The sequence below is a fragment of the Paenibacillus sp. 1_12 genome (assembly GCF_900114475.1).
Taxonomy (GTDB): Bacteria; Bacillota; Bacilli; order Paenibacillales; family NBRC-103111; genus Paenibacillus_S.
In genome coordinates, this window is the sequence record NZ_FOTE01000005.1 from 173,015 (window position 1) to 230,685 (window position 57,671).

The 57,671-nt window shown below is 44.2% G+C and carries 60 protein-coding genes (2 of these 60 running past the window's edge); 13 read left to right on the top strand and 47 right to left on the bottom strand.

Annotated features, from left to right (window positions below; genetic code table 11):
• The 4 genes in view from spoVAE to BM210_RS13405 are tightly spaced (at most 16 nt apart) and all read right to left on the bottom strand, a layout consistent with a single transcriptional unit that may run on beyond the window.
• On the bottom strand, nucleotides 1-96 hold the start of the coding sequence (spoVAE, locus tag BM210_RS13390; protein ID WP_091169382.1) for a stage V sporulation protein AE. It extends 255 nt beyond the left edge of the window; 96 of the gene's 351 nt are visible here — the first part of the coding sequence; the start codon lies at nucleotides 94-96; the stop codon falls past the left edge of the window.
• Nucleotides 97-111: 15 nt separating this feature from the next.
• Nucleotides 112-1,125 carry a stage V sporulation protein AD gene (gene spoVAD / locus BM210_RS13395; RefSeq protein ID WP_091168851.1) on the bottom strand — a complete coding sequence of 338 codons (1,014 nt, stop codon included), beginning with the start codon at nucleotides 1,123-1,125 and terminating at the stop codon, nucleotides 112-114.
• Nucleotides 1,126-1,128: 3 nt separating this feature from the next.
• Nucleotides 1,129-1,602: a stage V sporulation protein AC gene (gene spoVAC / locus BM210_RS13400; RefSeq protein ID WP_091168854.1), complete on the bottom strand. Its 474-nt coding sequence runs from the start codon at nucleotides 1,600-1,602 to the stop codon at nucleotides 1,129-1,131.
• A gap of 16 nt (nucleotides 1,603-1,618) precedes the next feature.
• Complete coding sequence (locus tag BM210_RS13405; protein WP_371263470.1) at nucleotides 1,619-2,476, bottom strand: DUF421 domain-containing protein; 858 nt, start codon at nucleotides 2,474-2,476, stop codon at nucleotides 1,619-1,621.
• 142 nt (nucleotides 2,477-2,618) lie between these two features.
• Here BM210_RS13405 and BM210_RS13410 point away from each other — a divergent pair, with 142 nt between their 5' ends.
• Nucleotides 2,619-2,825 (top strand): DUF1657 domain-containing protein, encoded by a 207-nt coding sequence (locus BM210_RS13410; protein WP_091168859.1) that lies wholly within the window; start codon nucleotides 2,619-2,621, stop codon nucleotides 2,823-2,825.
• A 464-nt stretch (nucleotides 2,826-3,289) separates the two neighbouring features.
• Nucleotides 3,290-4,564 (top strand): glucuronate isomerase, encoded by a 1,275-nt coding sequence (locus BM210_RS13415; protein ID WP_091168862.1) that lies wholly within the window; start codon nucleotides 3,290-3,292, stop codon nucleotides 4,562-4,564.
• A 112-nt stretch (nucleotides 4,565-4,676) separates the two neighbouring features.
• Here the strand turns inward: BM210_RS13415 and BM210_RS13420 are convergent, their stop codons facing one another.
• The 6 genes from BM210_RS13420 to BM210_RS13445 all read right to left on the bottom strand — a co-directional run bounded on the left by BM210_RS13420 (nucleotide 4,677) and on the right by BM210_RS13445 (nucleotide 15,522).
• Entirely contained in the window at nucleotides 4,677-7,553 is a 2,877-nt protein-coding gene (locus tag BM210_RS13420) for an RCC1 domain-containing protein (RefSeq protein WP_091168864.1), read from the bottom strand.
• 58 nt (nucleotides 7,554-7,611) lie between these two features.
• A complete protein-coding gene (locus BM210_RS13425) occupies nucleotides 7,612-10,743 on the bottom strand; it encodes an efflux RND transporter permease subunit (protein WP_091168867.1) in 3,132 nt (1,043 codons plus the stop codon).
• Nucleotides 10,740-12,929 carry an efflux RND transporter periplasmic adaptor subunit gene (locus tag BM210_RS13430; RefSeq protein WP_177237793.1) on the bottom strand — a complete coding sequence of 730 codons (2,190 nt, stop codon included), beginning with the start codon at nucleotides 12,927-12,929 and terminating at the stop codon, nucleotides 10,740-10,742. Before BM210_RS13430 ends, BM210_RS13425 begins: the two co-directional genes overlap by 4 nt.
• Nucleotides 12,930-13,430: 501 nt before the next feature.
• Entirely contained in the window at nucleotides 13,431-13,928 is a 498-nt protein-coding gene (locus tag BM210_RS13435) for a L,D-transpeptidase (protein WP_091168871.1), read from the bottom strand.
• A 229-nt stretch (nucleotides 13,929-14,157) separates the two neighbouring features.
• A complete protein-coding gene (locus BM210_RS13440) occupies nucleotides 14,158-14,811 on the bottom strand; it encodes an SGNH/GDSL hydrolase family protein (RefSeq protein ID WP_091168874.1) in 654 nt (217 codons plus the stop codon).
• Nucleotides 14,812-14,931: 120 nt separating this feature from the next.
• A complete protein-coding gene (locus BM210_RS13445) occupies nucleotides 14,932-15,522 on the bottom strand; it encodes a biotin transporter BioY (RefSeq protein WP_091168876.1) in 591 nt (196 codons plus the stop codon).
• 123 nt (nucleotides 15,523-15,645) lie between these two features.
• On the opposite strand from BM210_RS13445, the gene BM210_RS13450 reads away from it, so the two are divergent.
• From BM210_RS13450 to BM210_RS13470, 5 genes are all read left to right on the top strand, one after another.
• Entirely contained in the window at nucleotides 15,646-16,617 is a 972-nt protein-coding gene (locus BM210_RS13450; RefSeq protein ID WP_091168878.1) for an energy-coupling factor ABC transporter ATP-binding protein, read from the top strand.
• Nucleotides 16,601-18,427: an ATP-binding cassette domain-containing protein gene (locus BM210_RS13455; RefSeq protein ID WP_091168880.1), complete on the top strand. Its 1,827-nt coding sequence runs from the start codon at nucleotides 16,601-16,603 to the stop codon at nucleotides 18,425-18,427. The genes BM210_RS13450 and BM210_RS13455 overlap by 17 nt, the downstream gene beginning before the upstream one ends.
• A gap of 88 nt (nucleotides 18,428-18,515) precedes the next feature.
• Nucleotides 18,516-19,526, top strand: a complete 1,011-nt coding sequence (locus BM210_RS13460; protein ID WP_091168883.1) for a lipoate--protein ligase — start codon at nucleotides 18,516-18,518, stop codon at nucleotides 19,524-19,526.
• 408 nt (nucleotides 19,527-19,934) lie between these two features.
• Nucleotides 19,935-20,480, top strand: coding sequence for a DoxX family protein (locus BM210_RS13465; RefSeq protein ID WP_091168885.1), 546 nt, complete (start codon nucleotides 19,935-19,937; stop codon nucleotides 20,478-20,480).
• 230 nt (nucleotides 20,481-20,710) lie between these two features.
• Nucleotides 20,711-20,863, top strand: coding sequence for a DUF1540 domain-containing protein (locus BM210_RS13470; RefSeq protein WP_091168888.1), 153 nt, complete (start codon nucleotides 20,711-20,713; stop codon nucleotides 20,861-20,863).
• A 98-nt stretch (nucleotides 20,864-20,961) separates the two neighbouring features.
• On the opposite strand, the gene fumC is transcribed toward BM210_RS13470, so the two are convergent.
• The 3 genes from fumC to modA form a co-directional block, all read right to left on the bottom strand.
• The gene (gene fumC, locus BM210_RS13475; RefSeq protein WP_091168889.1) at nucleotides 20,962-22,365 is read right to left on the bottom strand and encodes a class II fumarate hydratase; all 1,404 of its coding nucleotides are present in this window, start codon (nucleotides 22,363-22,365) and stop codon (nucleotides 20,962-20,964) included.
• Nucleotides 22,366-22,502: 137 nt separating this feature from the next.
• Nucleotides 22,503-23,177 (bottom strand): molybdate ABC transporter permease subunit, encoded by a 675-nt coding sequence (gene modB / locus BM210_RS13480; RefSeq protein WP_177237794.1) that lies wholly within the window; start codon nucleotides 23,175-23,177, stop codon nucleotides 22,503-22,505.
• Complete coding sequence (gene modA, locus BM210_RS13485; protein WP_091168892.1) at nucleotides 23,178-24,038, bottom strand: molybdate ABC transporter substrate-binding protein; 861 nt, start codon at nucleotides 24,036-24,038, stop codon at nucleotides 23,178-23,180. It abuts the gene before it with no gap.
• Nucleotides 24,039-24,207: 169 nt separating this feature from the next.
• Between modA and BM210_RS13490 the strand changes: the two genes are divergently transcribed.
• Complete coding sequence (locus BM210_RS13490; RefSeq protein ID WP_091168894.1) at nucleotides 24,208-25,266, top strand: substrate-binding domain-containing protein; 1,059 nt, start codon at nucleotides 24,208-24,210, stop codon at nucleotides 25,264-25,266.
• A 99-nt stretch (nucleotides 25,267-25,365) separates the two neighbouring features.
• A complete protein-coding gene (locus BM210_RS13495) occupies nucleotides 25,366-26,355 on the top strand; it encodes an MraY family glycosyltransferase (RefSeq protein WP_091168896.1) in 990 nt (329 codons plus the stop codon).
• A 46-nt stretch (nucleotides 26,356-26,401) separates the two neighbouring features.
• Here the strand turns inward: BM210_RS13495 and BM210_RS13500 are convergent, their stop codons facing one another.
• The 8 genes from BM210_RS13500 to BM210_RS13535 all read right to left on the bottom strand — a co-directional run bounded on the left by BM210_RS13500 (nucleotide 26,402) and on the right by BM210_RS13535 (nucleotide 32,295).
• Nucleotides 26,402-27,214: a sugar phosphate isomerase/epimerase family protein gene (locus BM210_RS13500; protein ID WP_256223591.1), complete on the bottom strand. Its 813-nt coding sequence runs from the start codon at nucleotides 27,212-27,214 to the stop codon at nucleotides 26,402-26,404.
• Nucleotides 27,215-27,270: 56 nt separating this feature from the next.
• The gene (locus BM210_RS13505) at nucleotides 27,271-28,275 is read right to left on the bottom strand and encodes a hydroxyacid dehydrogenase (RefSeq protein WP_091168899.1); all 1,005 of its coding nucleotides are present in this window, start codon (nucleotides 28,273-28,275) and stop codon (nucleotides 27,271-27,273) included.
• A gap of 133 nt (nucleotides 28,276-28,408) precedes the next feature.
• Entirely contained in the window at nucleotides 28,409-29,251 is an 843-nt protein-coding gene (locus BM210_RS13510) for an AraC family transcriptional regulator (protein WP_091168901.1), read from the bottom strand.
• A gap of 64 nt (nucleotides 29,252-29,315) precedes the next feature.
• Nucleotides 29,316-30,011 carry an HAD family hydrolase gene (locus tag BM210_RS13515; RefSeq protein ID WP_091168903.1) on the bottom strand — a complete coding sequence of 232 codons (696 nt, stop codon included), beginning with the start codon at nucleotides 30,009-30,011 and terminating at the stop codon, nucleotides 29,316-29,318.
• A 67-nt stretch (nucleotides 30,012-30,078) separates the two neighbouring features.
• A complete protein-coding gene (locus tag BM210_RS13520; protein ID WP_091168906.1) occupies nucleotides 30,079-30,717 on the bottom strand; it encodes an MSMEG_1061 family FMN-dependent PPOX-type flavoprotein in 639 nt (212 codons plus the stop codon).
• A gap of 100 nt (nucleotides 30,718-30,817) precedes the next feature.
• Nucleotides 30,818-31,267 (bottom strand): GNAT family N-acetyltransferase, encoded by a 450-nt coding sequence (locus tag BM210_RS13525; protein WP_091168908.1) that lies wholly within the window; start codon nucleotides 31,265-31,267, stop codon nucleotides 30,818-30,820.
• Nucleotides 31,268-31,274: 7 nt separating this feature from the next.
• Nucleotides 31,275-31,757 carry a GNAT family N-acetyltransferase gene (locus tag BM210_RS13530; RefSeq protein WP_091168910.1) on the bottom strand — a complete coding sequence of 161 codons (483 nt, stop codon included), beginning with the start codon at nucleotides 31,755-31,757 and terminating at the stop codon, nucleotides 31,275-31,277.
• Between the two features lie 31 nt (nucleotides 31,758-31,788).
• Nucleotides 31,789-32,295 (bottom strand): GNAT family N-acetyltransferase, encoded by a 507-nt coding sequence (locus BM210_RS13535; protein ID WP_177237795.1) that lies wholly within the window; start codon nucleotides 32,293-32,295, stop codon nucleotides 31,789-31,791.
• A gap of 169 nt (nucleotides 32,296-32,464) precedes the next feature.
• Between BM210_RS13535 and hisG the strand changes: the two genes are divergently transcribed.
• Nucleotides 32,465-33,082: an ATP phosphoribosyltransferase gene (hisG, locus tag BM210_RS13540; RefSeq protein WP_091168914.1), complete on the top strand. Its 618-nt coding sequence runs from the start codon at nucleotides 32,465-32,467 to the stop codon at nucleotides 33,080-33,082.
• Between the two features lie 10 nt (nucleotides 33,083-33,092).
• Here the strand turns inward: hisG and BM210_RS13545 are convergent, their stop codons facing one another.
• The 12 genes from BM210_RS13545 to BM210_RS13600 form a co-directional block, all read right to left on the bottom strand.
• Complete coding sequence (locus BM210_RS13545; protein ID WP_091168916.1) at nucleotides 33,093-33,575, bottom strand: NUDIX hydrolase; 483 nt, start codon at nucleotides 33,573-33,575, stop codon at nucleotides 33,093-33,095.
• A gap of 33 nt (nucleotides 33,576-33,608) precedes the next feature.
• The gene (locus tag BM210_RS13550; RefSeq protein WP_091168919.1) at nucleotides 33,609-34,115 is read right to left on the bottom strand and encodes a GNAT family N-acetyltransferase; all 507 of its coding nucleotides are present in this window, start codon (nucleotides 34,113-34,115) and stop codon (nucleotides 33,609-33,611) included.
• A complete protein-coding gene (locus BM210_RS13555; RefSeq protein WP_091168920.1) occupies nucleotides 34,112-34,648 on the bottom strand; it encodes an NUDIX domain-containing protein in 537 nt (178 codons plus the stop codon). The genes BM210_RS13550 and BM210_RS13555 overlap by 4 nt, the downstream gene beginning before the upstream one ends.
• A gap of 20 nt (nucleotides 34,649-34,668) precedes the next feature.
• Complete coding sequence (locus BM210_RS13560; RefSeq protein ID WP_177237796.1) at nucleotides 34,669-35,241, bottom strand: DJ-1/PfpI family protein; 573 nt, start codon at nucleotides 35,239-35,241, stop codon at nucleotides 34,669-34,671.
• Between the two features lie 270 nt (nucleotides 35,242-35,511).
• Nucleotides 35,512-35,895: an NUDIX hydrolase gene (locus tag BM210_RS13565; protein WP_091168926.1), complete on the bottom strand. Its 384-nt coding sequence runs from the start codon at nucleotides 35,893-35,895 to the stop codon at nucleotides 35,512-35,514.
• 70 nt (nucleotides 35,896-35,965) lie between these two features.
• On the bottom strand, nucleotides 35,966-36,388 hold the full coding sequence (locus BM210_RS13570; protein ID WP_091168927.1) for an HIT family protein: 423 nt from the start codon (nucleotides 36,386-36,388) through the stop codon (nucleotides 35,966-35,968).
• Nucleotides 36,389-36,446: 58 nt separating this feature from the next.
• Entirely contained in the window at nucleotides 36,447-37,505 is a 1,059-nt protein-coding gene (locus BM210_RS36235; RefSeq protein WP_371263471.1) for a GNAT family N-acetyltransferase, read from the bottom strand.
• 62 nt (nucleotides 37,506-37,567) lie between these two features.
• A complete protein-coding gene (locus BM210_RS13580; RefSeq protein WP_091169392.1) occupies nucleotides 37,568-38,026 on the bottom strand; it encodes an NUDIX domain-containing protein in 459 nt (152 codons plus the stop codon).
• Nucleotides 38,027-38,201: 175 nt separating this feature from the next.
• A complete protein-coding gene (efp, locus tag BM210_RS13585) occupies nucleotides 38,202-38,759 on the bottom strand; it encodes an elongation factor P (RefSeq protein WP_091168930.1) in 558 nt (185 codons plus the stop codon).
• Nucleotides 38,760-38,838: 79 nt separating this feature from the next.
• Nucleotides 38,839-39,909, bottom strand: coding sequence for a M24 family metallopeptidase (locus BM210_RS13590; RefSeq protein ID WP_091168931.1), 1,071 nt, complete (start codon nucleotides 39,907-39,909; stop codon nucleotides 38,839-38,841).
• A 115-nt stretch (nucleotides 39,910-40,024) separates the two neighbouring features.
• Nucleotides 40,025-40,477 (bottom strand): type II 3-dehydroquinate dehydratase, encoded by a 453-nt coding sequence (gene aroQ, locus BM210_RS13595; protein WP_091168933.1) that lies wholly within the window; start codon nucleotides 40,475-40,477, stop codon nucleotides 40,025-40,027.
• Between the two features lie 117 nt (nucleotides 40,478-40,594).
• Nucleotides 40,595-41,107, bottom strand: a complete 513-nt coding sequence (locus BM210_RS13600) for a YqhR family membrane protein (RefSeq protein WP_371263472.1) — start codon at nucleotides 41,105-41,107, stop codon at nucleotides 40,595-40,597.
• A 217-nt stretch (nucleotides 41,108-41,324) separates the two neighbouring features.
• Here BM210_RS13600 and BM210_RS13605 point away from each other — a divergent pair, with 217 nt between their 5' ends.
• Nucleotides 41,325-42,206, top strand: a complete 882-nt coding sequence (locus BM210_RS13605; protein WP_371263481.1) for a DUF1385 domain-containing protein — start codon at nucleotides 41,325-41,327, stop codon at nucleotides 42,204-42,206.
• Nucleotides 42,207-42,292: 86 nt separating this feature from the next.
• Nucleotides 42,293-42,562 carry a hypothetical protein gene (locus BM210_RS13610; RefSeq protein ID WP_091168940.1) on the top strand — a complete coding sequence of 90 codons (270 nt, stop codon included), beginning with the start codon at nucleotides 42,293-42,295 and terminating at the stop codon, nucleotides 42,560-42,562.
• Between the two features lie 49 nt (nucleotides 42,563-42,611).
• Here BM210_RS13610 and BM210_RS13615 read toward each other — a convergent pair whose 3' ends face one another.
• A complete protein-coding gene (locus tag BM210_RS13615) occupies nucleotides 42,612-43,595 on the bottom strand; it encodes a patatin-like phospholipase family protein (protein ID WP_091168942.1) in 984 nt (327 codons plus the stop codon).
• A 679-nt stretch (nucleotides 43,596-44,274) separates the two neighbouring features.
• Nucleotides 44,275-44,697: a transcriptional regulator MntR gene (gene mntR / locus BM210_RS13625; protein ID WP_091168946.1), complete on the bottom strand. Its 423-nt coding sequence runs from the start codon at nucleotides 44,695-44,697 to the stop codon at nucleotides 44,275-44,277.
• 237 nt (nucleotides 44,698-44,934) lie between these two features.
• On the opposite strand from mntR, the gene splB reads away from it, so the two are divergent.
• Entirely contained in the window at nucleotides 44,935-45,996 is a 1,062-nt protein-coding gene (gene splB, locus BM210_RS13630) for a spore photoproduct lyase (RefSeq protein ID WP_091168948.1), read from the top strand.
• Here the strand turns inward: splB and BM210_RS13635 are convergent.
• The 12 genes from BM210_RS13635 to BM210_RS13695 all read right to left on the bottom strand — a co-directional run.
• Entirely contained in the window at nucleotides 45,993-46,703 is a 711-nt protein-coding gene (locus BM210_RS13635) for a cytochrome c biogenesis CcdA family protein (protein WP_091168951.1), read from the bottom strand. The two genes, splB and BM210_RS13635, sit on opposite strands and share 4 nt — an antisense overlap.
• A gap of 36 nt (nucleotides 46,704-46,739) precedes the next feature.
• Nucleotides 46,740-47,543, bottom strand: coding sequence for a metal ABC transporter permease (locus BM210_RS13640; RefSeq protein ID WP_091168953.1), 804 nt, complete (start codon nucleotides 47,541-47,543; stop codon nucleotides 46,740-46,742).
• A 31-nt stretch (nucleotides 47,544-47,574) separates the two neighbouring features.
• Nucleotides 47,575-48,351, bottom strand: a complete 777-nt coding sequence (locus tag BM210_RS13645) for a metal ABC transporter ATP-binding protein (RefSeq protein WP_091168956.1) — start codon at nucleotides 48,349-48,351, stop codon at nucleotides 47,575-47,577.
• 43 nt (nucleotides 48,352-48,394) lie between these two features.
• On the bottom strand, nucleotides 48,395-49,363 hold the full coding sequence (locus tag BM210_RS13650; RefSeq protein WP_091168957.1) for a metal ABC transporter substrate-binding protein: 969 nt from the start codon (nucleotides 49,361-49,363) through the stop codon (nucleotides 48,395-48,397).
• 165 nt (nucleotides 49,364-49,528) lie between these two features.
• Nucleotides 49,529-50,608 (bottom strand): Gfo/Idh/MocA family protein, encoded by a 1,080-nt coding sequence (locus BM210_RS13655; protein WP_091168960.1) that lies wholly within the window; start codon nucleotides 50,606-50,608, stop codon nucleotides 49,529-49,531.
• 58 nt (nucleotides 50,609-50,666) lie between these two features.
• Entirely contained in the window at nucleotides 50,667-52,757 is a 2,091-nt protein-coding gene (gene metG, locus BM210_RS13660) for a methionine--tRNA ligase (RefSeq protein WP_091168961.1), read from the bottom strand.
• A 659-nt stretch (nucleotides 52,758-53,416) separates the two neighbouring features.
• Nucleotides 53,417-53,635, bottom strand: a complete 219-nt coding sequence (yidD, locus tag BM210_RS13670; protein ID WP_091168965.1) for a membrane protein insertion efficiency factor YidD — start codon at nucleotides 53,633-53,635, stop codon at nucleotides 53,417-53,419.
• Nucleotides 53,636-53,761: 126 nt separating this feature from the next.
• Nucleotides 53,762-54,163, bottom strand: coding sequence for a hypothetical protein (locus tag BM210_RS13675; protein ID WP_091168968.1), 402 nt, complete (start codon nucleotides 54,161-54,163; stop codon nucleotides 53,762-53,764).
• Nucleotides 54,164-54,174: 11 nt separating this feature from the next.
• Entirely contained in the window at nucleotides 54,175-54,987 is an 813-nt protein-coding gene (locus tag BM210_RS13680) for an inositol monophosphatase family protein (RefSeq protein WP_371263473.1), read from the bottom strand.
• 90 nt (nucleotides 54,988-55,077) lie between these two features.
• The gene (gene murA, locus BM210_RS13685; RefSeq protein ID WP_091169397.1) at nucleotides 55,078-56,379 is read right to left on the bottom strand and encodes a UDP-N-acetylglucosamine 1-carboxyvinyltransferase; all 1,302 of its coding nucleotides are present in this window, start codon (nucleotides 56,377-56,379) and stop codon (nucleotides 55,078-55,080) included.
• Nucleotides 56,380-56,577: 198 nt separating this feature from the next.
• The gene (locus BM210_RS13690) at nucleotides 56,578-57,456 is read right to left on the bottom strand and encodes an aldo/keto reductase (protein WP_091168971.1); all 879 of its coding nucleotides are present in this window, start codon (nucleotides 57,454-57,456) and stop codon (nucleotides 56,578-56,580) included.
• A 55-nt stretch (nucleotides 57,457-57,511) separates the two neighbouring features.
• On the bottom strand, nucleotides 57,512-57,671 hold the end of the coding sequence (locus BM210_RS13695; RefSeq protein ID WP_091168973.1) for a VOC family protein. It continues 248 nt past the right edge of the window; only the last 160 of its 408 coding nucleotides appear in the window; its start codon lies beyond the right edge, outside the window — the gene reads right to left on this strand; its stop codon occupies nucleotides 57,512-57,514.

The following is a 57,671-nucleotide window of genomic DNA, read 5'->3' on the forward strand; positions in this document are numbered from 1 at the left end:
CATCGTATGCGCAGGTGTAAGCTTCCCCACATCCATCAGAAGCTGACCAACTACACATATCGCACCACCGATAATAAATGCCCATACAAAATCCATGAAAGTTTCCATTGCTTAGTTCACCCCGCTTTCGATAGCTACAGCATGAGCGATACAGGGTATGCTTTCACCTTGTTGAAACGAAAGTGGTGACAACAAAGCACCTGTAGCGATGACCAAAATTTTGCGATAATCGCCTTTGATCAGCTTTTTTAGAATATGACCATAAGTAACCACAGCTGAGCAACCACAGCCGCTTCCCCCCGCAATAACAGGCTGTTTCTCACGATCATAAATCATCAGACCGCAATCGTTATAAGTGGTTTGATGAATCGGTATTTTATGTTTAATAAGCAATTCATTCGCAATATCGTAACCTACTTTGGCCAAATCGCCTGTGACGATCAAATCGTAGTACCCAGGCTCGCGGTCAAAATCCTTGAAATGCGCCTGCATAGTATCCACCGCGGCAGGTGCCATTGCGGCTCCCATATTAAACGGATCCTTTATGCCCATATCAATGACACGACCGATGGTCGCGCCAGTAACCACCGGACCTTTCCCATTTCGGGAGACTACAGCCGCACCTGCACCTGTCACCGTATATTGGGCGGTAGGAGGCTTCTGTGAGCCGTATTCGGTTGGATAACGGAACTGCTTCTCGGAGGTGCAATTGTGACTGCAGGTTCCAGCCATCACATCGTTTGCATAACCAGCATCCGTCAGCATCGCCGCTAGCGCTAGACCTTCCATTGAGGTAGAGCAGGCTCCGAAAATACCAATGTAGGGAATCGCGAGTGTCCGTGCTGCGAAAGTGCTGCTAATAATTTGATTCATTAAGTCGCCGCCTACATAAAACTGAACCTTTTCTTTGGTGAGTCCAGCGTTTTCGACAGCAAGCTTCGCAGCTTCATCCATCAATTGCCGCTCTGCCTTCTCCCAGCTCTCTTGCTGCAGCAGCATATCACCATGAACAATATCGAAATCATCACCTAACGGTCCCGCACCCTCCTCAGGGCCAACGACAGTGGCAACACCGGTTATCACGGGTCGGTTCTGAAATGCCCAGCTTTGGTATCCCTGAAGCATCGCTCATCCTCCTATGTTAAAAATTAAATGCACCAGTCCCACAACAAATGCAGCCACAATTCCGAACACAATAACAGATCCGGCTAATTTAAACATATTGCCACCGACACCTAGAACAAATCCTTCACTTTTATGCTCGAGTGCTGCCGAACACATGGAGTTCGCAAAGCCCGTCACGGGGACAGCCGAACCGGCACCTGCCCACTGTGCGAGCTTGTCATACAACCCGAAGCAGGTCAGGATGACAGACAATAGAATAAGCACAGCCACTGTTGGATTACCTGCCTTTTCTGCTGGAAACCCAAAGGCGTGAATGAACATCTCAGTTAAACCTTGACCTATCACACAAATAATCCCACCGACGAAAAAAGCCCGAAGGCAGTTTTTTAAAACTGGCCTGGATGGCTCCTTCTTTTTGGCAAGCACTTGATATTCCTGCTGTGTCCAGGTAAGTTTTTGCTTTGTTTTTGAAGCCATTTCATCGCTTCCTTTCTTATCTTTTTAATACGGGCTCAAGTAGTTTAATTTGCTTTTGCAGCTGTAAAGTACAGCTCTCGTACATTTTCTTCGCAGAGGCATCTATCGTTGACAAGCCATACAAGGCCAAATCCGCCTCGCATTTTTTTATTGTAGCCATCAGCAGACGTCTTTCGTTATTTACAGGCAGCTTCAACATATCATCATACAGATCGACATACAGAGCTCCATAAGAATCAACAGTGCCCAGAAACACATTGTCTATTGTGACGCCTATTTTCTCCAATTCCGTCCTGAGCCATCCTGGATTCAGTCCAGCTGTTGCGAGCGGCTCTTCCATAATATTACCGTCGATAATAACAGCCTGCGATTCCATCTCGGGTGCCGTTTGGATTCCAAGGTGCTTTGCAGTAAGCGGTTGGTTCTCTTTCTTAAGCATAACGCTCAGCTCTCCACTTGCCTCCAGCATCGCAAATTGGACCTCGGACGGATTAAAAACACTTTTCTTTCGAAGCTGCTCCAGCAACTCCTCTGCCGTGTAACGCTCTTTCTTGAGGTTGTCCTCCATGACCTTGCCTTCCTTGATCATGACCGTTCCCTTCCCCTCGAACCAGCCTCTAAGCGTAACACTCTTCATAGTTATCAATTCCAATCCGAGCGGTACCAGTGCCCATACCAATAAAGCAACAACACCGTGCATATAATTATTTTCGATATCGGTTGATATAAAGCCAGCCAGCTCACCCAGGGTAATACCTGTTATATATTCAAAAAAAGTAAGCTGGGAAATCTGCTTTTTCCCTAATATCCTTGTGAGTATAAACAGCATCGCAATAGCTCCAAGAGACCTGACAACAATTTGTACCCAATCCATCCCCATTCTCTCCTTCCCGGAATACATCTCCGTAACATTATTTGCATCATTGCTCAGACTTATGGTTTCTAAATATATCCAGTCATGATTTCAAAAATTGTGAGCACAATGTAAGAGGTGAAACACAAGGAGGTGAACAATCATGACTGTAGCATCAAGCGTAAAAACTACACTGGCTTCGTTAAAAAGCGCACAAGCCAGCCTGGAGACATTTGCTCTGAGCACACAAAATCAGGAAGCTAAGCAGGTATTCGAACAAGCTGCCCAAACTACGCAGCAAGTTTGCGATCAAATTAGCGGGCGTGTTCAGCAGTTGGAAAGTGAAGAGCCTCAATATAAAGGCTTCTAAACGGATTGGGATCTGAAAACTGATCCAAAACATCCGAAGCTTGTCCAACATAAAAAGCCTTGTGATTGCCGACCATGGGCAATTCAAGGCTTTTTATTTAGACTGCAAATCATTTGTTTCTTTAAGCTCTCACAAACTGTGCTTCTATATCCTGGTAAGGATAAAAGATAATGAGCTATGTACGGTGATTACGCACTTAGCTCCGCAGAAGCATCGTATGCGTCCTCTAGATCAAGCCAATAACCATAAAAATAAAAGCAACAAAATATACAGTACAAGTATCATGATCAGGTTATTCTGTTTTTTCATATAAACAGGCTCCTATCTATCCATAATGTTCCCGATTCTATCCTATGTCACGGTAATTTGTTTGGAATGTGTATATGCCTATATGGAATTTAATGATATAATACGTTCATTGTTCACGTTAACATAAACTTATTTTGCGGGAGGGTCTCTTCATTATGACGATTCATTCGAAGGAGCATCTACATTCATTTGTTACGGAAACGGTAAGGAATACGCAAGTAACCGATATTCATACCCACTTATTTGCAGAATCGTTCGGTGACCTACTTCTATGGGGTGTCGATGATTTATTAACTTATCACTACCTGATTGCTGAAACATTCCGTTTCAAACCGGAATTATCTTATGATGCTTTCTGGGCTATGAGCAAACAAGAGCAGGCCGATTTAATATGGAAAACTTTGTTCATTGAGCACTCACCATACAGTGAAGCGTGCCGCGGTGTGGTCACTGTATTAAATAGACTTGGCTTCGATTTAAGCACTCGGGACTTGAATACATATCGTGAATATTACAAAAACGTTAGCGCCAAAGACTATATTTCACGTATTTTGGAGCTTGCAAAGGTCAAAACGGTTGTCATGACAAATGATCCTTTTGATAGCTTTGAGCGTGAGAAATGGTCACAAAATCATCCACAGGATCCTCGTTTTCTCGCTGCGCTTCGAATTGATCCTCTGCTGAACGCCTGGGATACGAGCTGGACGCTGCTTGTTGAGCAGGGCTATGAGGTGAAACCCGATTTTTCTGGTAATACCATTTCTGAGATTCGCCGTTTTCTGAACGACTGGATTGCGCGCATCAATCCTCTATATATGGCGGTCTCGCTCCCAAATGATTTTGCTTATCCCGAAGATTCATCTCGCGGACGCATCATCGACGAATGTATCGTACCTGTCGCACGTGAAGCCAACATTCCGTTCGCCATGATGATAGGTGTTAAGCGCCAGGTAAACCCTTCTTTGAAAGGTGCAGGAGACAGCTTAGGAAAAAGTGATATAGGAACAGTTGAACGTATCGTCAGCAAGTATCAAGACGTGAAATTTCTCGTGACCATGCTATCCCGTGAAAATCAGCATGAGCTTGCCGTGACCGCTCGTAAAAACCGCAATTTATTAATTTTCGGCTGCTGGTGGTTCCTGAACAATCCGAGTCTTATCGAAGAAATTACCCGTATGCGCTTCGAATTGCTCGGTGGCAGTATCATTCCACAGCATTCCGACTGTCGTATTATTGACCAGCTACTATATAAATGGGATCATTCCCGTGAAATCATTGCAAAAGTATTGTTTGAGAAATATGATGATTTATTGGCGGCTGGTTGGCGCCTGGAGGAAGAAGAGATCCAGCGTGACGTAGACGATTTACTTGGGGGTACTTTCTGGAAGTTTCTTGGGAAACCCGATCCTGCAGCGATAGCTGCAAAATAAATCATAATTGCAACTCTAATTAGTTACTTACATTGTTTTATTGCTGTAGAAAAAATCATCAAAAAAGACGCTCTATTCAGCAGCGTCTTTTTTGATGTAAGCAATCTTACGGTTATTTGCCTTGAGCATTTTTGAGAGCTAGCTCATCTATTGGCAGTACTGCTCCATTGTTCAGAGAAAGCAGTCGTTCGATGATCGTTATCGCCTGAGCTCTTGTAGTTGTTTCCTGTGGTGCCAAATCGCCATTATTAAGGCCCTGCAGGATCCCTTTTTGGACTGCATGAAGCATTGCAAATGAGCTATCTACCACAGTGGTTGAGTTCTGTAGTTCTTTATTTGTAGCTCGAACAGCAATTTTAGCCATTTCTGAACGGGTAATCGGTGCATCCCATATGGTCTGGGTTTCTTCCTGACCATAAAACCCTGCTTTGACAAGTGTATCTACATAGGGTTGATACCATACTTTGTCTACAGATAGCTGGGCTGATGGCAACTTAAGTGCTGCAGCCGTCAGCTTAGCGAACTCCGCTCGTGTAACCGTACCCTCTGGCTTGAAAGTGCCATCCGGATAGCCGTCTGTGTAACCCTTTTCCACAGCGGCAGCAATTGCCGCACTGGCCCAGTGGCCTCCGGTATCACTAAAACCACTAACAAAACCAGATACGGTTTCTGGTATCGCACGGTTCTTGTAAGTACCATCTCCTAATTGACCGATCGTATTTCCTCCCCAAGTCCATACCGCTCCATCTGCCGATGTAGCAACGGAATGAGCACTACCAGCAGATACAGTCAATACATCGTGAATAGCTTTAGCTTGAACAGGTATCTGTCTATTCGTAGTCGTCCCATCACCCAATTGACCGTAAATGTTCTGGCCCCAAGACCATACGGATCCATCCTTTTTTACAGCAAGAGAATGATAGCTGCCTCCGGCAATTGCTGTCACATCGTATAAACTGCCGACCTGAGTAGGAATTAACCGATTGGTCGTCGAATTATCCCCAATTTGACCGTAGCCATTATAACCCCAAGCCCACACTGTACCATCAGATCTCAGTGCAAGAGAGTGATTACGACCAGCAGCTATTGCCTTTATATTACTTAACCCTGAAAGTTGCACAGCAGAGCGGCGCGTCGATAAAGTACCATCGCCAAGCTGTCCATTAATATTGTCGCCCCATACCCATACCGTTCCATCGCTAGCTAATGCCAATGCATGATTGTAGCCTGCTGCAATAGCCTGAATTCGTTTCAAGCCTGGAATCTCGATTGGCGTTACGCTTGATTTGGACGTTCCGTCTGCAAGAGCACCGAAGGTGTTATCACCCAAAGCCCATACCGTTCCATCTTTCTTCAATGCAATTGTAAAGGAATTTCCAGCAGCAATATCAACAATATCTGTAAACAAAGGTGCCGCTGCTGGCTCATTCTTGTTTATTAATAAGTTGTCTGCTAGCTGACCATTACTATTCAATCCCCAGCTCCATACCGTCCCATCTGCTTTCAGTGCCAACGCATGCCCGGTACCAGCAGCTATTGATGCGATTGGGTCCAAAGTATCCAAGGCAATCGGTGTGTTAGTACCCCCGTTTCTGCCGATACCTAATTGACCAAATGTGTTCTCGCCCCAAGTCCAGAGCTTGTTGCTCATCCATACCAGCGTAAAGCTGTCTCCTGACACAAGCTTCCGTGGTTGTATAATACCGTTATAGCTTCCCAGTGAGGGATCGATCACTTGTTCAGATAAGAAAAATCGCGGAACTAACGCGGGTATAATTCGGCTTGTTGCTGCTCCGTCCCCTAATTGTCCCAGTGTGCTGTTACCCCAAGCCCACACGGTTCCATCTGTTTTCACGATCATGGAGTGAAAAGCTCCGGTGCCAACTGCAGCAATATTTCTTAAACTATCAATTCTCACATTAACAATACTGTTCTTGTAATCTCCGGTGCCCAATTGCCCATAGTTGTTCAAGCCCCATGCACTGACGGTTCCGTCCTTATGTCGAACTAATGCATGGGAATTTCCGGCTGCAATGTTCACAGCGTCATTAACCCCAGTAACACTGGATGCAAAGTTCCGATCGGTTGTATTTCCGTTTCCCAGCTGTCCTGCTACGTTAGAGCCCCAGGTAAATACGCGACCATCTTCTTTTAGTGTCATTGAGAAATTACCACCAGCAGCTACAGCAGTAGTCTCATAGGTAAAGTTTACCCGAGTAGGTCTGCTAACAATATCATTGGTGTCCGCATCGCCAGCTTGACCATAGGTGTTGTCTCCCCAAGCAAGTACATTATTGTCTGAAATCAGCGCCAGAACATGATTGGAGCCGGAGGCAATAGCCTTAACATTCGTAGGATAAGCCAACTGCGCAGGCTTTAGCTTACTGGTTGTGGTGCCATCACCCAATTGACCTTTTGAATTATCTCCCCAGGTCACAATCGTCCCATCGCTTTTTAAAGCAATTGAATGATTGCTTCCTGCAGAGATAGCAATGACATCCTTTAAATCCTCGATCTGGAATGGTATAAGCTGGTCATTTAAAGTACCATCACCTAATTGACCTGCGTTATTTTGCCCCCACGCCCAGACCGTACCATCCTTGCGAAGCGCAAGAGTATGATTCATCCCAGCTGCAACAGCTGTAATATCGAAAAGCTCCTTCACCTGTGTCGGTGTATAACGGGAAACGCCAGCTCCTGTTCCGAGCTTACCATGCAAGCTGTCACCCCAGGTCCAAACCGTACCGTTGCTTTTCAGGGCAACAGTATGACTTAAACCACCCGTAACTTGAGCGACGCCTAGCACAGGCGCTGCAACAGTTGAACTAGCAGCATTAATCGCTGAGGATACTACACTGGGATTACCATCATTTGATACACCATCAGCGAAGGCAGAACCTGATACAACCAAGGTTTGAAGCAAAAGCGCTCCAGTCATTGAAAAGGAAAGCCAGCGTTTTAGCTTATATTTGAAACGGTTTCGAACCATTGTACAATCTCCTCCATCATGTTTTATGCGGTGTATACCCTGCTTTTGCAAGCTATGACTATAATTGGGTTGGCAGGGCTGGAGGGGATTGCCGCTTCCATTTACTGCGAAAGAAATCCATCATTCCATCCATTAACGTGTACACCACAGGAACGAGCAGTAGAGTGACCATAGTTGAGATTGTCAGACCAAAAGCAACAACAGTTGCCATCGAGGCTTGTGATTCAGCCCCTTCACCAAAGCCGATAACGAGAGGCAGCATCGCCAATACGGTAGTCGCTGTGGTCATCAGGATAGGCCTTAGTCGGACTCTGGCAGCTTCAATCAACGCATCGTATAACGTATAGCCCCGCTTACGCAGCTGATTCGTATAGTCAACTAACACAATAGCGTTGTTGACCACGACCCCGATGAGCATGATCATTCCCATTACGGAGTTCATATTAATCGTCCTATTCGTTAAATATAAACCGAGAATGGCACCTATGAATGTAGGTGGGAGTGAGAACATGATAATAAAAGGACCATATAACGATTCGAACTGTGCCGCCATAACCATGTAAACCAAGACAATAGATAAGAGCAGCATCATATATAAGCTGCTGAACGTACTATTGGAATCTGCCTGCGAGCCCAATGAAATTGCATAACCATCAGGAGGCTGAATCGTATCTAGACGTTCTTGAACGACTTTGGCAACATCGCCCACTGGTGCACCTGTAACAAAGGCTTGAACCGTAGTCAATCGCTGTTGATTGATATGTCTGATTTGGGATGGTCCAGAACCCGGTACAACCTTCGCGATAGCACTAAGCGGAATTTGTGTTCCTGTTGACGTTGTTAGTACAATTTGATTCAGATTTTCTAAATTGTTCGTAAACTCCGTAGGATATTTAACCAGTACGGATATCTGCGTATCTCCTGTTTTAAAATTGGTCGCAACCGATCCCTGATAAGCAGTGCGCAGAGAAGTCATAACCTCTCTTGACGAAATACCATAGTAGGTAGCCGCTTCACGATCAATCGTCATCTCATAAGCAGGTATCGTGCGTTCAAGTGTATTTTGTACGTTTCTAAGTGTCGGGATAGCACGTAACTCCTCGGCAACCATATCACCGAGTTTGCTCAAAACAGCCATATCGGCACCATTCAGATTAACCTGAATATCGGCACCTCCACCTCCACCAATTCCCGGTAACCGGATAGATGAACGAGCATTTACCGAGATTTGTGCGCCTGCATTGCCATTAGTCAAATTACGGATTTGTTCCACAATTTGCTCAGTTTTCAATTTCCGTTCAGCAAGAGGCTTCAATGTGACGGAAATATTGGCCGAATTCGTAGATGCGCTCTGAAAAGCGCCTCCTCCTGCACTACCGACGTTCGTAAAGATGGATTCGATATCCGGAATGTCCTTGATCAGTGATTCAACCTTGGAAGCCAGTGCATTCGTAATTTCAAATTTGGTTCCTTGTGCCAGTGAAATATTAACAAACAATTGCCCTTCATCTGTTTTGGGAGTAAGCTCGGAGCCTACAAACTTGGCTAAATACACACTTCCGCCCAGCATCGAGACTGTAATAAGCACAATAATCAATCGATGTCCGAGTGACCAACGGAGTACTCTGGTATAGCCGTTTGTAAAACGGTTCATCCCTCTGCCAAACCATACAGCCGGATTGTAGGAACGTCCTTCAGGAAGCTCCTCATCGTGATTTTTTTTCAAAAGCTTGGCTGCCAACATCGGCACCAAGGTAATAGCGGCAATCAATGCGGCAATATGGGAGAAACTTACCGTGAGCGCCATCGGAGCAAAGAAGTTTTTGATAATACCTGAAATAAATACAGTCGGAGCAAAAACAGCAATCTGTGCAAGAGCTGATGCCAATACGGCCGTTCCAACCTCGGCTGTTCCCTGTTTGGCCGCTTCGACTGGAGACAAACCTTCCGCTTTTTTACGGTAAATACTTTCCAAAACAACGACCGCAAAGTCAACGAGCGAGCCCAAACCCAGTGCCAAGCCCCCGAGTGTTATCGTATTAATCGTCTGATGAGAGAAATACATCATACTAAACGTACTGATAATTGAAATCGGAATAACGACCCCGATAATTAGCGTAGCTCTGACACTATTCAAAAACAACATAAGGATAATAATCGAGAAAATGGCACCTAAAAGCGTATGCTCGATAACCGTATTAATTGAGTTACTGATAAATTTGGATGAATCATTTAAAATTCCGAGCTTTACGCCTGGAGGCAGCTTGCTTTGCAGCTCTTCCATCGATTTACGAATATTTTTGGCGACGGCAACCGTATTGCCATCGGATTGCTTGAGTACGGATAATCCAACGCTTTGTTCCCCATCACGTCTGGAATCAAAGGTTACATCCTGATATGTATCGATGATTTTACCTAATTCGCCAAGAGCAATGGACTGACCGCGACCTAAGGTTACACGTACCTTTTCAATTTCACTTACGGATTTAAACTCTCCGGCAATGCTCAGTGGAACGAGCTGATCGCCTTTATAGACAAAACCAACGTCCGTTGATTGGTTGTCATTGCTTAAAGCGGAAGTGACCTGACTGAAGGTTAATCCGTATTGGGTCAGCTTGTTCTGATCGAGTAGCAGTTGAATTTGTCTGACACGTCCTCCTGTTACACCAACTGAAGCAACACCATCAGCACGTTGTACTGCGGGGCTAACAATGTTATCTGCCAAATCACGGAGGGTGACCAAATCAACACTGTTGCCATAAAGCGCAAGGCTGAGAATTGGTTGACTGTTTGGATCAGAACGAGACACCACCGGTGCATCGGCATCTGTAGGCAGCTGCCTTCTCACCCGGTCTAGACGGTCACGCATCGTTAAAGTAGCATCACTGATGTCCGTTCCAAAATTGAACTGAACGGTGACGGTACTCCCTCCCGTTCGAGAGCTGGAGGTGACTGACTGCACATTGGCAATAGTTGCCATGGAAGCCTCTACGCGTTTGGTTACCTGGGTCTCTACCTGCCCAGGAGAAGCACCCGCCCAGTTCACGGAAACCGTAGCCGTCGGAATATCCATATTCGGATACAAATCGACAGGCAAAAGTGGTGCTGCTATGGAACCGATGATGATCATCGCGATCATCATCATCGTAATTGTTACCGGTCTGTTGACTGAAAAATTAGCTAAATTCACTGACCGCCACCCGCTCTCCCTGCTTGACCGGTTGTTCCGTTATTGGGATTGGCTGTAGCTGGTGTTTGCGAGTTGTTACCCGCTGGAGCAGTGCCGCCTGACTGCCCACCCTGATTGCGCTGTCCGCCCTGTCCCTGAGTTCCTTGTTGACCACTTTGACCACCTTGCTGTTGATTACCGCCTTGTGAGGCTCCTTGCTGGTTTTGGCCATTTTGAGCGCCACCTTGCTGACGCTGTCCACCTTGACCGCCTTGCTGTTGAGTACCCTGCTGACCACCTTGCTGTTGTGTACCCTGCTGACCACCTTGCTGTTGGGCGCCTTGCGGCTTCTGTCCCTCTTTGCCTGGTTGAACAATTTGTACAGCTGCCTTATCTGAAAGCAATTCCTGACCTTTAACTACAAGCTCGTCGCCTTCGGACAAGCCACTCGTGATCTCAAACATCGCACTCGTCAGGCTTCCTACTTTTACAGTTACTTTCTTGGCACGACCATCCTGAATGATGAAAGCTGCTGAGCCGCTCGGCTGACTTAGGACAGCATCCGCTGGAACCATAACCGATTTGCGTCCTTCGCTTTTTAAGCTTGAGGTTGCAAACATTCCCGGGAGCAGCTCACCCTTAGGATCACTTACTTTGATATCAACGTTATAAGCTTTGGTTACCGGGTCTAGAAGAGGTTTAATCGCTGAAACGGTTCCATCAAACGTTTTATTCAAGGTTGGCACAGTAACTTTCATTTCCATACCGACCTTGATTTTTCCGATATTAGCTTCCGATATATTCACTGTAGCTTGAGTTGGATCAACGGTTGCAATGGATAGTAAAGCTGCCTGTGTAGTGGCGTTTTGCCCTACCGGAATGCTGACTACCGTGACTACTCCATCTATAGGAGATAACAAAACTCCATCTTGAAGCTGCTCATTAAGCACTCTCAGATTCGTTTCAGCTTGCTGATACTGAGCAGTGGATACAACTATGGCATCCGTTGATTGTGCAGTTAACAGTGCTTGCTCGGACTGAGCAACCTGTGCTTTTGTAACATTAAGGTTTGTTTGTTGAGAGGCAACTGAATTCGCATAAGAAAGCTGATCCTTTTGCAAACTTTGTTGATTCGTATCCAGGATAACGGATAAAGTATTTTGTGCATTAGCCAATGCAACCGTATCGCGGTTTAATGTTTCTTGGGCAACTTGTATGGTTTGAGAGCTTTGAGCTGCTGCCAAATCTCCTTGTGCTTTAAGCAGAGCTGCCGTTGCCGAGCTGAGTGAGTTTGGTGTCGTCTGCTGGGCTTGGTCCAAAGCCAGCTGGGCCGACTGCACTTTTGCCAAGGCTGCATCAACATCAGCTTTTTTGGCACCAGAAGCAGCCTGGACATTATTATAGTTAACGATAGCTTGCTGCAAAGCAAGCTGTAATGAAGCTTGTGAGTTATTTGTACTAACCTGTGAGGTTTGTGTCGTGTCTTGCTGAGCGTTCAATGTATTTTGGGCATTGGTAAGCGTCGTATTGTATGTGTTCTGTGCGTTGTTTAAGTTTTGTTGTGAGATAGCGACTTGCTGCTTGGCAGTCGCAATGGAGTTTTGCTGATCGCTGATCGCTTTATTATAATTGGCTTGCGACAAGGCCAACTGTTGTTTGGCTGCTGTTATTGTATTTTGTTGATCTGCAATCGCTTTATCAAGGTTTGCGCGTTGAACGATTAATTGCTTTTCAGCTGTTGATGCACTGTTTGCTTGATCATTAGCAGTTCGTTGAAGCTGGGCTGCGCTGACGGCAAGCGAGGTTTCGGATTGAGCAATTTGCTGCTGAAGAGTGCTGGTATCAATTTTGGCTAACGGCTGTCCGGCCTTCACCCTATCCCCGGCTTTGACCATTAAATCCGTTACTCTGCCAGAAACTTTAGAGGAGATATTCGTAGTGTAAATCGGTGTAATGGAGCCCGTAAATACTTGACCGCCACCAACCTCAGCCATTTTAACCAGCTGTGTTTCAACAGGGAATTGTCGGGCCGCGGCCCCGCCTCGCTGCTGACCAGCACCTGCTGCAGGTGCATTCGGCTGTGCAGCTTGTGTATTATTCAAGCCGCCCCAATTCAGAAAGGAGGCTCCTACAACAGCAATCACCGCAATGATAGCAACGGCGGCAATCACCCATTTTTTTGATACATTCTGGATCCACCTGATCATTTCCATACCTCCATGTAGTCTTATCCGTCCCTTCCTTGCGAAAAATAAACCTCCACAAAGAAGCCCTTGTTGTCAAGGCTTTCGTCTAACGGCTCCGGATGCTTTGTTGCAGATGCTCCAGTATATGTTCAACTTAGCGTATATTCATGATGAAACTATGATTTAAATGTAAAAAAAATGTGAAATTGGGCACTAAACAGTACTTTCGTCTGATAGTCCACAAAAAAAAGAGACCCCTTTCGGGGTCTGCTTAGCGGTGAATGGATATAGGTCCAATGTCTTAAGCTCTTTTCAAAAGCCGGGTCAGAAACCTTGGTCACTTTACTGCAGTACGAGTACTACCCTAACGTGTCTTTGGCACATCCCTCCGCTTCTATCTGGAGTCAATCAACAAATTTCCACGATGTTTCGTTGAATTGTTCAACGGAATCACGCCTCTCTTTTTCACCGCTAATTATAGAGTGTACCAAAGCTTTGCTTTGTATACATGCTCTTTGAAATTTATTTGATAATCACTTTAGTACCTAATGGAATGTGACGATACAGCCATTCAATATCCTTATTATGCATTCGTACACATCCAGAAGAAGCATGACTGCCAATCGAATAAGGACGATTGGTTCCGTGGATTCCGTACGTGTAGCCACCAGTTCCAGGTACATTGATACCGAGCCACCTCGACCCTAATGGATTCCGGGGGTGTCCGCCCGGAATTTGCTTACGCATGTACCAGGGCTTAACGATTTTAGTCACGATATGAAATTCGCCCTCAGGTGTTAAATCATTACTTCGCCCTGTAGCTACCGAAAATCGATAATTCGCCCTTCCATTCACATACACAGTAAGCAAATTGCTTTTTTTGTTTATTTCGATATAAACGCCCTCTTCGTGCACCGCTTCAAGCGGCATTGGAGCTATTGCAGCACTCACTAGAGATCCACAGCCCAAGCCAAGCCAGACACTGACAAAAATGATGAGCGCGCAGCTGAAAATCCTCATGAAATCGCATCCTTTGCTAGCCATACAAGATTATGGTTGCCAGATCGATAGCGATTTATGTGCGCATGCAATCAATCCCAAGAGTTATATTCAAGGACATATCGTTTATGCTTACAGCAACTATTTGGGATGCTTGATAACTCTCCAACCCAGGCTGCTGTATGATGTGGGGGGGCTAGGTTTTATATAAATAACCAATTAGTACGATTGTTTTGGTGCCAGTTACAAATTATCGATTCCAGTCAAACCCGACTTCCTGTAAAAAAGCACGTGCGATGGCCATATGCCCAACCAAATTCGGGTGCACTCGATCCCATGCCAAAGCAGCCGGATAAATGTGTTCCAACACAGGTTGAAAAGCAGCCTGAATGTCGATAAAATGAGTGTTGTTCTTTTCAGCGATTTCCTTAACGACTCTACCATATTCATCCATCGACTTTCGCATCGGATCATTGGCATTAGGCTCTAAATAAAAAGGTGTCATCAGGATTATTCCTTTTACAGACGGTAATGTCTGCTTAACCAACTCATCGAGTGTAGCGCGGTATTCGTCTATGTATACATGAGATTCCTTAATTGTCGGTTGATCGTACTGACGCCATACATCATTGATCCCGATCATAATCGAAACCCAGTCCGGCTCTAAATCAAGTACATCCGTTTGCCAGCGTTCCTTAAGACTGCGAACCGTATTGCCGCTAATTCCCATATTAATGACCCGAAGTGAAAGCTCAGGATATACGGAATGGAAAAGCGCATTGACTGCAGATACATAACCTTTGCCAGTAGAGTCATTACGACCTTCGCCATGGGGACGCTTACGCTCCACATCTGTAATTGAATCACCTATCATGACTAGCTTTTCATTTTTGTTAAAAATCATGTCCAAATCTCCCTTTTATATAATTATGAAATAGAGTCCAGTTTGATTTTACCTGATTATGGACTCGCCTGCATCAAAAAATCCCGATCCTTGAATAAGGAGCCGGGATTCATAAATGGATCAAGCAGAAATGCGCGGGGATGTTTGTTTGGGATCTGTAAATGAGGGTACATACTTGCGCAATTTAAGCACAATGAAGCTCGCAACCAGCGCCTTCAGCAAATCAGGTAAAATGAACGGATACACAGCCAACGTCAGCGATTTGGATAATGAAATACCTGCTGTATAAGCAAGCCACGGAGCGCCACCAGCATATAGAAGCAAGGAGCCAAAGGCTTCTATGGCAACGAACAATAGCAAGAAAGCAGCTATGCCTTTACCACGTATACGGCTGGATACCCAGCCAATCGCCAAAGCAGCAATCGGGAACATCCATATAAACCCGCCCGTTTTGCCGATAATAAGTGAAATCCCACCTTGCCCGTGAAGCAAGGGCAGACCAATAGATGTAAGTATAAATACCGTAAAAATGCTATAAAATCCATAACGGGCACCCAGAAGTCCACCAGCCAGCATAACTGCGAAGCTCTCTAACGTGAAGGGCACCGGATTAAAGCCGAGTGAGATTTTGATCATGCTAAATACGATGAACAGCGTTGCGAAGAGGGCACTAAACACGAGCCCCCTTATATTCCATGCAGATGAATTCATTGATTTTCCTCCTTTTGTTTGTTAACCTATATACTAATAATCAGGTTAACAATCAGGAGTATAGCACATCTCATTCCTCTTGTGGAAGAGGCTATTTGAATTTTGAAAGTATAAGGTGAACCCATGATAGTAGGAAATGAACTTGTAATCAGCAGTGCTGTCGTTTATAAAACTCAATCTGGGCATGCTGTGCCGGTATTGAACCATATCGACCTGCGAATTGCCGCAGGTGAGTGGGTGAATATAGTTGGGCCTAACGGAAGTGGCAAATCAACGCTAGCCCAACTCATTGCCGGGATCCAGAGCATTCATTCCGGCAATGTGGATAGAGGCTTTCTTCCAGATGTAGTTCCTTACGTGATGCAGCATAATTATTTTTTTGGGGAAACGCCATGGGAGGATATCATCTTTCAATTGGAGATGCGCGGTGAAGAGCCGCAGCAAATCCCGCATATTGCTCACCAGGCACTTGTGGCAGTGGGCCTGGAGAACCTAAAGTATCGTCCGTTTACCGAACTGTCTGGCGGACAAAAGCAGTTGGCTGCCATTGCGGGATGTATAGCGGCGAAAGCCCCTCTGCTGCTGCTCGATGAAGCGACCTCGATGCTGGACTCGTCATCGCGCATGGATGTGCTTAAGGCAGTCCAGACCATTCATCGACAGGGAGCTTCAGTGATCTGGTTGACACACCACATGGAAGAGCTCGTAGACGGAACTCGTGTTATCGGCATGAAAAACGGTAAAATCATGTTCGATGGTAAACCTGCTTCATTCTTCTATGGGTGCGAAGCTGCAGGTGTATCAGATTCACAGTTACAATCAGATGATCCAGAAATGCCACCGCAGTATCAGGAGCAGCGTTCCAGTGATCAAATTGTTTCGACAGTTTCCCAGTTAATGGTAAGTAAGCCCGATTCGCAAGTCGGATTGATTCCCGAGCTTCATTCCGGTTTGACTCCCTGCGAGATGTTCGGATTTGAGCCGCCATATCCAGTGCAAGTGGCTCGTGAGCTATTCAGACAAGGTATTCAACTGGATAGATTTCCGATTACTCCTGAGCAACTAGTAGAGGCGGTGCATGAGTATGCCCGATGATTTGATTATTCACGGATTGACTACGGTCACAACTGACGGGCTGCAGCTGCTGCCTGCTCTAGATCATTCGTTTAAAGCAGGTACGTTGACTCTTGTACTCGGACGCAGCGGAACAGGTAAAACCATGCTCCTCGAGATGTTATCTGGATTGCGAGTTCCTTCCTCGGGTCAGATTATCCTTGGAAGCACACCTTTATGGGCGGAATCAGCACTGAGCAAACGAAAAAAACTGAATCGTGAGGTACTGCTGCGACTTGGAACGGCGTTTCAGCATCCGGAACAGCAACTATTCGCCAATACTATTAAAGAAGAATTTCTGTATACACTTCGCCCATTTAATCTATCCCAGGAAGAAAGAAATCAACGTATTCAGCATGCACTCAGTCTGTTCCCAGGAGATCCCGAATCATGGCTGGAGCGAGATCCTTTTCAATTAAGCGGAGGGCAGCAGCGTCGCTTGTCTCTCGCTCTGCTGCAAGCCGCAGCACCTATGTGGCTGCTTCTCGACGAGCCTACAGCAGGAATTGATGCCGAAGGAACGTCCCTGCTCTATGACCATCTGCAGCAACGAAAGGCAGAAGGTCTCGGAACGATCATCGTCACACATGATCCAGATGCCTTTCTGACAATTACCGACTCCGTACTTATTTTATATGCAGATAAGTTTTGGCAAGGGCCGCCCTCTGAGCTAGCTGAACAGAAGCATATATGGAACGAAGCTGGACTAGCTCTGCCTGTCCAGTTGAATACGCTGCACCTTCTGCGGGCCTCCGGAATCCCTATGCCCATCGCGAGCTGGCCGAATGCAAGTGCGGCTGCAGCAGCAATAAAGATTGCACTAGCGGATCATCCAGCGGCTGGCTATGGGGAAGCGCAGGTAGTACAGGAAGTAAACACGAGCGTTGACACTAATTTTACTGAGGCAAACGATACTCAAGACGAACCTAATGCTGAGCAGCAAAAAGTGCACGATGAGGGAAAAATTTCTGAATCTTCGCAAACTGAAAATTCCAGCTTTAAGACCCATGATCCTCGTGCCGTCTGGGTTGTTTACATGCTTTTATCTCCAGGGATCCTTGTTCAGGCCCACTGGTTTGGCTGGATAGCTGCTTTCATAGTGACATTGGTCGTCATACGTTATGCGCGCATACCTTTTATTGAATGCTTAAAGCCTGCTGCCGGCTTGATCATGTTTACGCTTATTGCCTCTATCTTATCTGGATTAGCTGTTGAGGGAACAGAATTCCCAACCCAAGTCAGTGAGATGAACGGCTCGATAGTGACACTTCCGTTTGGTCTGTTCTTTGCAGTGAATCCGGCTGAAGAAACATTCTTCCGTTTAAGTATACTAGTCATGATCATGATGATAGGATATGTGCTGCTCTCGGGAATCAACCATTTGCGGCTAAAGCGGAGTTTGGAGCAGGGACTTCATCTTTTAAAGCGAATTCGCGTACCCGTTGACCCATTTGCCTTGACCTCATCACTGATCATTCGGTTTATTCCAATGATTATGGATGAATGGCACAGGTTTGCAAGGATCGCTGCTGCACGCGGCAAGTATCCTTTTCGCCCTGGGCAAATCCCTATATTCCGAATGAGAATGACCATGATCCCGATTCTCATTTCACTTCTGCGTCTTGGCGAAACCTTGTCCTTAATTCTGATTGTACGCGGTGTGGGGCACGTAGATAGCAAACCAACAATTGCCTTCCGGCTTCGGTTTAGCCCTTCCGATTATATGATTATTGCAGTCGCAGTGTGTATTTTACTGGTATTATTAATACTTAACTATAAGATATTTGTATGAAATCGCCCAAGGAATTTGATTACGTTGATTCTAGTTCATTATAATAATGAAATGAAATCGAATTTAATCTACATTGGAGGTACATCCCATGTTGTTTATTGATAATAAAGACATCACCGATCCAGCCGTGAATCTTGCTCTGGAGGAATATTCGCTGCGTCATTTGCCAATGGACGACAGTTATTTACTGTTCTATATTAATGAGCCCTCAATTATTATTGGCAAAAACCAGAATACAATCGAAGAAATCAATTCGGAATACGTGGATCAACATCACATACATATCGTCAGGCGTCTGTCTGGTGGCGGCGCAGTTTATCATGATCTTGGCAACCTGAATTTTAGTTTTCTGACCAAGGATGACGGGAATTCCTTTCATAACTTTGCAAAGTTCACTCAACCGGTTATCGAGATCCTTCATCAGCTTGGTGTAGAAGCGGTACTGACTGGGCGCAATGATATTCAGGTTGGCGAACAAAAAATTTCTGGCAACGCTCAATATATATCTAAAGGACGGATGTTCAGTCACGGCACCCTACTGTTCGATTCGGCGATGGAGAACGTAGCTTCAGCTCTTAAGGTCAAGCCGATTAAAATTGAATCGAAAGGCATTAAATCGGTTCGATCCCGGGTCGCCAATATTTCAGATTTACTAAGTGAGCCTATGACAATTGTACAATTCAGAGATATTTTACTCCAGCAATTGTTCAATTGCTCACTAGCCAATGTACCACAGTACCACTTAACCGAGGACGATTGGGCTGCTGTTCATAAGCTGGCTGATGAACGCTACCGCAGCTGGGATTGGAATTACGGCCGTTCACCGGAGTCGAATATCCAAAATACGTTCAAGTTTGAATCAGGTATTATTGATGTCCGCCTTAACGTGATTCAGGGAAAGATTGCTGCAATTCATATTTTTGGTGATTTCTTCGGTACCCATGATGTGTCTGAATTGGAACAACAGCTCACAGGTATTCAGTATGAACAGCATGCTCTCCATAAGGCACTAAATGAAATGGATCTGTATCATTATTTCGGTAAGCTCACAATTCAACAATTTACTGCTTTGTTGTTATTGCAGGATATCCCCGAATAGCAGATTTACTATTGATTACCATATCTGTCTACAAAAAGACCTCCCAGCAGCATTTCTGTGCTTGGGAGGTTTTGCATGTATTAATTTGTTATTCAAACCAAACTTTTGCAGTACCATTAAATTCATAACAATCAGAGTCAAACAATTTTGAGTTCTGTGTTCGCTGCTAGTTTGCATATCGCTCTTATTCATACAACAATTGATTCATCTGTGATTTTAATCACATACTTTTGATTTTCAACATGTTAAATTAAGGGTGTAAGATAAAAGAAAGAAAACAAACGGAAGGGTTGATAGAAGATGTTAACACAACCACATAAACGATCTCGTACCTGGCACAATCTAATCAGAGTTATTTTTTAGTTCATCTATGTGAATATTTTCACAAAAAAATAGGAGCTGATAATCATGTTTGGAACTTGGCTTAGAGAAAATAAATATGCTGCTGGTATCTTGCTTTTCATCAGATTGTTCATTGGATACGAATGGCTCACTCACGGATGGCAAAAGTTAACCGGAGGATTTGATGCCGCAGGCTTCCTGAACAACGCAGTTACTAAACCTGTGATTGACAAAGCAACTAATGAACTCATTTATCCAACCTTCACCGCATTTGTACAACATTTCGCTTTACCTAATGTCAAAATAATTAACTTCATGATTCCGCTAGGTGAATTTTTAGTTGGCCTTGGTTTGATTCTTGGTGTATTAACTACAGCCGCAGCGTTCTTCGGACTTATGATGAACTTCATGTTCATGTTCGCGGGTACCGTAAGCACTAATCCTTGGTTCATTCTTATAGGCGTGATCTTATTCATGGCGGGAGCGAACACTGGTAAATTCGGCGTTGACTACTATCTCATGCCTTACCTTCGTCAACTGCTCACAAATAAGAAAAAACCTAAAGACGGAGCAGCTGGAACAGGTACGAAGCATACAGCAGCACATGCGTAATCGACTAATTTATGTATAAAGAGCAGCTCACACAAGCTGCTCTTTGGTCTGTTAACAGTTTGATAATTGTCAGAAAATTTGATATGCTGGAAAAAGCAATTACAAGTTCATACACAAAAACCCTCCACTATCGCCAAATAATGGAGGGTTTAGTTGCTTGTATAAGATCCACCTTGTACAAGATAACTATGAATTTTGTGTTGCAATCCGTATAAAGGAGGTACCTGACAATGGCTAAAGATGTATTATGCGAAGTAAATTCCTGTCGTCACTGGGCTAATGAAAACCAATGTACAGCTTCATCAATTTACATTACAAACCACCAACAAAAACAAGCCCACAGTTCCGCAGAAACAGATTGCAAAACGTTTGAAACGAAATAAGTCTAAAGCTTAACAAACTCAAATCGATAAGAGGGAACCTTTGGGTTCCTTTTTCTTTTGTATTTATCTATTCATTTTAGCAACAATGATAATTATTATCAAGGGATTTTTTGCTCTTCACCGGGATGAATCATCAGCTCCGGCCTCACCAGACGATCAAATTCTTCTGCGGTCAAAAGCTTGCTCTTAATAGCAGCCTCTTTCAGAGTAGATCCCTCTTTGTGGGCTAACTTGGCGACAGCAGCAGCGTTTTCATATCCAATATGAGGATTTAACGCAGTCACCAGCATGAGTGAGCGTTCAACATTATTTTGAATTACCTCGTAGTTTGGCTCGATACCGATTGCACAGTGATCATTAAAAGAACGGATCGCATCAGCGAGCAGCCGCGTGGATTGCAGGAAATTATAAATGATGACTGGCTTGAATACGTTCAGCTCAAAATTGCCTTGGCTGGCCGCAAAACCTATCGTCGCGTCATTCCCCATTACCTGGCAGACTACCATCGTCAGAGCTTCACTCTGTGTTGGATTCACTTTACCCGGCATAATCGAACTGCCCGGTTCATTCGCTGGTATAATCAGCTCTCCGATTCCGCAGCGTGGCCCACTGGCAAGCCAACGTACATCATTCGCGATTTTCATCAAGTCCGCAGCTAGAGCTTTTAATGCGCCATGTACATATACCAATTCATCATGGCTCGTTAACGCATGAAATTTATTGGATGCGGAAGTGAATTCCTTGCCGGTTAACTTACTGATTTCCTCCGCCGCCAGATCTCCGAACTTTGGATGGGCATTGATTCCCGTACCTACGGCTGTCCCACCAATTGCCAGCTCCTTCAAGGATTCGGTGCTTTGTTTAATCATGGTTTCCGTTTTTTCCAGCATCCGATGCCAGCCGCTGACTTCCTGACCGAGTGTCAATGGAGTCGCATCCTGCAGATGGGTTCGGCCGATTTTGATAATATCCTCGAATGCCTCGCTTTTCTGGCGTAAGGTTTCTTTTAACAGCGAAATGGCAGGCAATACTTGCTCTTCAATCGCAATCAATCCAGCAATATGCATCGCAGTAGGAAAGGTATCGTTAGAGCTTTGTGACTTGTTCACATCGTCATTCGGATGAATTTTCAGATCGCTGCCCTGTGCTTTGAGCAATTGATTGCCGCGGTTGGCAATCACCTCATTTACATTCATGTTAGACTGCGTACCACTCCCTGTCTGCCACACAACGAGCGGGAAGTGATCGTCAAGCTCACCGCGGATAATTTCATCAGCAGCGGCAATGATCGTTTCTGCTTTGAGACTGTCCAGCTTTCCCAGCTTCTGATTAGCCGCTGCCGCACTTTTCTTGAGGATAGCAAATGCCTGAATGATGGCTTGCGGCATTTTTTCTGTACCAATATTGAAATTTTCAAAGCTCCGCTGCGTTTGTGCAGCCCAAAGCTGATGTGCGGGAACCTTGATTTCACCAATTGTATCCTTTTCAATTCTGTATTCCACTTCAGTTCCTCCTCTGACATCTCGATTTAAACGGATTGCATCCATTTTAAATGATAATGATTATCAATGTCAAACTTAGTACATTTGCTGTTCGACGGATAGGTAACCACCTATATAATTACCCATTATACGAGTACTTACGATTTCGATTTACGTCCGGTCATTAACAACAAAAGGAAGGAAATCAAAATGATCGAGCTTGTCCAAGCCCATGCCATAGTTGTTTTACCCGAATCTACTGCCACATAGATCGCCGTGGGTATTGTTTGTGTAACACCAGGAATATTGCCGGCAATCATCAGGGTTGCGCCAAATTCACCAAGACCGCGGGCAAAGCCCAGAATATATGCCGTTATTAGCGATCGTGCCGCCAAGGGCAAAGTAATAGAGCGAAAAACCTGCCATTCATTTGCGCCCTCGGAACGCCCCGCCTCTTCCAGACTGCTGTCAACCGAAGCAAAGCCAACCTTCATGGTCTGGTAGATCAGCGGAAAGGCTACTACTATTGAAGCAATAACAGCAGCCCACCACGAGAAAATAATTGGCGCATGAAACAACCACTCTATAAAGCGACCTACGATACTTTTTCTACCAAGCAGCACCAGCAGCAAAAAACCGATTACTGTAGGTGGCAGCACCAATGGCAGCATAAACAACGTTTCAAGCATTAGCTTGCCCTTGAACGATTTACGCGACATCCACCACGCAACCGCAACTCCCAATAAAGCAGCAACGACACTGGAGAGAAGAGCTACTTGTAAAGATAGACGGATAGGAGGCCACAGCTCGCCCCAATTGAGTTCGGCAATCATTTATTTAGGCACCGTGAAGCCGAATTTGACGAACACGTCCAATGCTTCTTTGGACTGCAAATAATTATAAAAGTCCTCAGCTTCCTTGCCATGCTTGGTGGATTTTACAATACCGATAGGATATTCGACAGCTTGGTAGCTCTTCGGATCGACGGCAAAAGCAATCTTTACCTTATTAGAGGTCAAAGCATCCGTTTTATAGACAAAGCCCGCATCCGCGTTGCCTGTTTCGATATATTGCAGCACTTGCCTGACGTCTTTGCCCTGAACCATACGCGATTGCAGACTGTCCCATAGCTTACCGTAGGTTAAAGCTTCCTTGGCATAGCTGCCGGCAGGAACACTTTCAGGTATTCCGATAGCTACATGCAGAACTTCCGGCTTCGATAGGTCGGCTTCACTGCCAATGGATACCTTGCTATCCACAGGGACGACGACGACCAACTCGTTGGTCAGCAAATTTTTCTGTTTCCCTGCATCGATCAACTGATTATCCACAAGCGTCTTCATATTTTTTGTGGCAGCGGATAGGAATAAATCGGCTGGAGCTCCCTGCTCGATTTGCTGCTGAAGGGCACCTGAAGCGCCAAAATTAAAGTTAAGCTTTGTGCTTGTTGCTTTTGTCTGATAGACTGTCTGAATTTCTTTTAGTGCGTCTGTCAAGCTTGCAGCCGCTGAAATCGTCAGCTCTACCGTTTCTACTGGTGTTTGAGGTGCCGGAGCTGGACTTGCGCTTTGCTGCTGTTTTGAACCTGCGGCGGTATCAACCATTGGCTCAGTCTTGGTCCCACAACCGGCAATCAGTAAAGTCATTGCAATAATCGGCACCCATAATTGATTTCTTACAGCCTTTTTTCTCATAATCGAGCCTCCATCTATTATAATTAGATATAATTAGTTATATTTGATTATAATTGATTTATTAAAAATTTTTCAAGCCATGACCGATATTGATTTAAAACTTAAGCTAATCTATCTGTGATACAATAAGTAATTGAATTCAATCCAAAACAAGCATTCGGAGGTCAGTATGTCCAACGATTCCTCGTATACAACTGAAGATATATCCAGGCTTTTAAAAATATCCAAACTCACCGTCTACGATCTCATCAAAAAAGGCGAGCTTCCGTCCTATCGGGTTGGTAAACAAATGCGTGTAGATGCTGCAGATCTTGAAGCATACAAGCAGCGCTCCAAAACGATGCAGGCAGCCAACCAGCCCAACGCTGCGGAAGCTCGGCGCACACAGTCCCAATCTGATCCCATACAGTCTGTCTATTCTACAACAGGGAAGCCTACCCTTTCTGAACATTCAGCAGCATCTCATGCTCCAACTGCTCCTATTATCTCATCTCAAACAACGATTCCCGCAGCTAGCGGATCCCGACAACTTGTAATAACCGGCCAAGATATGAGCCTTGATCTATTAGCCAAGCATATGGAGCGGAACATACCCGGCATTCGTCCGTTGCGTGCATTTGTCGGAAGTCTCGACAGTTTGATTTCGATGTATATGGGTGAATCCGATATTGTGAGCACCCATTTGTTGGATGGGGATACAGGGGAATACAACTTGCCATATATCCGTAAACTTCTCGTTGGCTCCTCATATGTAGTAGTGAACCTAGTTTCACGTCAAGCAGGTTTGTACGTACAGCACAACAATCCATTGAAGCTTCATCATTGGAGTGATTTGAATAGACCCGGTCTTCGATTGGTGAATCGTGAAAAAGGCTCCGGTGCCCGTGTGCTGCTGGACGAGCAGCTGCGGCTGCAGCATATGAAGTCCACTCAACTGAACGGATACGATCAGGAGGAAACCAGCCATTTGGCAGTAGCCGGGAAAGTAGCAGCAGGAGAAGCCGATGTTGGGGTTGGCATTGAGAAGGCAGCCTTAATCGTAGGTAACATCGAATTTATTCCGTTAATTCAGGAGCGATATGATTTGGTCATGCTAAAGAAACCAGAAAATAAGGTGTGGCTGGAGCACGTTCTTCATCTATTAAAAACCGAAGCATTCCACAATGATCTTCGTTCAATTCATGGATATGACTTATCCTTAACAGGGCAAATTCTGTACGAAACCTAAAGCTGTAATAGCCAAGTGGCGTAATCAATTTTATAAACCTGCCGGCTTAGCCATCTTAGCTGATTTCAATCGACAATCTTCTCTATTAAATGTATACTTATGGAATCATATCAATCGGTGGTGACGATCATTTTATATGTTTTTTCATTTCTAATTTCATTTGTCATTGTGCTGCTGCTCATTCCCCCATTCGGCAAATTGGCGTTTCGATTGGATTTTGTGGACAAGCCCCGACAGGACGTTGAACGTAAAATTCACCGAGAGCCTATCCCGCTCACCGCAAGCTATGTGATTTTTATTGGTTTTTTTATTACCTATCTGTTGGTGACCAGAGATTTCAGTCTACAAACCGGCGCTATTTTTGCAGGCGGGGGTTTATTATTAATAATTGGTACTATGGATGATTGGTACAAGACCAAAGGTAAAGACTTTCCAGCTCTGCCCAAGCTTATTGTTCAAGTGTCAGCAGCAGTCTTGGTTTATGCAGCGGGCATCTCATTCGATGGTTTTTATAACCCGTTCTCTGGTGAATATGTACTGCTTCCGGTAGTGCTTCAATTTATTCTCACGATTTTATGGATCTTTGGCGTCACAACTGTCATTAATTTCTCGGATGGCATGGACGGACTTGCAGGTGGGCTTTCTGCCATCTCAGCTATCACACTGTTCGTCGTAGCCATAGCGAAAGGTCAATCCAACCCCGCTATTATGGCTATTATTCTAGTTGGTGTGACTATCGCTTACTTGCGATATAACAAACCACCCGCCAAAATCTTCATGGGCGATGCAGGAGCAACCTTTCTCGGGTTTATTCTTGCGGTTATTGCATTGGACGGAGCGTTCAAGCAAGCCACCGTCTTATCGCTATTCATTCCGATCCTGGCTTTAGGGGTTCCGATCTTCGATAATATCTTCGTCGTCGTCAAACGGTTTCTGCAAGGAAAGTCCATTTATCAGGCTGATGCAAGCCAAGCCCATTATCGTTTGCTGCGTGCGGGTCTCAACCATAAGCAGGTTGTGCTATTCCTTTGTTTGATCAGTACTTGTCTGTGCTTATCCTCGATTATATTATTATTAGTTCAAATTTAAATAAGACTGCCGGGACGTTTTTCCCGGCAGTCTTATTTATATAGTGTCAGGTCAGAGCTCTCATAAATTGAACATACTGCGGAAATGACTCTTCCGCGTTCAGAATCTCAGGGTGCCACTTTTTCTCCCATTCCAGTGTGTAATAGCCTTCATAACCGTTCTCTCTTAACAGCTTAATTGTATCTGCCAATGGGACGTTACCTTCTCCTGTCAAGCAATATTGAAACTTCCCACTGCCATCCTGTAATAGTCTTGAATCCTTTACATGCGTGTATTCAACCCATCGGCTTAGCGATTCCCAAGTATCCTTCGGCTGCTCTCCAAGCGTCCTGAAGGGATGATGCAGATCCCATAGTACGCCAATGGCTTCTGTATCTACCTGCTCCATGACGGCTTGTACATCCGTACTGGAAGTCCAATCATCGTGGGTTTCCAGCAGTAGCTTCACGCCATGCTCCTTCGCAACCGCACCCAGCTCATGAAAGTGCTGTACCATCGTTTGGATAGCTTCTGTGCGGTCTGTATCTCCAATGCCCCCACCAAAAACGCGAATATATCGGGTATTAAATATCGTGCAGAGCTTGACGTATTCTTTAATTTCAGCCAAATTTTTCTCCATATCTTCCTTGGAAAATACATGCACAGAACTGGAAAAGCATGATACTTGAAGCCCCGCATTCTTAATTTGATCACGAGTTTGAAGTACATTACCGGAAAAAGCAGGCAGCTTATAAATATTCATTTCACCGGCAACTCCACGAAAGTCAATGGCATCAAAGCCGTATTCCACAGCCCTTTTAATAATTAAATCCAGTTCCCAATCCGGGCATCCCAATGTAGTAAAAGATAAGTTCATCATATCCTCGCTCTCCTGATTGGAATCAAAGTCCCATTCATCATTGTTGGTATGGTTATTTATTGTTTAGTCATACGTAAAAAACGTTCTTCATTCACTTCTCTAAGGCATGGCTGCCCTGTCACAAACCTGACCAAATCCTCTACAACCATGGCTCCTAGCTGTGACTTCCAATAGCCGGAATAAGCGCCAATGTGCGGCAAACAGATGACATTGGGCAGCTTCAACAGCGGATAGTCTTCTTGAACAGGTTCATTATGGTACACATCCAAAGCAGCCGAAATGCGACCCGATGTAAGCTCATCCAGTAGAGCCGTCTCGTCTATCAAAGGACCTCGGGCTGTGTTGATTAACAAAGCGCCGTCGACCATCAGCTTTAATTGTTCTTTGCCAATCATTCCTCGTGTTGAAGTGGTCAATGTATCATGCAAAGAAACAATACGACAGTTCCTCAGCACATCCTCCAGACTACAGAGGGTAACTCCAAGCACCTCTGCTTCCTCCACTGAGCAATAAGGTGAATACAGCAGTACACGCGTATGGAAGGCATGCAAAATACGAATAACCTCTCTGGAGATCTCACCAAGACCAATGATCCCAACTGTTTGGCCAGATAGCCCCGAAACCGTACTTCCGTTGCCGCTATCTCCCCAAAGCCCGCTTTTCAGTCTATCCCGATAATTCAGGATTTCCCATGATCCGCTCATCATTAATGTTACAGCCAGTTCTGCCGTAGACTTAGCTAGTGCCGTGTTGGCATTGACGACTTTAATAGGTCTTTGAAAAATCGATGGTTCGACATATGGGGTTAAAGTCCCAGCAGCATGACCGACAAAGCGCAGCTGCTTCGCCTGTGACAACACCTCGACCGTTATTTTCGGTGAACCCCAGGAAGTTAGACAAGCATCATATCGATGAATGTCTTGTTCAAATTGAGCCGCTTCATACATCGTGCCTTCTGGTACCCAGTCGACTTCAGAAACAGACTCTAATTGCTTGATCACCTCTTCGGTAAATAACAGCTGTCTTAGTTCTTTTTTCCAAACCGTTACTAACGTTCTCATCGGTATCCCCCGTTTGAAAGCCTAACCTGCCTAGATTAACAATGATCATATGAAACCGCATTAAAGCTGATCTAAGCTTATTATAGCTGAAGTTTCCTAAAGGGGAAGCTCTCCATCTTCCAAAAAAACTACACTATTTACCGCTATTTGTATGATTTCGTTTGTAGGCATAAGGCGTGACCCCATACTTGATTTTGAACGTTTTAAAAAAATGACCTGTATGCATGTAGCCTACTGCTTCCATCACCTCTCCTACCGAAAGATCCGATTGAAGCAGCAGCTCACCGGCTTTTCGTAGTCGCAGCTCCGACAAATAACCGCTGAAGGTGACACCCGTTACCATTTTAAACAGTGAACTGAAGTAGTTAGGTGAAACGGATACCCGCGCGGCAGCGTCCTTTAAAGTCAGCGGTTTATCGATGTGCTGCTCCATATAATGAATAACCTCACGAATAGCTTGTACATACCCGGAACCAGCCTGCTGCGCCCAGCCTCTAACCTCGCGGGTGATCATGACGAGAAACTTCAGCAAATCTGCGCGTACCGCATATTGATGATAAGCATCCTTTGTGTCCAGCTCGCTTTTAATATCCTCGACTAGACGTTCGATGACGATTTGTGAACGGGGTGACAAATTAATCAGCAGAGGGCAGGACAAGGATATCTTGGATAATTCCTTAATATTTTCTTCGAGTAGTGAAGGCATAAAATCCAACTGTACCAGCTCAAAGGCTTGTTCCTCAATCGGCATAAAACAGTGCATCGTAGAGGTAGGAATGGAAAACAAGTCCCCACGCTGTAAATCCATCTGCTGATCTTCAACCACATGCCGGCACACGCCGGTCAGGACATAACAAATTTGCAAAAACTCGTGGCCATGGGGGACCTGATTATAGTTGGTTTCCGTTCTAACTTCAAATTTGATCGGAAAGTCCTCCTGCATAAAGTCCTTATACTGGAATACAGTTGTATTCATTGTAGCAATCACCTCTCGAAAGCTCTCTTGCGTGACATTTATCTTATATAATTGATGATACTGGTCACTGCCTCGCCTGAAACCGTTCGTAAAGCTCAATAGGCTTCTTTAATTTGGGAAAACCTGTGATTTTACAGCTGATGGAATCGGGTACATACCAAGCAGCCTGATAAACATCCATCCCTACACTGCGAGCTCCTGCCAATTCATTAGAACCACCATCTCCAACAAACATGCAATGTTTGGGATCAACACCCAAACGGGAGCAGGCTAATTCATATATAGCCGCATCGGGCTTTGCATACCCGACTTGATAAGAAAAGACCACCGCATCAAAATAATCACCTAACGGACAATCTGACCATCCCTGAACTTCCTCTTCAGTACAATTACTAATAAGGCCCAGCTTGACATGTTCGCTCTTTAATAGCTTCAGCAAGCTGATAACATCCTTGTCCATATCCACAAAAGGCACCTTTTTTTCCCGGATACGCTCTTGGTACAGGTTTTCGATAATGAGTTCATCAAACGGCAAATCGTTCTTTTCGAGGATATCCATCATGACCGCACGATAAGTTGGAAAACCTCCGTTCATTCTCATTACTTGCCTTTCGTTCCATTGCTGCTGAAACTCGCTGTTAGAAAGACCAATTAAATTGTGAAAATTTCTGGATTTCCGACTTACTTTACGACTTCCATGGGCATATTCGGTAATCAAGGTTTCAAAAAGATCAAATATAACAGCTTCCGTTTGTGCCATGTTCAGCTCTCCCTGGCTCCGATTTATGTTGGTGCAGGTCGACGACTCTTACCTCCTTATGTACCCACTAGTAAAGCCTTTGCTCATAGCTTTCCTTTAGTCCATTGGCTATGATTTCTTCAGTATATTCAACTGAATTTACGTGGGCTGACAATATAGCGGGTATCGATGGCAATTCAGTCTTGTCCGGCCACGAGTTGGTTTCCCATAGTCCAGATCGCTTGAAAGCCTTTGCACAATGAATAAAACATTCTTCCACCTCAACTCCAATCCCAATACTTGGCTGCTTCTCCTTGGCCTTCATTTGCTGGAGTATCTCTTCATCTTTGATCACATAAGCTTTTCCGTTGATTCGCAACGTTTCTTCTAATCCTGGAATGATGAATATAAGGCCAATTCTCGGATTGAGTACAATATTTTTCAGTGAATCGATTCTACGATTGCCAGGTCTCTCCGGAATAACGATGTATTTATCATCTAGTACAAGTACAGATCCAGGGGCATCTCCACGTGGAGATACATCGCACAATCCTTGGTCATCTGAAGTAGCTACAAATAAAATGGGTGATCGGGCTATGAAATCTCGACAATGCAGATCTAACCGACTAATCCCCTTTTTCTGGACAAGCTCACTTGGGTAACCGACTATTTGTCTAATATCATCCTCAGAATTCAATATTTCTTTAAAAGGAAAAGGACTATTCATTTCTGCTCCTCGATTCTTAACATTTGCAGATCATCAGCATATTCCCGTCACGTCTTTAGAATTAAATCAGTGATTGTATTGGACTACGTGATCAATTTTTTTAGTTCTCACGACTATTCAATTTCATTGTTGAACAATACGGTTGAAATCCAACCTTTTTCCAGAAATTCATTCCTTTTGGATTCGACATTAATACATCGATTGTTATTTCAGCAGCATTAAATCTCTGGTCTATCAGTAAACGAATCCCCTCAGAACCATAACCTTTATTTCTGTGCGCTCGGCTAATGAAATATTGCCTTAAATAAACTTCTTTAAGCTCTTGATTAAACGGATTCACTCTAAACTGGTACAAAGCGTAACCCACGATCTCCTCACTTGAGTACAAAAGATCGACGCTCCAATTATTACTTAGAAAATCCTTCATTCGCTGCTCCAGCTCGTCTACCTGCATCGGATTTTGGCTGTGCTCATCCTCAATTAATTCCTTGTTCATCCGAGCGATTTCTTTCAAGTCCCCCATAGCTGCTTCTCTGATCATTAAATTCATAGACGAATCAGTCCTTTGACAAACTTGTTCTCATCTTGATTCCGGCGACATCCTCGTTGTTATAATCTTTTGCTAGCTTGATATCAAAGGGCTCGAATCCGAGTTTGTAGTACATGAACAATGCTTTCGTATTTGTATTATGGCAAACCAATTGTAATTGTTTAACCTTCAATTCTTCTCTGGCTTTGGTGATCATCACTTCCATTAGATATTTGCCAGCACCTTTACCTCGAAAATCCCGATGAATAATGACATTACCTAACCAGCAATACTCCCCTTCAACCAAATCATAAAAATTACTGTATCCCACGACCTGTTGATCGAATTCGATTACAGTAGGCATTAAGCGTGTTAGAGATACTTCGTACAGCTGTTTTGACTCAACAGGAAATCTCCCTTTCGGGAACATATAAAAGGACTCCGTCCTATCCTTAGTAAAAGCAGCTATATCGTCAAAATCCTTTTGATTGCTGTCTCTAAAGCTATACACCTAATCACCTTCTTTATGCTTTTAATATACCTTATTGTTCTAGTTTTGTGTTATCAAGTCGATCATTAGAAAATTCTTGTTTCGGTCCCTTGTCATCTTTTCTCCTGGTCTCTATGTAATTGCCATTGGTATACCGATCCAGAACCTTCCTCCAAAATAATAGTGCAGGCACGTTCCAATCGAATTGACTAACTCTCCAATTTCCATGGAACATATTGAATATTTGAAAAGCAACTCTTTGACCCAGCCCTTGATTTCTGTACTTTCTTAAAATAAAGAAATGGTTTAAATAAAATACATTTTCTTCTTCCAGATATCTGACTATGACAAAACCCGCTATTTGATTTTCAATTTTGATCCCGTACAGGTTGTAGCACTCATCATGGTATAGATCCTGTACATTTATTTTCGGTTCAAACAATCCTGACCTTTTAACATTTGAATAATTGAACTCAGACAAATCATAGGCTGCAAACTCAAACAAATTTGTTAATATGGGGATTTCCTTTTCTTTTAACCTGCATAGTTCGATTTCCACCAGATCAACAACTCCATACACAGATTTGTTCGATTTTACTCACCGTTGTGATGGTAACCTTAATCCTTCTTGACTCATCTTGATGTTTTCATATATATTATAGAAAATGCTTCATTATGGTAAATTGGTAACGCGATAAATCAATAAAAAGATTGGGGAGGTAGTACTAATGTCACTACTAAGATGTGCTCTGCCAAAGGGTAATAACAAAGCCATCAGCAAGTTGTTCAATCAAGCTGGCATCCCGATGTCTGCAATCATAGACGAATCAAGACAATATAAGATACACATCTCAGACTTCGAGTTTATCTTAGTTAAACCCAAGGATGTACCGACTTTTGTAGAATTTGGTGCTGCTGATATCGGTATCGTCGGGAAAGACGTTCTCTTAGAAGTAAAAAAAGAGATTATCGAGCTTCTTGATCTCAAAACAAATGAGACTGAATTAGTTATTCTCAGTTCAAAAGATGAATTGGAGACCGTGAATATTGATGTGGCTACTAGCTACCCGAATATTTCAACCGAATATTTCAAAAATAAAGGGATTCACGCCAAAAACATTATTTTAAATGGAAATCTGAACCTGGCTTTCGAGCTTCAATTTGCAGATGCTATTGTTGATTTAATAACTAACAAACAAGATCTTCAATCTAACTCTACTTTTGTAGATACCATATGCAAGGTCAGCGACAGGCTGATAGTTAATCGCGCCAGTTACATCCTAAAAAATGCACAGATCGAATCTATTTCCTCCAAATTAAGAAAGCTAATCGATAATAAAGCATAGACAGATCCATTCACTTTCTAACGCTTCTATTTACGATATGTTTGATACCTTCCACATGCTGCAATGTTCTTAATTCCGGCACAACAAACTCTGGGACGATAAAGTAATCATCAAGCGCTTCCATATGTACCCATTTATTCGCAAATCCCTGTTCAGCCCCTTCAAATTCATCGTTATGTTGATAAATCGAGTGGCCTGAAGGTAAATGTACGAGATAAAATAATCCCATCTCATGTACCCGTCTATCCGAAAATTCAATGAAATTTTCAACTAACCATATCAGTTTTTTATTTACGATGGGAACATTAAATTCTTCTAGCATTTCACGCTCGATTGCTTCTTCTGCACTTTCGTCAAACTCGACTCTGCCGCCTGGAATATACCAAACCTGATCTGACGTATCCCTTTGCAGAAGCACTTTACCATTATGTACAATGACGCTTGCTGCTCGATACTGAAATTTGTTGTTTCCAGTTACATAAGATATCATCATCGTCTCGGCACAGCCCTTCTATTAAGTTCACGCTTACAAAATAGCCTTTTCATATAAATTCGCACTCCAGCCCTTGCCATCCGTTCGTCCCCGAAATTCAAAGCCTGCAGTTGTGTAAAATGCATTTAATCCTTCGTTCCGAGGCATACAATCCAGTCTGAGCAGCTTTTTGTGGTTATTTTTCAGATGTGCCTCACACCATTTCAATAATTCAATTCCTAGACCCATGCCGCCGAACTCTCGTTTTACAACTAATTTATGCAAATAACCAGCCTCATCACAATCCAACTCCTTCCAAATGAAGGGATCACACCATTGAATAGATAGCCCACCCACAATTTCGTCTCGTAAGCTTACCCTGTAAACCTCGGATTGCTCAAATAGCTCGTTCATATATTCAGTTGTAAAATCACTTGTTTTCCATTGATCAATGCCTTTTGCTTCCATCCAAGCCGCGGCCTCGATATACAAGGACTGCAGCTTGGGTATGTCATCCTGATTAGCTCTTCGGATCTCCAACTGATGAATCGTATCGTTCATCCTTCCACCTTCAACCCTCTGATATCTAGTTCTTTAGCCTTTTTCAAAAATTGCAAGTCTCGGCTTCGAATAAACTGTGCTGCATAAGGTTCAGGACTATCATTACTTATTAGTGAAATAGCTTCGTCAAGAGACACCCATTTAATCTCGCAGCCTGAAGCCAGCTCTTGCTCTGTATAAGCCGGCTCTCGAATATCTCCGTGAACGCTGCAATAATAACAATAAGAAAATTGCATGAATTCATGCTGATCGCGGAATTCGATAATAAAGCCAATCTCTCCGATATGCGCGATATGAGCACCAACTTCTTCCAAAATTTCACGTTTCAAAGCACGTATCCGATCTTCTCCCTTCTCGATTCCTCCACCAGGCAGCTTATGGTAATTTCTTTTTGATACAAAAAGCAGCGCTATGTCACCGACCTCGTTCATAACGACAGCTCTTGATGCCTTTCTCAACTCATATTTAACGTCCTTGGTCTCGGTACTATTGCTCCATATATCTTTGTCATGTATTTCTGCTATTAGCTCCATAGTAAGTAACCTCACTTGTTTTATTTGTTCATAATATCTTTAAACAGCTGTTCTTGCTCTTCATACTGACCTTGATAAATGTCCAGATATTCAAATACTGCAAAAGAAAAGTCAACGAACGCGCGACCTTTGGCCGTAATTATATTTCCATCCTTCACGACTCTTTGGTCTATATAGTTTTCACGCGGGAAGGGGTCATATGTACCTAATTTATGAATTGCCTCTATTGAACAAGAAGTAGTAAATGTGTGATTGTTCAAAATTCCAGCTCTGCCCAAATATTGTGGACCATTACATATCGCTGCAATCAGCTTCTTTTGTTGATTCAGTTGAATAATAAACTCAGTTAGCTCTGATCGCTGCTCCCGGATCGGCCCGCCAGGGATAATAAGTCCTTCAATATCATCAAGCTGAGTTGCTTCTGAAACTGTCAGATCAGGCTTGTAGTGCAGGCCGGACTCGCTCATCACAGCATCATAGGTATACCCTGCTGAAAGCACTTGTCTTTTACCGATATTTTTTATTTTATGAAAAACTAACGTAATCTCAAAATCAGCAAAGTCCTCTGTTACCAAACAAATGATTTTTCCCATAGCTGACACCCTCATTCAGTAGTAGTAGTTTTTTGTCAAAGAAGAGCATTATTAACTACATAAGGATGAACTAAACATCATGACAGCAAAGAGGCGCTGCGAAAGCAGACCCTTCTTCCAATCGCTGTTGCAGCCAGATTCTTTCGATTCTTAGCCCCATGGGGTAAGAATCCGTCTGCAAAGGCGAACACTTCGTTTCTCCAGAAGGGTCCGCTTTCTCCGCTCGGGCTGTGTGTTTCTTTGGTTCATCTTATATAGTTTCCAGTTGCTCTATCTGATGTAAGGCAAAATTCTCTTAACCTCGGTATTGTCCATAACAGTGTCCAAAGGCCGCCACCTAACCTCTTGCAATTCCTGCTCCGGCTCACTGAGCTCAGGGTCCATCCCCAGTTTCAGATTACCACCCGTTGTAATACCACGATAACAATAGTACATTCCTTTAATTCGGTCATTATAATATTCTAAGATTGGCTCTACGATCTCTACCTCAAGCCCTGTTTCTTCATAAACTTCTCTTACTGCTGCTTGAACTGGTGTCTCATCTGCTTCGATACGTCCACCTGGAAAGGTCCATAGCTCCTCGCCTTTGTACATTTGTCGAACCATTAATAATTGGCCGTCTTTACATAATACTACGCAGCTGCGCGTCGTCATATTAGACCTTGACCCCCGTTACCTATATGACATCATCATTCAGAAATTTAATTTAGAACTCGCGGCTTCTTCAATGCAATGCATGAATTATTTTCAGTCTGGTTTCCGCTAAAAGATGTTTGAACTTATGGCTATCCAGCGGTTCATTCCAGCTAAATCCATCATTCTGATAACGTGGGAATACATGCATATGATAGTGCCCCAAGTCATTAAAAAGCCCTCCGTTTTGAATGATCGTAATACCATCCGGTTGGAATAACTGCTTTAACACTTTAGCTATAAATGCAGAGCTGCTCATGATAGCAGCGGCTGTATCGCTGTCCAGCTCCTCTACATCCAAATAATGCTTTTTGGGCAAAATTAAAAGATGCCCTTCGTTCATCGGTTCAATGTCCAGCAAGCAAGTCACATATTCATTCTCATAAACCACATGGGCTACGCCCTTCTCGTTAGCTAATTTACATCCTAAACATGCTGTCGATTGATGGTTCATTAGGTTCACCTCATGTTATAAGTATTTAAGCCGCAGCTCAGCAATAATAGATCATAAGCTATATGTTTTTAAAATGCGAGATATCCCCGTGCAAAATAATTTCCGGTAATCCATTTGTAAACTCGACTTTACACAAACTCGTCGGATGGATATAATGATGCTTCCAAATATGTTTTATTGGCATATTTTCACACATAGCCATCAGTAATTTCACCACAATGGTGTGAGTCACAAGGAGAATCGATTTGCCTCGTTGGTCATTCAGGATCTGATTGAATTGACGAATCGCTCGTTCTGATACCTCATTAAAGGTTTCGCCGCTCTGCACCCTAAATTTCTCGGGATCGTTCCAAAAATGATCAAATGATTCCAGATCGCTTCTCTCAACCTCTGCTTGCGTTCTCCCCTCCCAGTCTCCCAAATTCATTTCTTTCAAAGCATCGCTCTGCCTAATCTCGATTTCTCTGGCTTGTCTGATTAATTCTGCCGTTCGTACTGCTCTAAAGCTTGAACTTGTATAGATGATATCAATCCTTTCGTTCTTGAAGGATTCTCCTAACCACTTTGCTTGTTGAATCCCGAGCTCTGTTAATGGAGAATCCTGATGACCTTGGAATTTATGCTGAACATTCCACTCTGTTTGTCCATGCCTCACGATGTATAACGTCGTTTTTTCATCATTCCGTACAGCAGGGCTGTGTGTTGCGAGACTGAACCTACATTCAAACCGTTCGACACCTGAATACTTTTCACCCAAGCTGACGATCTCAAAGCCGATCCTTTTGTAAAATTCAACGGCATCCTTATCCGTCTCGGCCTTTATTCTTCGAATCCGATTATCTTTCATATAGGTCATGATCATTTTTTTGCCTAATCCTTGCTTTCTGTAGCTGCTTTTGATCGCTATATGCTTCAGCTCTGCCTCTTCCTCATTATACTGGATCACACCAAGCAGACCGGCCAGTTCCTCGTTGATGATAACGCCCAGCAGTCTTCTTGACGGATCTTTTATGTAGGTTTCAACTTCTCTCTTCACCCGCTCTTCATCTGGGTACATACATGCTGCAAGTAAATTGGTTATCTCCTGAGCGTCCTCATAATCCTGTAGATTGATCAATCCTATCACCTGCTTATTGGGGGTTGAAATTAGATTTAGTTTCCATTCCAATTTATAATATTTTATGTTCTCAAAATAGGTTTGACATCGTTCTTAAGATCTTCAATCAGTGGTCTTTGCACCGTACTTATATCTTGAATGTCCATATTCTGGAGCTTCTTAAATTCCAATTGAAGTGACTCTTTGTTTATATCCTTGAATAATAGCGTTGTCCCGTCTGCAGCAATCCTGTCTTTTAAATCAACTTTAGCATTAAAAATAAACATCACAAATACAACTTTATTCCCATCTGGATACGTATATTGCATTCGTGGACCGCTATAAACCGCATATAACTCACAGCTATCTACTTGAAGCCCCGTCTCCTCCATAATCTCTCTCTTCATCGTTTCTTCGATGGATTCTCCTGCGTCCATGCCTCCTCCGGGCAGCCCCCAATTTCCATAGTCAGACCTTCTTTGAAACAGTATTCGGTTCTGATCATCCCGTATGATTGCTCCACCTGTAACTATGACTCGCATCCCTGTATCTCCTTCTGCTGCCATTTCGTTCACGCAAAAATCTTACTCATTCGACCACCTCCCAATTAAACCAAAAATTGGCTTTGTCTACAATCATTAAAATCAATAGATTACAGAAAGCAAAAAATCCATACCGGTATCGGCATGGATTTAGATGTTGAATCATATTTAGGAATTAAGCACGGGAAATGTATTTACCTTCACGGGAATCAATCAACAGCACATCGCCTTCGTTAATGAACATCGGCACTTGAACTGTCAAGCCTGTTTCCAGCGTTGCACTCTTCGTTGCGCCTGTAGCGGTGTTGCCTTTAATACCTGGCTCGGTTTCAACCACTTTGAGCTCGATACTGTTCGGCAGGTTAATGCCAAGAATTTCTCCTTGGTAGCTCATGATATGAATCATCATGTTCTCTTTCAGGAATTTAAGCTCCCATTCCAACTGCTTCGCACTCAGGCTGAACTGGTCAAATGTCTCTGTATCCATAAACGTATATTCGGTACCACTGGCGTACAGGTATTGCATTTCACGGTTTTCGATGTGTGCGCGGCCTACGTTCTCACCAGCACGAAAAGTACGCTCAACCGTATTGCCGTTACGCAGGTTCTTAAGCTTGGAGCGTACGAATGCTGCACCTTTACCTGGCTTTACGTGTTGAAAATCAATTACGGTAAATAGGTCATGCTCAACTTCGATGGTAAGGCCTGTCTTAAAATCGTTTACTGAAATCACGGAAAAATACCTCCCTAAAAATGTGAGCAGCCAGCCTGATGCTGTTCAGCTAATCCAAGCCGCTGCCAAAGATGTAATCTCAACCCAATACAATCAAGTCTTTGCTTGAATGCGTTAATATGTGAATACCGGTCTCTGTGATGACAATATCGTCTTCGATGCGAACCCCGCCAAAGCCTGGCAAATAAATGCCTGGTTCGACCGTCACAGTCATACCTGGTGTTAAAACCGTATCGCCCTGCACCGACAGCCGCGGCGCTTCATGAATTTCCATTCCTAAACCGTGACCCGTTCCGTGTCCGAAATAATCCCCGTAACCATACTGCTTGATTACATTTCTCGCAATCGCATCCGCTTCCTTACCCGTCATCCCCGGCCTGATCTTGCTCAATGTTTCCAGCTGCGCTTCAAGTACAATACTGTAAATCTCCTTGTGCTTCTCTGTAGGCTGGCCAACAACTACAGTACGGGTAATGTCAGAGCAGTAGCTTTTGTAATATGCGCCGTAATCCAGCTTGACGAATTCGTTCGTCTGGATCACTCTGTCACTTGCTTTGCCATGCGGAAGAGCTGAACGTTCACCCGAAGCTACTATCGTCTCAAATGAGGTTGACGTAGCGCCATTCCTTCGCATGAATATTTCGATTTCAAGTGCAATGTCAATTTCTTTCGCGCCTGTCCGAATGAACGATAGAATATGATCAAAAGTACGGTCGGCCAAATCAGCGGCTTCCTGCATAACAGCAAGCTCCAATTCGTCCTTAATCATCCGCAGCTTTTCTACCAGTCCACTGGTTGCCTTAAGCTCGATCCCGCTAAGTGCTTCCGAGGTGCTAAGAAATGTTCCATAGGTCATATCATCCTGTTCAAAGCCTACCTTCGCAATACCCGACTTCAAGAGCAGGTCCTTAACGGTAGCCATTGCTTTGGGGGCGTGCTCAACCACTTCATAACCGATAGCCTGCTTAGGAGCTTGTGTCATATAACGGAAATCCGTCAGCAGATAAGCTTTCGACTCCGTAATCAGCACGTAACCTGAGGACCCGGTGAACCCTGTCATATATTGACGATTAGTCGCATTCGTAATCAGAATAGCCTGAAGCCCTTGCTCCTGAAGATCAAAACGCAATTTATCCAAACGTCCTTGCATGTGGTTTCCCTCCTAAAGAGTTTTCCGTAGGAAAACTGACTTCGTAAGCATAAGCTCGACTTTCTGTAAGAAAGTCTTCTTCGTAAGCATCACCAGAGTTTTCCGCAAGGAAACCCTAATTCACAGCATTTACCTCATCCAGGTGCTTAACTAACGCACGTAGACCAAGCTCGTAACCATCTGCTCCAAGACCAGCGATTTGACCGAGTGCAACAGGAGCAATAACCGAAACATGGCGAAATGGCTCTCTTTTATGGATATTGGAAATATGTACTTCAATGGTTGGAAGCTGAACTGCGCTTATTGCATCACGAATGGCATAGCTATAATGGGTAAACGCTCCGGGATTCATAATAATTCCCTGCTGTTTGCCAAAAGCCTCATGGATTTTATCGATCAAAGCGCCCTCATGGTTGGATTGAAAGCATTCTAGCTCGACATCCAGCTCCACAGCGAGCTTTCGAAGATTATCCTCAATCGCTTGCAGCGACAATGAACCATATATGCCTGGCTCTCGAACACCCAGCATATTCAAATTAGGGCCATTTAATACCAAAATTTGTTTCAAAGCAGACCCTCCATAACCAACAAAAGTTGACGAAAATTCGCGTACCTCTTATTTTACCATAAGTTTCTTCAATTTGAGAACTGTTTTTTCGTGATTTTCTTGTTTACAGCGATTCGCTCATTCTGGCTGCGGGTTGGATTTGCCATTTTTGAATGGTTCACGTATCCGTTCATCATTAAATTCAAAAGCAATACTGTACCCAATAAATAAGCCCCAAAGTATAAATAAACAAAATTCGGTCAGTATCGTTTTTAAATCAAGGTAAGCAATCCAATTCATCATTCCTGTAACCGGACCAATTAACAAAAAAATTAGGCCCCACCATACAGCGCCATACCCAAGTCCTGCCCATGGTCCAGCTGATTTGGCCAAAAGCAAGGCATACAGCAGCGAAGCCGCAATAGAAAATATGATAAAAACACCCCACCCAAGCAAGTAGCCCTGCCAAGTCACCAGAAAACTGCTTTTAAAAAAAGGCTCAACCAGAAAACCCGGGGTTAAGTTGCTGAAGTGAAACAGACTTTCAAGCATTTTGACTGCCCCCCAAATTAATCCAGCATAAAAACCGATATACATTGAAAAAAACCATTTATTAGAACCACGAGCGGCTTCTTGTTCATTCTTCATCATGTTCCTCCATTTCCTGCAAAGGTTAGTCTATCCATTGGGCTGGTAAAGTTAGTATACGCATTTTTTTGTTAACTAATCGATAGTAGCTTTCTCCGTTTGAATCCGATACAATAATATAGAAACCTCATTCATCATTTACAAAAGAAGGTGCAGAACGTTGTCGCAAAAAGAACAACCAAGTGGAATTTACGGAGGTCAAGCCGTAATCGAAGGAGTTATGTTTGCAGGTCGAACTGTACACGTTACGGCGGTACGCCGAAAAGATAATTCCATTCAATATTTAGAAGTTCCAAAGAAAGAAATCGGTTGGGTTCAAGCCTTAAAAAAGATTCCTTTTATTCGTGGGATCGTAGGGATCGTGGAAGCAAGCGCTAAAGGCGCACAGCATTTGAATTTTTCAGCTGAATCATTTGCCGAAGGCGAAGAGGACCCTCAGGAAGCGAAGAAAGAAAAGAAAGAATCGATGGCTGGTCGCATCTCCATGATTTTGGGAGTTGCCTTGGTCGGAGTACTGTCCTTTGTATTTGGTAAATTCGTCTTCACACTCGTTCCTCCTATTATTGAGCAGCTGCTGTTTGCTCATGTATTTCAAAACCAGATCGGGCATAATTTAATTGAGGGCTTGATCAAAATCATTTTGCTGGTAGCCTACATTTACTTTATCTCCTTAACACCGATGATCAAACGTCTTTTTCAGTATCATGGTGCCGAACATAAGGTGATAAGCGCTTATGAGGCTGGTATGGAACTAACTGTGGCTAATGTTCAAAAGTTCAGTACACTGCATTACCGCTGCGGCAGCAGCTTTATCGTGTTTACTGTACTCGTAGGTGTTATCATTTATTCATTCTTTACTTACGACTCGTTTATTGAGCGCATTATACAGCGGATTGTGCTTTTACCTGTTGTTATTGGTGTTTCTTATGAGGTACTTCGATTCACCAACAGCTTGCGTGAAGTACCTGTCCTTAGATATCTGGGTTATCCAGGATTGTGGCTCCAAATGCTCACAACCAAACAGCCGGACAATTCGCAGGTAGAAGTGTCCATCGCCTCTTTTAACCGGATGAGAGAAATCGATCAACAATCAAAAGGGTAAGCTCACCAATAGTTTCGTAAGACCACTCAGCAGATGTTTATGATGTAAGTTTTGCCAAACTTACTAAACTCTAAGGAGGAAACGCAATGAAATCTGGCCGTTATTCCGTTGCTACTTACATCATTCTGGGATTAGCTTTGATAGGTGTTGCCTCGATGGCATCTCAGCTTATCATCCCAATTGTCGTGTTCGGCGTCATTTTCCTGTTACTGAAGTACCCTCCCAACAAATGGGGTAAAAGTAAAACTACCACACCGCGTTTTGGGAAAGGTAAAGAAAGGCGTACACGTGATGCGACTTTTCGTGTGATCAATGGAAATAAGGGAAGCTCGGATGAGCCTCCCAAATATCATTAAGCGGCGAGCTTCTCGCCGTTTTTTATTTTGCTATATGCGTCATTCATTGTTAAATGATAATCGCTTTATTGTTGCGAAGTACATGCTCTACATAATCTTGCTTGTAATCATTTAGCCTCCATTTGTCAAAAAACCGCTCTCCAGCTTGCTTCCCTGACTCATATAATAGCCTGCTCGTTTCCAGGGGAATATCAAATTGTGTGATACTTACCCCAAGCGTTGGGATTTTGATCGTCCGAAAACGATTGACCTCCTCAATATAACGCTCGTCATGTGCATCCATCATCGTTGAAAATAGCGCCTTAAACATCGTTAATGGACCATAAATCGTGTTGGGCTTGCTTGAGCCTCTGCCAACTAGCTGAAAGCCTACTGTCGGAATCATTGAATCTAAAGCAGGGACATCATCATGATCGAATATCCAAAGCGGAAAATTACTTAAAAGTCCTCCGTCAACGACATAAACAAACTGCTCAGCAAAAGTCTCATTAGGCATACGCTTGTCAGCCGATTTGCGTATGATCACAGGATCAAAAAAGTATGGAATACTTGTGCTCATTCTGACCGCTTTGGAAATGGCAAGCTGCTGCGGATCAATCCCATATTGTGCAATATCATCTGGAAGCACCAGAAGCTTGCGCTGTGAAATATCGGATGCAATGATTCGCAGCTGGTTTTTTTTCAAATCACCGAAGTTGCGAATCCCTTTGGCCAATAACAGCTTATGCATCCAGTTTTCCAAAGCTTCTCCTGAATACAATCCCTTTTTCAACAAGAGACGAACGGCCGGACCGAACACTTTGGCATCAAACAGCTTGGAACGCTGCAGGAAGGCTTTGAATGGCGTCGCTTCAATAATGGCTTTCATTTCCTCTGCCTGGTATCCAGATGCCACTAGAGCGGCTATGATAGCCCCTGACGAAGTACCTGCTAACTGATGAAACTCAATACCTCTGCTTTCCGCTGCTGAAACGGCGCCAGCCAATGCTATACCCTTGACTCCACCACCTTCAAAAACTGCATTGATTTTCATGGAACTTCATTCCCCCCTCCCAAACCCTCCCCATAGGGAGGGCCCCAAAGGGCTATGCCCTCTGGACTCCCTTGGATCGTAGGCATAATGCTCGGTTCTCGGGCCGCTTTCATCCCTTCGGGACACGCTTGACTGGCTTCTCTTGCTACTGGCTGGACGTTACTGTTGTGTTCTCGAATCGCTTTCGTCCCTTCTGGACACGCTTGATTGGCTGCTCTTCTGCTGGCTGGTCGTTACTGTTGTGATCTCCGGCCGCAGCCTTTTCTGTCCCTGCGGGATTCGAACGGCTGCTGATTGTATTGCTGGAGGACCAGGAAATATCAACCTCCTCACTTTTTGTAGATACCCGTTTGGCTAAAGCAAACTTAGTAGCAAAAAGTAAGTATATGCTTTGAGATCTGCATTCTTGCGTTTTTCTTACGCAAGAATGCAAAAAAGCATCCGAAATGAACGGATGCTTTTTTGCATGTTTTTCTTCCTTCTAACAAATAGAAGTGCAGTGAGTTATAAGCGAAGTGACCGTGGTGTTCTGTAGAAGCGGAGCGCTCGCCTTTGTTCATGGAATTCTACCTATATAGATTTGATACAATCAAGAAATCCATGAACAACAGCGATCGTAAGAATACTGCGGACGCGCAGCGGTAATTCTCACTGTAATAAGCTCACTGCACTTCTTTTCTCAAGTCTCGTCCATTTCTTTCTTAAGCTTCATCAGATCTTCGCTGCGTTTGGGGTCACGATGAAAATACTCGATTAATGTTTCGATGCAAGTAATCGAATCCCAGCTGAGATGATGCTCAATCCCTTCAACATCTTTATAGATCGTATCCTCGGATACGCCAATTAGCGTCAAAAATTGTTCTAACAGATCATGACGGGCTACCAATCGTTTACCCATTTTTTGTCCTTTGGGTGTCAAAATCAGTCCACGGTATTTTTCATATACCAAATAATTGTCTTTATCCAGCTTTTGTATCATTTTGGTGACAGACGAAGGATGAACCTCTAGACCCTCAGCAATATCAGATACGCGGGCATAACCTTTTTCATCAATTAATTTATAAATACGCTCCAGATAATCTTCCATACTCGGTGTAGCCATTTTCGTTCCTCCCGTACATCATCAATGACCCAGCTTGTTTCAAAAAGCAAATCCACTTTTACAGAATGAACTTCAGCTATAAGAAGCACACTAAGGTCATCATAAGCGCTTTTTACTATAACATAGCCCGATAACCTAAGCAAGCAGGGCCATTTATTCCGCTCTTTATTTTTCAGAAAAATCGGAAAATAGGTTGATCTTTCATCTTATTCATTATAAATTTTCAGGAGGTACACCATGTCAACCGAGCTGTTAACACCAACTCTACGTCAAACCAAGGTATTCGTTCCCGAGCTCGTATATTTTGAACCCGATGCACTGAACTACCCCAAAGGGCAACGGATCCTAGAATGGGCCAAGCAGCAAGGTCTGCCTATTCACATGACTACCTCTCACAATAGGATCACGAACTTGCCTGGGGACAGTGAGCTGGAGAAGTATAAGATCGCCAAAAGAACACTTGTAGTCGGGATACGTAAGACATTAAAGTTCGAACAATCCAAGCCTTCCGCCGAATACGCAATTCCGATTGCAACTGGCTGTATGGCCCACTGCCATTATTGTTATCTACAGACAACCCTTGGTGCTAAGCCCTATATTCGTATTTACGTGAACACAGACGATATTTTGAAAGCGGCCAAAGCTTATATCGAAGAACGTGCACCAGAAATTACCCGTTTTGAGGCGGCTTGTACGTCTGATCCCGTGGGACTGGAGCATATTGGAGGCTCTTTGAAAGAGCTGATCGAATTTATGGCTAACGAACCGCTAGGCAGACTTCGCTTTGTTACGAAGTTTCATCATGTAGAGCCGCTGCTCGATGCAAACCACAATAAGCATACCCGATTTCGTTTTAGTGTCAACGCTAGTTATGTAATCAAAAATTTTGAGCCTGGAACCTCCAGCTTTGCGGAACGGATCACTGCAGCAGGTAAGGTCGCCAAAGCCGGTTATCCGCTTGGTTTTATTATAGCACCCATTATTTGGCATGAGGGCTGGGAGGATGGATATAAAGAGCTGCTGGAAAAATTAAAAGAGGCGCTTCCCGCAGAAGCGACCTCCGATTTGACCTTTGAGCTGATCCAGCATCGATTTACGAAAACAGCCAAAAGAGTTATTGAACAGCGTTATCCCAAAACCAAGCTTGAGCTTGATGAAACCAAACGTAAATATAAATGGGGACGTTATGGACAAGGGAAATATGTGTATCCTGACGAACAGGCCAATGCTTTACGTGAATTCATCACTGAACAAATATTTGATAAATTCCCGAATGCCAACATTGATTATTTCACTTAAAATTTAAGCCAGTCGGGGGTTATTTGATTGAGCCAGATGGTGATTCGTGTCATTTGATCGGTGTAGAGCAGGATCGCCATCACGACCATCAACCCTCCGCCTATTTTCATAATGATCGAAGAATAACGCAAGATCCACTTGGTCGTTCCAATGAAAAATGATAGTACGAGAAAAGGAATGGCAAAACCCAGGGAATACGCAGTAATAAGCGGAAGCCAGGAATCCGGATTTGTAGCAGCAAGCGCCAGAATCGCAGACAAAATCGGTCCGATACATGGCGACCAGCCGGCAGCAAAGCCGATACCAATCAGCACTGAGCCCAAATATCCCGCAGGCTTCAGCTTCCACTGCAGCTTGCGTTCCTTCATTAACCATTGAGGTTGGAAAATACCCAGTAGGAATAGTCCCATCAATAGTATCATCAGTGCCGCAATTTGACGCAGCAATCCTTTATAATCGGCAAAAAAATTGGAGACCAGCCCAGCTCCCCAGCCTAAGCTATAGAAAATAATTGAGAACCCTAGAATGAAGCATAACGTATGTAGTATCGTTTGTTTTCGTACACCGGAAGAATTTGCGTTCTTCAACTCACTAACAGATATACCTGTTATATACGATAAGTAGGATGGATACAGCGGCAGGCAGCAAGGCGAAATAAATGATGCCAACCCTGCCCATAATGCAATCCATAAATTAACCTCCAAGATGTAACCTCCTAAGAGCTTTCTGCTTTCGTCGTATGGTTATAAACGCAGACCTCTTTTAATAAATAAAATTATAATGAGCAGTGCAATCAGACACAATACGATTGTAGCCCCTGGTGCCAAATCCCACAATCCTGCCGACAGTAAACCACCGATAACGGCCAATTCCGAGAAGAGTATGGCCCAGAATATGGAATGACGAAAGCTTTTGGCAACAAGCAATGAACAGGCTACAGGTATCGTCAACAAGGAGGATACGAGCAGTGCACCTACTATTTTGATCGAGACACTAATAACCAGCGCCGTCAGCATTGTAATCATAATATTGTAAAAACGCAAGGGCAATCCGCTGACCCCTGCAGCATCCTCATCAAAGAACATCAGGAACAGTTCTTTATAGTTGAACGCAATCACGCCCACCACAAGAACCGTTACCCCGAATACAACCCATAGATCGGTCGCATCCAACGTATAAATACTGCCAAAAAAATAGCTCATGACATTCATATTGAAGCCTTTGCCCAGTGTGAACAGCAGCGTAGCTATGGCCACTCCGCCCGACATAATGATGGCTATCGACAGTTCCGCATATGTTTTGTAGGCCTTACGAAGACGCTCAATCGCGAATGAGGCCAGCAAGGCAAACACAAGTCCGACACCGATTGGATACACGTTAATGAGAAAGCCCAGAGCTACCCCTGCTATCGATACATGCGCGAGGGTATCCCCAATCATCGACAACCGCCGCAGCACCAGAAATATGCCCATCAGTGGCGCAGTCAGACCAATCAATAAGCCGCCTATAAGAGCACGTTGAAAAAAATATTCCGAAAATATATCCACCCAAATTCTCTCCCAGCTTGGCGACGATCTGTTAACTTGGAACTTCCATCTGCTCACGCAGCTTGTGAATCGAATGTGTTAAATTCGTTTCTTTGCAATTCTCCGGTTCGTGCGTATGCTTGACATAAAAGGATAGAGAACCGCTTTTTTCAACCGGCTCAGCCCCAAGGTAAGATTGTATCATATCCATATCATGCGACACCATCAAAAAAGTAATATGATGATGCTGATGCATATGCCTTATCATTTGAAAAAAGTCTGCCTGCGTTTGTGCGTCAATTCCTACCGTAGGCTCGTCTAGTATGAGAAGCTCCGGGTTGTTGATCAGCGCCCGAGCAAGAAACGCACGCTGCTGCTGCCCTCCTGAGAGCTGACCAATTCGACGATCGGCCAAATCTTCAATTCGCATCGCATACAGCGCATCTGAACACTTTTGCTGCTCGGCTTTACTGATCCGCTTGAACATATTCTTTTTGCCATACAAGCCGGACTGTACAACCTCGCGGACGGTGGCGGGAAACAGCGGATTAAACGAGTTTTTTTGCGGTACATAGCCAATCCGATCCCAATCGCCAAATGATGAGACGGGTTCCCCAAAAAGACGAATTTCGCCTTGTGTCGGCTTCAGAAGTCCCACAATCATCTTCAGCAATGTTGTTTTCCCTGCACCATTGGAACCGATAAGACCCACAAAATCGCGCTCCAACACGGAGAAGCTTAGGTGCTCGATTACCTTTTTTTGTTCATAGAAAAAAACGACATCATCGATCTCGACGATACTACGATGACATCGGGGGTTAGAAGTCATAAGTGCAAGCTCCTTTATCACAGGTTTTCCTTGTCTCTTTCTTCTATTGTAATGCTTTTATTAAATTTTTCAAATTTGCCTCCATTAACGTGATGTAATCAGCTCCTGCTTTGGTCTGTTCATCCGTTAATCCCTCGATCGGATTCAATACCATCGTATCTACTTTTGCATCCTTGGCAAGCGTTTTTGCCAGACGGTCAGAAACCAGCTCTTCAAAGAAAATGTATTTAACGTTGTTCGTGCGGATAAATTCATTGATTTCCTGCAGCCCCTTGGAAGTAGGCTCAGCATCGGGAGATAGGCCCATAATGGGCTTTTGAGTCAAGCCGTATTCCTTCGTTAAATAAGCGAACGATTGATGGGTAACGACGATTTGCTTTTTGGTCAGCGGAGTTAACGCCTGCTTGTACTGATTATGCAGTTGATCCAGCTGTGCTGCATATTTAGTGAAATTGGCTTCGTAATCAGCCTTGTGAACAGCATCGATTTTTACCAATTGATCTTTGATCGTAAGCGCCATCTGCTTGGCATTAACAGGACTCAACCAAACGTGCGGGTCCACATGTCCGTGTTCAGTGGCAGTGTGAGTATGACTGTCAGCTTTTCCTTTGGCCTCTTGCCCCTCTTCCTCTGCCGATTCGAGCAAAGCAACCCCTTTACTTGCCTCGACTATTGTAACTTTGGAATCCTTGGGCAAGCTATTCAAAGTATCATCAACCCAGCCATCAAAACCTGCACCCAGATAAAGAAACATTTGCGCTCTGGATATATTTTGCATATCGCGTCCTTTGGGGGACCAATCGTGCGGCTCTACCCCGGTCGGAACCAAATTAATAACATTCACATGATCGCCACCGATTTTCTTAGTGAAATCGTAAAGTGGATAAAAGCTGGCGACTACATTTATTTTATCTGGAGACAGGGTTGCTTTGGAATCACCGCATCCAGCTATAACTATCGATAATCCAGCTAGTATCATCATCGGTAAAGCCCATTTTTTTCTGAAAAACATTTCATAATCCCCTTTATGTAAATCGTAATAATTTTCATTAGCAGTATCGATTATACGTTCCTCTTCCTCAGCTTGTCAACTGTTAATAATTATTACGATTAAACGAAAAAAAGCACCCTTCTAGGACATGTCCACAGAAGGATACTTTGAATTAATGGTTTTTACTTAGACTGCCTCAATACGCTCCGCTTGAAGCTGTGCTTTGATACAAAGCTCTGCTGCCTTGAAAGCATGCTCTTGGGTCATCGCATTTTCCGTACGATTGATGCAATCCAGAATCAACTGTCCGAAGAAAGGAAAACCTACTTGACCTGACAGAGAATAATGCTTTTCACCCTCTTGATTAACCAGATACAAATGGTTACCGCTTGGATCGCGGGCAATATCAATATATTTACGAATTTCGATATATCCTTCAGTACCAAGGATGGTCATACGTCCATCGCCCCAAGTACCCAGACCGTCTGGAGTCAGCCAGTCAACACGGAAATAGTTGGTTGCTCCATTATCAGCCACAAGCGTAGCATCACCGAAATCTTCAAGCTCCGGATAATCCTTGTTCTTATAATTAGCCACTTTGCTGCTAACTACTCTTGCATCCTTAGCTCCAGTGAAGTAAAGGAACTGCTCGATTTGATGGCTGCCGATATCGCAAAGGATACCACCATAGTTATCAAATTTGAAAAACCAATCCGGTCTCGACGGCGCATTCAAACGGTGAGGTCCAAAGCCGATAACCTGAACAACACGGCCAATTGCACCTTGCTCAATCAATTGCCCTGCAAATACGGCACTTTCCACATGAAGACGCTCGCTGTAATACACCATATATTTACGGCCGGTTTCTTTAACCTTTGCGCGAGCCTGCTCCAGCTGCTCCAAAGTTGTCAGTGGCGCTTTGTCTGTGAAATAATCTTTTCCCGAATCCAACACGCGAAGTCCCAATGCACAACGTTCCGATGGAATAGCCGCACTTGCAACTAACTGAATCGAAGCATCGTTCAAGATTTCCGCTTCGGAAGCGGCTGCTCTTGCTTGCGGGTACTTACTGATGAAAGCGGCTACCTTGGCAGGGTCTGGATCATATACGGCAACCAGCTCTGCGCCTGCTTCGATCAACCCATTAGTCATTCCATAAATATGACCATGATCCAAAGCAACAGCTGCAAAAAGAAATTCTCCCTTACCTACTACCGGATTCGGTTTGCCCTGAGGGGCGTAATTCATTCCATCTTTGTTTTGCATCGTATTTAATGCCTCCTGAGTTTGGGATTCATTTGGATAATGTTAACGTGAACATCCCTCATTTTACCACAGATCCGTTAGGAAGTGCATCAGAAATTGTTGCAAGTGTTAATTGGTCTCCGTGAGAAGCAGCCAAAATCATTCCTTGAGATAATTCGCCGCGCAGCTTGACAGGTTTCAGGTTCGTCACACATATAACCTTACGACCAACCATTTGTTCAGGCGTATAAAATTTGGCTATGCCCGACACAACCTGACGCTGTTCGGTTCCCAAATCCAGCTGAAGCTTCAACAGCTTATCTGCCCCTTTAACCGGTTCGGCAGCCAACACTTCAGCCACACGCAGCTCTACTTTGAAAAAATCATCGATGGAAATTTCCGCAACGGAATCATCCGTATTTGCAGTTGAGGCCGCTGTCGCTGAGACCGCTCCTTTAACGGCAAACGTTTGGTTACCGGCATTTTGCTTGGAAGCTTGCTCAGTCGATCCCGCTGCAGCTTGTCCTGATCCTGCTGAAGCTTTCCCTCCATTGTTCACGCTATTACCAGCATCGGCTGCAGTGCCACCACCCATAGCTTCTGCAATAAAAGCAACCTCCTTCTCCATCTCAAGTCGAGGAAATAGTGCCGCTCCTTTAGCTACACGAATACCGGCAGGCAGAAGCCCAAACGTATGGATGGTATCCCAAGCTGGCTGAGCTTCTTCGCTGACTCCAAGCTGCTGCCAAATACCACGCGGAGTCTGGGTCAAGAAAGGCTGCAGCATAACGGACGAAATTCTTAGTGACTCTGCCAGCACGTACAGGACTGATCCCAAAGCAGCTCGTTTGCTCTCATCCTTGGCCAATGTCCAAGGCTGTGTTTCATCGATATATTTATTGGTACGGCTAATCATTTTCCATATTTCACTCAAGGCTACGGAGAACTCCATTTTCTCCATGGCTTCTTCAACTTTAACAGCCGCCTGGCTTATCGTATCCAGCAGAACTGCATCGAACTCAGTAGCTCCAGGTACATACGCAGGCAGAATGCCGTCAAAATATTTCTCGATCATCGCCACAGTACGACTTAACAAATTACCCAAATCATTCGCCAAATCAAAATTAATCCGTTCTACGAAGCTTTCCGGTGTGAACGTCCCATCAGATCCAAAAGGAACCTCGCGCAGCAGGTAATAACGAAGTGCATCCAATCCATAACGGTCGATTAGCGTAACCGGATCTACGACATTGCCCTTCGATTTGGACATTTTGCCGTCTTTCATGAGCAGCCAGCCGTGTCCAAATACTTTTTTAGGTAAAGGAAGGTCAAGCGCCATCAGCATAATCGGCCAATAAATGGTATGAAAACGAATAATCTCTTTACCGACCAAATGCACATCCGCAGGCCAGTACGTTTTAAATTTCGATTCATCTTCAGATCCATAGCCAAGAGCTGTTATATAATTCGATAATGCGTCGATCCATACATAAATGACATGCTTCGGATCACCAGGTACCTTGACACCCCAATCAAAAGTCGTACGTGATACTGCCAGATCCTCCAGACCCGGTTTGATAAAGTTATTGATCATCTCGTTTTTACGAGACTCGGGTTGAATGAAATCCGGATTCTGCTCATAGTAGGCAAGCAGTCTGTCCGCATATTTACTCATCCGGAAAAAATAGCTGTCTTCCTTAATCAGCTCTACTGGGCGACCGCAATCTGGACATTTACCGTCAACCAGCTTGTTCTCCAAAAAGAAGGATTCACACGGCGTACAGTACCAGCCTTCATAGGTGCTTAAATAAATGTCACCTTGCTCCATCAATTGGGCAAAAATTTTCTCTACTGACAGCTTGTGACGAGGCTCTGTGGTGCGAATAAAATCATCATAAGAAATATCCAGCTTTCCCCACAGCTCCTGAATACCACCGACAATCTCATCTACAAACTGTTGGGGAGTAACACCTTTCTCTTGTGCTTTACGCTCAATTTTTTGCCCATGCTCATCCGTACCCGTCAAATACATGACATTGTACCCGCGTAGTCTTTTATAACGTGCCATTGCATCTCCTGCCACCGTGGTATAGGCATGACCGATATGCAGCTTATCGCTCGGGTAGTAGATCGGTGTAGTTAGGTAAAACGTTTTTTGTTTATCCGACATTGGAATTGCCCTCCTAATAGTTTTTCGCAGAAAACTTTCTTCGTAAAAAACAGAAAAAGCCCTGTCCAGCTTGGGACGAGAGCTTGTGCTCACGCGGTACCACCCAACTTCCCCCGCTATCCGATACATCCGGATCATCAAGGCTCAGTAGTCATGTTGCGACTTTCCGTTAACGCCGGAACTACGACGACAGCTTACTTACAGAGCCTATCTAATCACAGGCTTACTGGGCTCACCATCATATCCTCCAGGACCATCTTCCTTTACTTCGGTTAACCGGTTTTCAGCTGCCCCGGCTCTCTGTATAACACTCTGCAAAGTACTTTTCCATTCATCGGATAGACAAATATAGATTAAGCCAAATATAACGAACAAACCATCGCCTGTCAAGTAAGTACGGCTATCAGACGCAATTGTCCGCTTATCTCCAAATTATTTTAACGTAAGCAATGTTTCATTCTATAGTTGGGCAATACTTTAAGTAGAACAAAAAGAGGTGATCCTACAATGATGGACATGGTTTATATGATACTGTCGATGGCGATTGTTGGTTGTGCCACACTGCTGATACTCGGCTTGCTCGGTGTATTCAAGAATGAAAAAGGCCGATAAGAAGCTTGCTTTAATTCATCCTAAAATGCCGACTGAATGGAATACGGCTACGATTTAGGCGGAACGTGATCAATACCCCCTGGATGAAAAGGATGGCATTTACATACCCTTTTAACTGCAAGCCAAGAGCCTTTTGTTGGCCCGTGCAGCTCCAAAGCGTCCAATGCATATTGGGAGCAGGTCGGATAAAAGCGACAGGTTGGCGGTTTTAACGGAGAAATAAATTTACGATAAAACAGAACCAATCCCTTTAACAAGCCCTTCATACTTTCGTCCCCTCCGAATCTTGCACCTGATGAATGAATTGGAATCGTGAATGGTACAACGGAAATAAAAAGAAACTGTATTTGAGCTACTACTCTCAACAGTCCCTTTTCTATCGCTGAATGCGATTATTTTTTTGCAGTTTTACCTGTTTCAGTAGTTGATTCCTTTTGTTCGGCTTTTATGGCTGTCTTGAGTTCAGCAGCGCTTTTGCCATTGGTATTAATCTTTAACTTGGCAGCTTCACTTTGCAGCTTTTTTAATTCAAGCTTCGCGGCTTCTGCCTTTTTCTTCGCTTGAATAGCTGCTGCCAGTTGCTTGGCGGATTTATCTTTAGTATCGATACCAAGCTTGACAGCTTGAGCCTGCAGCTTTTTAAGCGATTCATCTTTCTTCGCTTTGGAAGTAACCGTCGATCCAGAAGTGCTTGCAGCACCCTGTGTTGCAGATCCATTTGCCGCACTAGCTACACCAACGCTTAACAATAAGGCTCCAGCAATGCTCATCGTAATTACTTTTTTCAATAACATCCTCACACCACCTAAGAAAGAATATAAAGCCCTTCATGAACCATTTGCAGCAAAGCATCCTTACGACTCGAATGACACGCAATCAGATAAGGCTCAGGATTCATTCCGTTAAAAGGATTTCCCTTGTAGTCCATAATCAACCCGCCCGCTTCCTGTACGAGCAGCAAACCGGAGTATAGATCATCGCCTTCCGAATTGTACAAAATAATCCCGTCAATCTGCCCTTTTGCGAGCATACTCCACTGTAAGGTAGGCGCCCACAGCCGCAGCATCCGTTTGGAGCTGTTTTCGACATGTCTGCGCAAACGGATGGCTTCTGCATGATTCTGAACACCATGCCCTTGTATCCAACCAATGGTTAATCTTTTAGGTAGGGAGTTTACTTGAAGTTCCAGTGCTGTTCCATTACAAGTTGCGCCTCGTTCATGCTTCGCCACATACATCTTGTCCTGCATCGTATCGTAAATTACACCAAGAACGGGCTGCTGCCGATAAATTAAGGTTACAGAAACACCAAACAAAGGCATCCCGATGGCAAAATTATTCGTTCCATCCAGCGGGTCAACGAGCCATAACCAGTCGCTGTCCACACCAGACCAACCGTTTTCTTCGCTATGTATTCGATGATCCGGAAACGCCTGATGAAGCCGCGCCAGAATCGCTGCCTCCGCCTTTAGATCAGCTTCAGTCAGAATATCACTAAACTCGCCCTTCTCTTCAATACTGAAGCCTTCTGCAAAAAAATGGCGTGCGATATTCCCAGCTTCCCGTGCAGCAGCAACAGCAACCTCTTCCGCCAACAAAAGCGTATGTTCTTGCATCATTTCATCATCCCCTGGGCATTGGTCCGTTTAACTGAAAGCTTCGTTTATTCAATAAAACATGGCTTCTAAAAAATCAAACTATGGAATTGCTTATCCGATGTATGGAGTTTGCACTTCCTGTTGACCTGTCCCCTCATCCGTCTGCTCTAACGAGATTCTTGCACCCAGAGAGCGAAACAGCTCAATCGCATTTTCATTACCGCGCTGAATATGCTCAATGCCCGTGATCTTGGTTGCCCCCTCGGCAGCCAATCCAGCTAATAGCAGGCAGGTACCTGCTCTTACATCCGTTGCATGAACCCAATTGCCCTGGAGAGGCAAACCTCCTTTGATAAATGCACTTTCCTTACGGACCTCGATCTGTGCCCCTAGTCTTTTCAATTGCTGCACGTGGCTGAAGCGCTTCGGATATACGCGTTCTGTCACGATACTTTTGCCAAGCGATTGAAGCAGAAGTGCTGTAAAGGGCTGCTGCAGATCGGTTGCAAATCCCGGATACATACCCGTTCGAATACGTGTTGCACGCAGCTTGCCTGATGAATGAGCCGTAATATTTTGATCGTCGATTACAATCTCAATTCCGATTTCACGCAGCTTGGCCGTACACGAGCCCAAATGCTCAGGAATAACGTTCCTGACGGTAATACTTCCCCCATTTATTCCTGCAGCCATTAGAAAAGAGCCCGCAATTAAACGATCGGGTATGACCTGATATACGCCACCGCTAAGATAAGGAACACCTTCAATACGGATCTGGTCTGTTCCGGCTCCGACAATCTTAGCTCCCAGCATATTCAGAAAATTAGCCGTGTCCACAACCTCAGGATCCGTAGCTGCATTCATCAAACGCGTCTTGCCTTTTGCTCTGACAGCTGCCAGCATTGTATTAATAGTGGCGCCGGACGTAATCATGTCAAAATAAATGTCCGTGCCGCGCAATTCCTTTGCCTCAACAACGTAGTAATCTTGATGAAAAGTAACCTCTGCACCCAGCGATCGGAATGCTTTGATATGCTGATCGATCGGACGCGAAACAAAATCATCGCCTCCCGGGAAACCAACAGTAACCTTGCCGAATTTAGCCAGCAAGGCGCCCACAAAATAATATGAAGCCCGGTATGCCGAAGCCTTACCTGGATCGATAACAGCGCTGTGCAGCTGTCTCGGGTCCATTAGCAGCTCGCCAGTAGGCTGTCGTTCAATGTAAAGCCCAATATCCTGTCCGATTTGACGAATCACTCGTAAATCCTCGATATTCGGAATTCCGTCTAAAGTAACGATTGAATCGGCCAGGCAGGATGCCGCTAACAGAGCCAAAGAGCTGTTTTTCGAGCCTTGTATGGATACGGAACCTTTTAAGGCACCGGATTTTTGCACTTGAATATATTTCACTTCATTTCCTACTTTCCCCATGGAGTTTAGATATTTGCATAACGTGACGGTGAAGCGAATCTCCACCTGAATTCCTTCGTCTTAGTGACTACCGTCATTTTACACTATATCCTTGACAAAATACAGTTTTATCCGTAAAAAAAAAGGATCGGGAATCGTTCTCCCCATCCTTTTGCTATAAAGACAATTATTGATCATTCAACCTATTGAGGTTGGTGCGCCAAATGGCGAATGATAGTCGCTAATCGCACTTAAAATCCGGTTAGCCTGTTCATCGCTCATTGAACCAAAACGCTCTGCTGCATCGACAATTTTGGGAAACAAATGAACGTCTCCAGCCGTCGCAAAGCCTGAAACACCAGGAAAAGAGAGTACAAAATGAACACATGCATCAATGATCTCCTGATTGTCAAAGGGTTCATACCAGGTCGTATACCCTCTATGCTGTTCCTCAGCCCAAGGTCCCTTGGCAATCGCCTTGATGACACGCAGAGCAGTGTTTTGTTTAGTCGTTTCCTCCATTAGTCGATCAAAGGCCTCTCGATATTCTGGAAGCGAATACAAAATATAGTTTAAAGGCAGCAGCACTGTCTCAAAAGGAAACCTCCGCAGTGCTTCCAGATGAGTGGCAGGCGCCTGATGTCCATGACCCGTAATCCCGATAGCTCCAATAATCCCTTCATCCCTGGCTTCCAGCAAGGCTTCAAGTGCGCCTCCCTTTTCCGTACACTTGTCCAACTCTTCAAGCGTCCCTACAGCATGCAGCTGCAGTAAATCAACCCGGTCCACCTGAAGCCGTTCCAAAGACCGGTAGATTTGCTCCTTGGCTTTGACTTTAGTACGCTCACCTGTTTTCGTAGCTAGGAAAATGTCCTTGCTGATCTTGGGCATCCAGGGCCCCATCCGCTGCTCAGCCTCACCATAGCTTGCTGCCGTATCAAAATGATTGACATTATGCTCTAGCGCATAGGCAATCGACGCATCAGCAGCCTCTTGAGTGACTCCACCAAGACTTGCTGCGCCAAACATAACCACTGAGCTATCGTAGCCTAATCGTCCTAATTTCCGCTGCTGCATGATCGTTCCTCCTTATTTAAACATCGATATGAAAAAGTTATTGATACCCGATTCATCAAGCTTGCAATTGCGGAGATCCCGACACAAGCTGCATAAACTCAATCCGATTGCCATCCGGGTCCTTGGCCCAGCATTGATAATTGGTATCCTTCCCTTGTTTGGGTTCGACATCGAGGGTAATCCCCTGCGATTTCAAGTGATTGGCGATTTCATGG

Excerpts from the sequence above, each read along its gene's own strand:
- BM210_RS13420 (WP_091168864.1), bottom strand. The coding sequence starts at position 7,553 with ATGGTTCGAAACCGTTTCAAATATAAGCTAAAACGCTGGCTTTCCTTT.
- BM210_RS13490 (WP_091168894.1), top strand. The coding sequence starts at position 24,208 with ATGTCCAACGATTCCTCGTATACAACTGAAGATATATCCAGGCTTTTA.
- spoVAC (WP_091168854.1), bottom strand. The coding sequence starts at position 1,602 with ATGGCTTCAAAAACAAAGCAAAAACTTACCTGGACACAGCAGGAATAT.
- BM210_RS13520 (WP_091168906.1), bottom strand. The coding sequence starts at position 30,717 with ATGAATAGTCCTTTTCCTTTTAAAGAAATATTGAATTCTGAGGATGAT.
- yidD (WP_091168965.1), bottom strand. The coding sequence starts at position 53,635 with ATGAAGGGCTTGTTAAAGGGATTGGTTCTGTTTTATCGTAAATTTATT.
- BM210_RS13455 (WP_091168880.1), top strand. The coding sequence starts at position 16,601 with ATGAGTATGCCCGATGATTTGATTATTCACGGATTGACTACGGTCACA.
- spoVAD (WP_091168851.1), bottom strand. The coding sequence starts at position 1,125 with ATGCTTCAGGGATACCAAAGCTGGGCATTTCAGAACCGACCCGTGATA.
- BM210_RS13410 (WP_091168859.1), top strand. The coding sequence starts at position 2,619 with ATGACTGTAGCATCAAGCGTAAAAACTACACTGGCTTCGTTAAAAAGC.
- BM210_RS13550 (WP_091168919.1), bottom strand. The coding sequence starts at position 34,115 with ATGAACGATACGATTCATCAGTTGGAGATCCGAAGAGCTAATCAGGAT.
- BM210_RS13440 (WP_091168874.1), bottom strand. The coding sequence starts at position 14,811 with ATGATTTTTAACAAAAATGAAAAGCTAGTCATGATAGGTGATTCAATT.
- metG (WP_091168961.1), bottom strand. The coding sequence starts at position 52,757 with ATGTCGGATAAACAAAAAACGTTTTACCTAACTACACCGATCTACTAC.
- BM210_RS13500 (WP_256223591.1), bottom strand. The coding sequence starts at position 27,214 with ATGATGAACTTATCTTTTACTACATTGGGATGCCCGGATTGGGAACTG.
- BM210_RS13415 (WP_091168862.1), top strand. The coding sequence starts at position 3,290 with ATGACGATTCATTCGAAGGAGCATCTACATTCATTTGTTACGGAAACG.
- modB (WP_177237794.1), bottom strand. The coding sequence starts at position 23,177 with ATGATTGCCGAACTCAATTGGGGCGAGCTGTGGCCTCCTATCCGTCTA.
- BM210_RS13615 (WP_091168942.1), bottom strand. The coding sequence starts at position 43,595 with ATGAAAATCAATGCAGTTTTTGAAGGTGGTGGAGTCAAGGGTATAGCA.
- BM210_RS13690 (WP_091168971.1), bottom strand. The coding sequence starts at position 57,456 with ATGCAGCAGCGGAAATTAGGACGATTAGGCTACGATAGCTCAGTGGTT.
- BM210_RS13445 (WP_091168876.1), bottom strand. The coding sequence starts at position 15,522 with ATGAATTCATCTGCATGGAATATAAGGGGGCTCGTGTTTAGTGCCCTC.
- BM210_RS13680 (WP_371263473.1), bottom strand. The coding sequence starts at position 54,987 with ATGATGCAAGAACATACGCTTTTGTTGGCGGAAGAGGTTGCTGTTGCT.
- BM210_RS13495 (WP_091168896.1), top strand. The coding sequence starts at position 25,366 with ATGGAATCATATCAATCGGTGGTGACGATCATTTTATATGTTTTTTCA.
- BM210_RS13610 (WP_091168940.1), top strand. The coding sequence starts at position 42,293 with ATGAAATCTGGCCGTTATTCCGTTGCTACTTACATCATTCTGGGATTA.
- BM210_RS13645 (WP_091168956.1), bottom strand. The coding sequence starts at position 48,351 with ATGACTTCTAACCCCCGATGTCATCGTAGTATCGTCGAGATCGATGAT.
- BM210_RS13565 (WP_091168926.1), bottom strand. The coding sequence starts at position 35,895 with ATGACGACGCGCAGCTGCGTAGTATTATGTAAAGACGGCCAATTATTA.
- BM210_RS13555 (WP_091168920.1), bottom strand. The coding sequence starts at position 34,648 with ATGGAGCTAATAGCAGAAATACATGACAAAGATATATGGAGCAATAGT.
- BM210_RS13525 (WP_091168908.1), bottom strand. The coding sequence starts at position 31,267 with ATGAATTTAATGATCAGAGAAGCAGCTATGGGGGACTTGAAAGAAATC.
- BM210_RS13510 (WP_091168901.1), bottom strand. The coding sequence starts at position 29,251 with ATGAATACAACTGTATTCCAGTATAAGGACTTTATGCAGGAGGACTTT.
- BM210_RS13435 (WP_091168871.1), bottom strand. The coding sequence starts at position 13,928 with ATGAGGATTTTCAGCTGCGCGCTCATCATTTTTGTCAGTGTCTGGCTT.
- modA (WP_091168892.1), bottom strand. The coding sequence starts at position 24,038 with ATGAGAAAAAAGGCTGTAAGAAATCAATTATGGGTGCCGATTATTGCA.
- BM210_RS13570 (WP_091168927.1), bottom strand. The coding sequence starts at position 36,388 with ATGAACCATCAATCGACAGCATGTTTAGGATGTAAATTAGCTAACGAG.
- BM210_RS13430 (WP_177237793.1), bottom strand. The coding sequence starts at position 12,929 with ATGATCAGGTGGATCCAGAATGTATCAAAAAAATGGGTGATTGCCGCC.
- BM210_RS13580 (WP_091169392.1), bottom strand. The coding sequence starts at position 38,026 with ATGCGAGTCATAGTTACAGGTGGAGCAATCATACGGGATGATCAGAAC.
- BM210_RS13545 (WP_091168916.1), bottom strand. The coding sequence starts at position 33,575 with ATGATGATATCTTATGTAACTGGAAACAACAAATTTCAGTATCGAGCA.
- BM210_RS13465 (WP_091168885.1), top strand. The coding sequence starts at position 19,935 with ATGTTTGGAACTTGGCTTAGAGAAAATAAATATGCTGCTGGTATCTTG.
- BM210_RS13470 (WP_091168888.1), top strand. The coding sequence starts at position 20,711 with ATGGCTAAAGATGTATTATGCGAAGTAAATTCCTGTCGTCACTGGGCT.
- BM210_RS13650 (WP_091168957.1), bottom strand. The coding sequence starts at position 49,363 with ATGTTTTTCAGAAAAAAATGGGCTTTACCGATGATGATACTAGCTGGA.
- BM210_RS13655 (WP_091168960.1), bottom strand. The coding sequence starts at position 50,608 with ATGCAAAACAAAGATGGAATGAATTACGCCCCTCAGGGCAAACCGAAT.
- BM210_RS13605 (WP_371263481.1), top strand. The coding sequence starts at position 41,325 with ATGTTTGCAGGTCGAACTGTACACGTTACGGCGGTACGCCGAAAAGAT.
- BM210_RS13460 (WP_091168883.1), top strand. The coding sequence starts at position 18,516 with ATGTTGTTTATTGATAATAAAGACATCACCGATCCAGCCGTGAATCTT.
- BM210_RS13515 (WP_091168903.1), bottom strand. The coding sequence starts at position 30,011 with ATGGCACAAACGGAAGCTGTTATATTTGATCTTTTTGAAACCTTGATT.
- BM210_RS13675 (WP_091168968.1), bottom strand. The coding sequence starts at position 54,163 with ATGTTATTGAAAAAAGTAATTACGATGAGCATTGCTGGAGCCTTATTG.
- BM210_RS13590 (WP_091168931.1), bottom strand. The coding sequence starts at position 39,909 with ATGCAAGGACGTTTGGATAAATTGCGTTTTGATCTTCAGGAGCAAGGG.
- splB (WP_091168948.1), top strand. The coding sequence starts at position 44,935 with ATGTCAACCGAGCTGTTAACACCAACTCTACGTCAAACCAAGGTATTC.
- BM210_RS13560 (WP_177237796.1), bottom strand. The coding sequence starts at position 35,241 with ATGGGAAAAATCATTTGTTTGGTAACAGAGGACTTTGCTGATTTTGAG.
- BM210_RS13405 (WP_371263470.1), bottom strand. The coding sequence starts at position 2,476 with ATGGATTGGGTACAAATTGTTGTCAGGTCTCTTGGAGCTATTGCGATG.
- BM210_RS13450 (WP_091168878.1), top strand. The coding sequence starts at position 15,646 with ATGATAGTAGGAAATGAACTTGTAATCAGCAGTGCTGTCGTTTATAAA.
- BM210_RS13600 (WP_371263472.1), bottom strand. The coding sequence starts at position 41,107 with ATGATGAAGAATGAACAAGAAGCCGCTCGTGGTTCTAATAAATGGTTT.
- hisG (WP_091168914.1), top strand. The coding sequence starts at position 32,465 with ATGTCACTACTAAGATGTGCTCTGCCAAAGGGTAATAACAAAGCCATC.
- BM210_RS13505 (WP_091168899.1), bottom strand. The coding sequence starts at position 28,275 with ATGAGAACGTTAGTAACGGTTTGGAAAAAAGAACTAAGACAGCTGTTA.
- mntR (WP_091168946.1), bottom strand. The coding sequence starts at position 44,697 with ATGGCTACACCGAGTATGGAAGATTATCTGGAGCGTATTTATAAATTA.